This window comes from Nostoc sp. DedVER02, assembly GCF_034530675.2.
Taxonomy (GTDB): Bacteria; Cyanobacteriota; Cyanobacteriia; order Cyanobacteriales; family Nostocaceae; genus Nostoc.
Window position 1 is genome coordinate 115,344 of sequence record NZ_JAVRCP020000012.1, and the last position, 57,671, is coordinate 173,014.

53 protein-coding genes and 1 tRNA gene (2 of these 54 cut by a window edge) are annotated in these 57,671 nt (G+C 40.7%); 32 read left to right on the forward strand and 22 right to left on the reverse strand.

Annotated features, from left to right (window positions below; translation table 11 throughout):
- Positions 1-95: the start of an anion transporter gene (locus RMZ41_RS14390; protein WP_322642925.1), read on the reverse strand. 1,102 nt of this gene lie to the left of the window's left edge; only the first 95 of its 1,197 coding nucleotides appear in the window; its start codon is at positions 93-95; its stop codon lies beyond the left edge, outside the window.
- A gap of 528 nt (positions 96-623) precedes the next feature.
- Between RMZ41_RS14390 and RMZ41_RS14395 the strand changes: the two genes are divergently transcribed.
- Positions 624-1,001, forward strand: a complete 378-nt coding sequence (locus tag RMZ41_RS14395; RefSeq protein ID WP_322642926.1) for a Mo-dependent nitrogenase C-terminal domain-containing protein — start codon at positions 624-626, stop codon at positions 999-1,001.
- 90 nt (positions 1,002-1,091) lie between these two features.
- On the opposite strand, the gene RMZ41_RS14400 is transcribed toward RMZ41_RS14395, so the two are convergent.
- Positions 1,092-2,960: a caspase domain-containing protein gene (locus RMZ41_RS14400; protein WP_322642927.1), complete on the reverse strand. Its 1,869-nt coding sequence runs from the start codon at positions 2,958-2,960 to the stop codon at positions 1,092-1,094.
- A 200-nt stretch (positions 2,961-3,160) separates the two neighbouring features.
- Between RMZ41_RS14400 and RMZ41_RS14405 the strand changes: the two genes are divergently transcribed.
- The 3 genes from RMZ41_RS14405 (at position 3,161) to RMZ41_RS14415 (ending at position 4,869) form a co-directional block, all read left to right on the forward strand.
- Positions 3,161-3,643 carry a hypothetical protein gene (locus RMZ41_RS14405; protein WP_322642928.1) on the forward strand — a complete coding sequence of 161 codons (483 nt, stop codon included), beginning with the start codon at positions 3,161-3,163 and terminating at the stop codon, positions 3,641-3,643.
- Positions 3,644-3,809: 166 nt separating this feature from the next.
- Complete coding sequence (rpmF, locus tag RMZ41_RS14410; protein WP_322642982.1) at positions 3,810-3,983, forward strand: 50S ribosomal protein L32; 174 nt, start codon at positions 3,810-3,812, stop codon at positions 3,981-3,983.
- Between the two features lie 280 nt (positions 3,984-4,263).
- A complete protein-coding gene (locus RMZ41_RS14415; protein ID WP_322642929.1) occupies positions 4,264-4,869 on the forward strand; it encodes a sulfite oxidase-like oxidoreductase in 606 nt (201 codons plus the stop codon).
- A 197-nt stretch (positions 4,870-5,066) separates the two neighbouring features.
- Here the strand turns inward: RMZ41_RS14415 and RMZ41_RS14420 are convergent, their stop codons facing one another.
- The 3 genes from RMZ41_RS14420 to ureC all read right to left on the reverse strand — a co-directional run bounded on the left by RMZ41_RS14420 (position 5,067) and on the right by ureC (position 9,613).
- Entirely contained in the window at positions 5,067-6,449 is a 1,383-nt protein-coding gene (locus RMZ41_RS14420) for an aldehyde dehydrogenase (protein ID WP_322642930.1), read from the reverse strand.
- Positions 6,450-6,643: 194 nt separating this feature from the next.
- Entirely contained in the window at positions 6,644-7,783 is a 1,140-nt protein-coding gene (locus RMZ41_RS14425; protein ID WP_322642931.1) for a hybrid sensor histidine kinase/response regulator, read from the reverse strand.
- 114 nt (positions 7,784-7,897) lie between these two features.
- Entirely contained in the window at positions 7,898-9,613 is a 1,716-nt protein-coding gene (gene ureC, locus RMZ41_RS14430) for an urease subunit alpha (protein WP_322642932.1), read from the reverse strand.
- Positions 9,614-9,879: 266 nt separating this feature from the next.
- Here ureC and RMZ41_RS14435 point away from each other — a divergent pair, with 266 nt between their 5' ends.
- Complete coding sequence (locus tag RMZ41_RS14435) at positions 9,880-10,092, forward strand: hypothetical protein (protein WP_322642933.1); 213 nt, start codon at positions 9,880-9,882, stop codon at positions 10,090-10,092.
- Positions 10,093-10,163: 71 nt separating this feature from the next.
- Positions 10,164-10,502, forward strand: a complete 339-nt coding sequence (locus RMZ41_RS14440; protein WP_322642934.1) for a hypothetical protein — start codon at positions 10,164-10,166, stop codon at positions 10,500-10,502.
- A 120-nt stretch (positions 10,503-10,622) separates the two neighbouring features.
- Here RMZ41_RS14440 and RMZ41_RS14445 read toward each other — a convergent pair whose 3' ends face one another.
- The 3 genes from RMZ41_RS14445 to RMZ41_RS14455 all read right to left on the reverse strand — a co-directional run bounded on the left by RMZ41_RS14445 (position 10,623) and on the right by RMZ41_RS14455 (position 13,091).
- Positions 10,623-10,928: an urease subunit beta gene (locus RMZ41_RS14445; RefSeq protein ID WP_322642935.1), complete on the reverse strand. Its 306-nt coding sequence runs from the start codon at positions 10,926-10,928 to the stop codon at positions 10,623-10,625.
- A 46-nt stretch (positions 10,929-10,974) separates the two neighbouring features.
- The gene (locus tag RMZ41_RS14450) at positions 10,975-11,691 is read right to left on the reverse strand and encodes a hypothetical protein (protein ID WP_322642936.1); all 717 of its coding nucleotides are present in this window, start codon (positions 11,689-11,691) and stop codon (positions 10,975-10,977) included.
- A 272-nt stretch (positions 11,692-11,963) separates the two neighbouring features.
- Positions 11,964-13,091 (reverse strand): succinylglutamate desuccinylase/aspartoacylase family protein, encoded by a 1,128-nt coding sequence (locus RMZ41_RS14455; protein WP_322642937.1) that lies wholly within the window; start codon positions 13,089-13,091, stop codon positions 11,964-11,966.
- A gap of 258 nt (positions 13,092-13,349) precedes the next feature.
- Here RMZ41_RS14455 and RMZ41_RS14460 point away from each other — a divergent pair, with 258 nt between their 5' ends.
- The 5 genes from RMZ41_RS14460 to RMZ41_RS14480 all read left to right on the forward strand — a co-directional run bounded on the left by RMZ41_RS14460 (position 13,350) and on the right by RMZ41_RS14480 (position 19,013).
- Entirely contained in the window at positions 13,350-17,279 is a 3,930-nt protein-coding gene (locus RMZ41_RS14460) for a tetratricopeptide repeat protein (RefSeq protein ID WP_322642938.1), read from the forward strand.
- Positions 17,280-17,589: 310 nt separating this feature from the next.
- The gene (locus RMZ41_RS14465; RefSeq protein WP_322642939.1) at positions 17,590-17,802 is read left to right on the forward strand and encodes a hypothetical protein; all 213 of its coding nucleotides are present in this window, start codon (positions 17,590-17,592) and stop codon (positions 17,800-17,802) included.
- 47 nt (positions 17,803-17,849) lie between these two features.
- Positions 17,850-18,140, forward strand: a complete 291-nt coding sequence (locus RMZ41_RS14470; RefSeq protein ID WP_322642940.1) for a hypothetical protein — start codon at positions 17,850-17,852, stop codon at positions 18,138-18,140.
- Positions 18,137-18,556, forward strand: coding sequence for a type II toxin-antitoxin system VapC family toxin (locus RMZ41_RS14475; protein WP_099103870.1), 420 nt, complete (start codon positions 18,137-18,139; stop codon positions 18,554-18,556). Before RMZ41_RS14470 ends, RMZ41_RS14475 begins: the two co-directional genes overlap by 4 nt.
- A gap of 19 nt (positions 18,557-18,575) precedes the next feature.
- Positions 18,576-19,013: a hypothetical protein gene (locus tag RMZ41_RS14480; RefSeq protein ID WP_322642941.1), complete on the forward strand. Its 438-nt coding sequence runs from the start codon at positions 18,576-18,578 to the stop codon at positions 19,011-19,013.
- A gap of 52 nt (positions 19,014-19,065) precedes the next feature.
- Here the strand turns inward: RMZ41_RS14480 and RMZ41_RS14485 are convergent, their stop codons facing one another.
- The 3 genes from RMZ41_RS14485 to RMZ41_RS14495 all read right to left on the reverse strand — a co-directional run bounded on the left by RMZ41_RS14485 (position 19,066) and on the right by RMZ41_RS14495 (position 21,196).
- On the reverse strand, positions 19,066-19,704 hold the full coding sequence (locus RMZ41_RS14485) for a histidine phosphatase family protein (RefSeq protein ID WP_322642942.1): 639 nt from the start codon (positions 19,702-19,704) through the stop codon (positions 19,066-19,068).
- 501 nt (positions 19,705-20,205) lie between these two features.
- Entirely contained in the window at positions 20,206-20,388 is a 183-nt protein-coding gene (locus RMZ41_RS14490) for a CsbD family protein (RefSeq protein ID WP_069070399.1), read from the reverse strand.
- Positions 20,389-20,743: 355 nt separating this feature from the next.
- Positions 20,744-21,196: a hypothetical protein gene (locus RMZ41_RS14495; RefSeq protein ID WP_322642943.1), complete on the reverse strand. Its 453-nt coding sequence runs from the start codon at positions 21,194-21,196 to the stop codon at positions 20,744-20,746.
- Positions 21,197-21,450: 254 nt separating this feature from the next.
- Between RMZ41_RS14495 and uvrB the strand changes: the two genes are divergently transcribed.
- The 5 genes from uvrB to RMZ41_RS14520 all read left to right on the forward strand — a co-directional run bounded on the left by uvrB (position 21,451) and on the right by RMZ41_RS14520 (position 27,690).
- Entirely contained in the window at positions 21,451-23,448 is a 1,998-nt protein-coding gene (uvrB, locus tag RMZ41_RS14500; protein WP_322642944.1) for an excinuclease ABC subunit UvrB, read from the forward strand.
- Between the two features lie 10 nt (positions 23,449-23,458).
- Positions 23,459-24,019, forward strand: a complete 561-nt coding sequence (locus RMZ41_RS14505) for a Uma2 family endonuclease (protein ID WP_322642945.1) — start codon at positions 23,459-23,461, stop codon at positions 24,017-24,019.
- 207 nt (positions 24,020-24,226) lie between these two features.
- Positions 24,227-24,808, forward strand: coding sequence for a Uma2 family endonuclease (locus tag RMZ41_RS14510; RefSeq protein WP_322642946.1), 582 nt, complete (start codon positions 24,227-24,229; stop codon positions 24,806-24,808).
- Positions 24,809-25,236: 428 nt separating this feature from the next.
- A complete protein-coding gene (locus RMZ41_RS14515; protein ID WP_322642947.1) occupies positions 25,237-26,991 on the forward strand; it encodes a class I SAM-dependent DNA methyltransferase in 1,755 nt (584 codons plus the stop codon).
- Positions 26,992-27,690, forward strand: coding sequence for a restriction endonuclease subunit S (locus RMZ41_RS14520; protein ID WP_322642948.1), 699 nt, complete (start codon positions 26,992-26,994; stop codon positions 27,688-27,690).
- A 3-nt stretch (positions 27,691-27,693) separates the two neighbouring features.
- On the opposite strand, the gene RMZ41_RS14525 is transcribed toward RMZ41_RS14520, so the two are convergent.
- Positions 27,694-28,641 carry a hypothetical protein gene (locus RMZ41_RS14525; protein ID WP_322734490.1) on the reverse strand — a complete coding sequence of 316 codons (948 nt, stop codon included), beginning with the start codon at positions 28,639-28,641 and terminating at the stop codon, positions 27,694-27,696.
- Between the two features lie 225 nt (positions 28,642-28,866).
- Entirely contained in the window at positions 28,867-29,481 is a 615-nt protein-coding gene (locus RMZ41_RS14530; protein ID WP_322642950.1) for a hypothetical protein, read from the reverse strand.
- A gap of 123 nt (positions 29,482-29,604) precedes the next feature.
- On the opposite strand from RMZ41_RS14530, the gene RMZ41_RS14535 reads away from it, so the two are divergent.
- The 3 genes from RMZ41_RS14535 (at position 29,605) to RMZ41_RS14545 (ending at position 31,710) form a co-directional block, all read left to right on the forward strand.
- Complete coding sequence (locus RMZ41_RS14535) at positions 29,605-30,081, forward strand: MEKHLA domain-containing protein (protein ID WP_322642983.1); 477 nt, start codon at positions 29,605-29,607, stop codon at positions 30,079-30,081.
- A 119-nt stretch (positions 30,082-30,200) separates the two neighbouring features.
- A complete protein-coding gene (locus RMZ41_RS14540; RefSeq protein WP_322642951.1) occupies positions 30,201-30,920 on the forward strand; it encodes a rhomboid family intramembrane serine protease in 720 nt (239 codons plus the stop codon).
- Positions 30,921-31,038: 118 nt separating this feature from the next.
- Positions 31,039-31,710, forward strand: a complete 672-nt coding sequence (locus tag RMZ41_RS14545) for a rhomboid family intramembrane serine protease (RefSeq protein WP_322642952.1) — start codon at positions 31,039-31,041, stop codon at positions 31,708-31,710.
- A gap of 116 nt (positions 31,711-31,826) precedes the next feature.
- Here the strand turns inward: RMZ41_RS14545 and RMZ41_RS14550 are convergent, their stop codons facing one another.
- From RMZ41_RS14550 to RMZ41_RS14570, 5 genes are all read right to left on the reverse strand, one after another.
- Positions 31,827-34,001 (reverse strand): polysaccharide biosynthesis tyrosine autokinase, encoded by a 2,175-nt coding sequence (locus RMZ41_RS14550; protein WP_322642953.1) that lies wholly within the window; start codon positions 33,999-34,001, stop codon positions 31,827-31,829.
- Positions 34,002-34,212: 211 nt separating this feature from the next.
- The gene (locus RMZ41_RS14555; protein ID WP_322642954.1) at positions 34,213-35,571 is read right to left on the reverse strand and encodes a polysaccharide biosynthesis/export family protein; all 1,359 of its coding nucleotides are present in this window, start codon (positions 35,569-35,571) and stop codon (positions 34,213-34,215) included.
- Positions 35,572-35,874: 303 nt separating this feature from the next.
- Positions 35,875-36,597 carry a cyanoexosortase B system-associated protein gene (locus tag RMZ41_RS14560; RefSeq protein WP_322642955.1) on the reverse strand — a complete coding sequence of 241 codons (723 nt, stop codon included), beginning with the start codon at positions 36,595-36,597 and terminating at the stop codon, positions 35,875-35,877.
- A 190-nt stretch (positions 36,598-36,787) separates the two neighbouring features.
- Positions 36,788-37,681 carry a cyanoexosortase B gene (gene crtB / locus RMZ41_RS14565; protein WP_322642956.1) on the reverse strand — a complete coding sequence of 298 codons (894 nt, stop codon included), beginning with the start codon at positions 37,679-37,681 and terminating at the stop codon, positions 36,788-36,790.
- 95 nt (positions 37,682-37,776) lie between these two features.
- Entirely contained in the window at positions 37,777-38,961 is a 1,185-nt protein-coding gene (locus RMZ41_RS14570; protein ID WP_409875342.1) for a DegT/DnrJ/EryC1/StrS family aminotransferase, read from the reverse strand.
- A gap of 695 nt (positions 38,962-39,656) precedes the next feature.
- Here RMZ41_RS14570 and RMZ41_RS14575 point away from each other — a divergent pair.
- Together RMZ41_RS14575 and RMZ41_RS14580 are read left to right on the forward strand one after the other, a co-directional pair.
- Entirely contained in the window at positions 39,657-41,210 is a 1,554-nt protein-coding gene (locus RMZ41_RS14575) for a GAF domain-containing sensor histidine kinase (RefSeq protein ID WP_322642958.1), read from the forward strand.
- Positions 41,211-41,665: 455 nt separating this feature from the next.
- The gene (locus RMZ41_RS14580; protein WP_322642959.1) at positions 41,666-43,084 is read left to right on the forward strand and encodes an IctB family putative bicarbonate transporter; all 1,419 of its coding nucleotides are present in this window, start codon (positions 41,666-41,668) and stop codon (positions 43,082-43,084) included.
- 109 nt (positions 43,085-43,193) lie between these two features.
- Here RMZ41_RS14580 and RMZ41_RS14585 read toward each other — a convergent pair.
- Positions 43,194-43,266: transfer RNA gene (locus RMZ41_RS14585), tRNA-Val, on the reverse strand.
- Positions 43,267-43,408: 142 nt separating this feature from the next.
- Here RMZ41_RS14585 and RMZ41_RS14590 point away from each other — a divergent pair.
- The 3 genes from RMZ41_RS14590 to mazG all read left to right on the forward strand — a co-directional run bounded on the left by RMZ41_RS14590 (position 43,409) and on the right by mazG (position 45,734).
- Entirely contained in the window at positions 43,409-44,014 is a 606-nt protein-coding gene (locus tag RMZ41_RS14590; protein WP_322642960.1) for a metal-binding protein, read from the forward strand.
- 136 nt (positions 44,015-44,150) lie between these two features.
- Positions 44,151-44,780 (forward strand): hypothetical protein, encoded by a 630-nt coding sequence (locus tag RMZ41_RS14595; protein ID WP_322642961.1) that lies wholly within the window; start codon positions 44,151-44,153, stop codon positions 44,778-44,780.
- 96 nt (positions 44,781-44,876) lie between these two features.
- On the forward strand, positions 44,877-45,734 hold the full coding sequence (gene mazG, locus RMZ41_RS14600; RefSeq protein ID WP_322642962.1) for a nucleoside triphosphate pyrophosphohydrolase: 858 nt from the start codon (positions 44,877-44,879) through the stop codon (positions 45,732-45,734).
- Here mazG and RMZ41_RS14605 read toward each other — a convergent pair.
- Positions 45,692-46,909: a transporter substrate-binding domain-containing protein gene (locus RMZ41_RS14605; protein WP_322642984.1), complete on the reverse strand. Its 1,218-nt coding sequence runs from the start codon at positions 46,907-46,909 to the stop codon at positions 45,692-45,694. The genes mazG and RMZ41_RS14605 overlap by 43 nt on opposite strands.
- Positions 46,910-47,540: 631 nt before the next feature.
- Between RMZ41_RS14605 and RMZ41_RS14610 the strand changes: the two genes are divergently transcribed.
- The 3 genes from RMZ41_RS14610 (at position 47,541) to RMZ41_RS14620 (ending at position 52,028) form a co-directional block, all read left to right on the forward strand.
- Positions 47,541-49,826: an ATP-binding protein gene (locus RMZ41_RS14610; protein ID WP_322642963.1), complete on the forward strand. Its 2,286-nt coding sequence runs from the start codon at positions 47,541-47,543 to the stop codon at positions 49,824-49,826.
- 120 nt (positions 49,827-49,946) lie between these two features.
- A complete protein-coding gene (locus RMZ41_RS14615) occupies positions 49,947-50,249 on the forward strand; it encodes a hypothetical protein (protein ID WP_322642964.1) in 303 nt (100 codons plus the stop codon).
- A gap of 471 nt (positions 50,250-50,720) precedes the next feature.
- Positions 50,721-52,028 (forward strand): glutamate-5-semialdehyde dehydrogenase, encoded by a 1,308-nt coding sequence (locus tag RMZ41_RS14620; protein ID WP_322642965.1) that lies wholly within the window; start codon positions 50,721-50,723, stop codon positions 52,026-52,028.
- A gap of 63 nt (positions 52,029-52,091) precedes the next feature.
- On the opposite strand, the gene RMZ41_RS14625 is transcribed toward RMZ41_RS14620, so the two are convergent.
- Entirely contained in the window at positions 52,092-52,601 is a 510-nt protein-coding gene (locus tag RMZ41_RS14625; RefSeq protein WP_322642966.1) for a GNAT family N-acetyltransferase, read from the reverse strand.
- A gap of 161 nt (positions 52,602-52,762) precedes the next feature.
- Here RMZ41_RS14625 and RMZ41_RS14630 point away from each other — a divergent pair, with 161 nt between their 5' ends.
- Positions 52,763-53,041 carry a BrnT family toxin gene (locus RMZ41_RS14630; RefSeq protein WP_322642967.1) on the forward strand — a complete coding sequence of 93 codons (279 nt, stop codon included), beginning with the start codon at positions 52,763-52,765 and terminating at the stop codon, positions 53,039-53,041.
- 19 nt (positions 53,042-53,060) lie between these two features.
- Entirely contained in the window at positions 53,061-53,273 is a 213-nt protein-coding gene (locus RMZ41_RS14635; protein ID WP_322642968.1) for a BrnA antitoxin family protein, read from the forward strand.
- Between the two features lie 49 nt (positions 53,274-53,322).
- Here RMZ41_RS14635 and RMZ41_RS14640 read toward each other — a convergent pair whose 3' ends face one another.
- Positions 53,323-54,738: an isochorismate synthase gene (locus RMZ41_RS14640; RefSeq protein WP_322642969.1), complete on the reverse strand. Its 1,416-nt coding sequence runs from the start codon at positions 54,736-54,738 to the stop codon at positions 53,323-53,325.
- Between the two features lie 297 nt (positions 54,739-55,035).
- On the opposite strand from RMZ41_RS14640, the gene menA reads away from it, so the two are divergent.
- The 3 genes in view from menA to RMZ41_RS14655 are tightly spaced (at most 60 nt apart) and all read left to right on the forward strand, a layout consistent with a single transcriptional unit that may run on beyond the window.
- The gene (gene menA / locus RMZ41_RS14645) at positions 55,036-55,932 is read left to right on the forward strand and encodes a 2-carboxy-1,4-naphthoquinone phytyltransferase (protein WP_322642970.1); all 897 of its coding nucleotides are present in this window, start codon (positions 55,036-55,038) and stop codon (positions 55,930-55,932) included.
- A gap of 60 nt (positions 55,933-55,992) precedes the next feature.
- On the forward strand, positions 55,993-56,976 hold the full coding sequence (locus tag RMZ41_RS14650) for an o-succinylbenzoate synthase (protein WP_322642971.1): 984 nt from the start codon (positions 55,993-55,995) through the stop codon (positions 56,974-56,976).
- Positions 56,961-57,671 carry the 5' portion of a 2-succinylbenzoate--CoA ligase gene (locus RMZ41_RS14655; protein ID WP_322642972.1) on the forward strand. 675 nt of this gene lie beyond the right edge of the window, so the window shows 711 of its 1,386 coding nt (coding positions 1-711); the start codon lies at positions 56,961-56,963; its stop codon lies beyond the right edge, outside the window. Before RMZ41_RS14650 ends, RMZ41_RS14655 begins: the two co-directional genes overlap by 16 nt.

Below are 57,671 nucleotides of genomic sequence, written 5' to 3' on the forward strand. Positions count from 1 at the left end.
GCACGGTTCATCCGTAAACCAGGAATGTAGCCCAACGCTAACCCCAGATAAGTTAGCCCTAAGACGCTATAAATTGCAAATTGCAGAAAAATCACTTTCTTTAGTGAGACTTTAGGACAACTGATGTTTCATAACTAGCTGCTCTGCATCTACGGATAAAGCCAACTCACCTGGCTTTCAGCCGCAGCAACATCTAAAGACTTCTCTCTATATCTACAGTCTTCAGCTAGCAATGAACAGAACACACTTACGTGAGAAAGTGGGAACACGGATAGCAAAAATGCCTTCTAAGGTATTACCGATGTTTATACTTAGCAAAAATTCTTTCAAAAAGACCTTATATTAAGTTCTGTAAATGTTACACTAAAACCTATCCAACGACGGATGTCTTTACTAAAATCTAAACTATATCAAGTTATGAACAAGATCGTAATATTACACTACCGATCCCCAGAAAATTGCGATTAACTTGACGTAGTAATAAATATAGGTTCTGACTTAAGTGGCTAATCAGGTATTACATTATATCGCAGTCAGAACGCGATTTTTCCGGGAAAGTTCGTTGCCACCTTGTATATATTCATCAAAAAGATGAATAACCTCAATAACACAGAGGATTAACCATGAAGGTATTCGACAATACCACAAAAAAGATTTTTCTGGCTAGCTGGGTATCAATCAATCAAGCAGAGACTAGCGACCACAAAGTAACCCAGCTAAACCGTTCTATTTCCAAGCCTTACCGCGACCTTCTCCAACCCTTACGGCAGCGTGTAGAAAACATTCAGGTTCGCGATCGCCAACTGGCACATCGTTTGTGCAAACTGATTCCATCTCAGTGCCCCTTTGAGCGAGATGTCAAAGTATTTGGGAAAACCTTGTTTCACATTCCACCGATGTGCAAACTCAACCCCTTATATGAAGAAGTGGTTGGCTTACGTTTTCGAGCGCTGTGCTATCTAGCCGATGAATGCGGCGAAGATGTATCACAGTACTGTTGAGGGAAAAGTTAGGAGTGAGGAGTAATGACTCAGGGATCAATAATATAACTCCTAACTCCTAACTCTCTGCTATTTTTTACTATTTTTTTACTATTTCTTTTGCCATTTTTGGATGGCATCCTGAGCATCTTCGTAAGCGCCTGTCTCCTCTGGCACTAAGGCAGCAGTTGCAATTGCGGCATTGCGGTCTCCTTCGGCGGCGCGACGCTTGGCCAGGTCTAAAATTTTCTCACTCCATTTATTGATCGACTTTTGGGCACTATCAAAGCCTGGTTGACCTGCTGGTACTTTCTTGGCAACTTCGATCGCCCGATTGTAGGTAGATGCCTGTCCAGACTTAATTAAGGCATTAGCTGCATCTAAAAGAGTTTTGTTACTCACATACTGCTTACCCTCTAGTCGCCATAGGTTAATTGCTGCTTGTGCTTTGGCATAAGGGGCTTCATCTTTGGCGATCAATCGAGCGGCAGCAATAGCAGCAGCATACTGTCTTTGTTTAGCACGACCCTCTGCTAAATCTAAAATCATTCGACTCCAAATCTTAATATTCTCCTGAGCTTGTTCGTACAGTGGTTCGCCGGGTTTAATTTTCCGGGCTGTAGCGATCGCCATGCTCAAATCGCTAGCCTGAGTTTGTTGGAGCGACATTTTCGCCAAGTCTAATACTGCTTGATTCCGCTTTTTAGACTCAGAATTAGAGGTTATTTGGGCGCTAGATTGGTTGTTGACTCTCACCACTGGAGTGCCATCGCTTGGTAAATTCTCGATAACCTGGCGATCGCTAGCACTCGTATTGGGTGATGCGCTTGATATTTGCTTAATTCTAAAAGTTTCTTGATTGCGAAGAAAAACTACAGCAATTAAACCTGCTACCAGCAAGCTGCCTCCGCCCCACAAAATAAACTGTTTCCAAAAAGGGATGCTTGGCTGGTTCGATGGCAATCGAGAGACGTAACCTTTGGAAGAATTGGGGATAAATCTTCCCCTTGGGTTCGCTCCTAAAGAAGTTTCTGCCATTGGTTGGGAAACTAAGTTAGTCGCTGACTTCTGGACTGGTTGAGCTTTAGGCTTTTCGATCTTGTGTTGGGAGGAGTTCATAGTAGTTTCTCCCCATCTTCCCCGTTCTGCCGAACTTCTAGGGTAATCGTCCAGGGGAGGCGCTGCAAGGGCAACAGCAAAAGATTCTTCAGGATAAATTACCGGTTCTGGTTGAAACTCACTTTCCATTGCCAATTCTGGCAAGATTACCTGCACCCTTGATGGAATGATCGTGGCAGGGTTTTGGACAGGCCGCCAATGGTGGTGGCATAATTTTGGCATGAGCAGACTTAGGTAGCTTTCTAAATCTGACAAGTTGCTGCCGTTACCAGAACGCAAAGCTTCTAACAAAGCTGCTGTGAAGAATCCGTGACCTAATTCACTACTTTCGTGGGAAAATTGCTCTGGTTGACAAGAAAGAATAGTCGCAAGTTGTAATTCTTGGGCTAGTTCTATTGTTTCCTCACCAACGGGAGCATCCGCTTGAGTGCCAAAAGCGCGGTTGATATCAAGTAGTAGCAATACATTCAAGTCTGCAACTTGCAGACTCTGCATTAGCGATCGCAATTCTATGCCAGTCTCTTGCACCAGTTCGGGGTTGCCCTCTGCTGGCATTAAGTAATCTTTGCCCTTGTAGTTAACTCCATAACCGCTAAAGAATAACCATAGATAGTCTTCTGGTTGCCAACTTGTCGCTGCTAAATCCTCAAGCAGCAACAAAATATTCTCCTTAGTCGGATAAGTCGATCGATCTCCAATTGGTGGCGAAGTATCCGTCATTAGCAGGCAATGTTTGGGGAGAAAGCCTGCCTCTGTCACCAAAAAATCCTCTAGTGCCTCAGCATCCGCTTGGGCACAACTTAAAGGTTGAAATAACTGATAGTGATTGATGCCAATCGCGATCGCCCAATAATTTGCCATCCCGCTCTTTGTCAGTTATTGTTTGCTGGTCTTAAAATTGCGGTTGGCTTTGCCAAAAAAACAAAGCTAACCTATGTCTTGTAGTCTAGGTGATTCTCATCGAATCTTAAGTTAGAATGTAATTTTTATTACGTTAATTAGTCGGAAAATACCTTTTACCTAATTTCAATAACAGATCATTACTAAGGAGATAGAAGGTCATGAGCAAAATTCCTGCTCACCTACCATCATCGATCGCTCCCTTTTCAGTTATTAGCCAAATTGCCAGAAGAATCCGGATAGTTCCTTTATTAATTTTGCTCATATCTACCGTTCCTGCGTGGTTTTTAACGGAAGCGATCGCGCCCCAGGTTGTGCGAGCTTACACCGCGAGAGTCGATCTAGCTATTGACCGCCTGCCGGAAGAAAACTATGAAACCGTTCTCCGAAGGGCGGAAGCGGCCGCTAGGGCTGCTGCTCAAAGGAGCTTCGACCAAGATATCTTGGTGACAGATGTTTCAATCATTATCTCAGTACAAAATTATGGAGCGATCGCCCCAGTTTTGGCATTAGATGTGAGTCGTCCCCAATGGCGATCGCGTCCTGATGCTCAAAATTGGGCGACTTACTTCAAAACGGCGCGATCGCTACTTTTCTTTGACAATAGCTCTACAGCAGCTAGCAGTGTACCAGCCAAAAAATGAAGGATTGAGCTAGACACGGAGACGCAAAGAGTAGAGGCTCAAAGAATTCTCTCTTTCCCCGTGTCTTACTTCAGTCTCAACCGATCAATTCAACTTACCTATTGTTCTTCGCGTCAGTGGATGGCCTAGAATAGTAAGGTTGTCAAGAATCACTATATCTGCTGACATGGCTGTTCCTAAGAAGAAAACTTCCAAATCAAAACGAGATAAACGTCGAGCTACCTGGAGACACAAAGCCGTCGTCGAAGCTCAGAAAGCCCTCTCTCTGGGTAAGTCAATTTTGACTGGACGTTCTACATTTGTATATCCATCTGCTGAAGAAGAGGAAGAAGAATCATAATTCCCCAGTCAGGCAAAGCATAAACAGCATCAATCTTCTTACCGTTAGATAAACGCTTTTTATTAGCTTTCCTGATTGCATTTTGAATCATAGATACTCTACACAAACTCATTAGATCGAGAAAAATTGGTAGTGAGTAATTGGGAATATCCATTACCCATTACCTATGACTGATGAGTGATAATCAAGTAATCATAATAAAAAGTAGAACATCTCGTACTGTTGGCAACTTAGCAAAAAAGCTTGTCAACATCTTGAGAAAACTTATTTTTCTCTAACTATGCTAGGAAAATTTTTTCAGAAACCAGGGAAAGAAGAGGGGGAACGTGTCCCTCCTGGTCAACATTTAGCTAAAGGTTTCCCCGTATTAACTTACGGTGCAACTCCCCAAGTCAGTATTGAGGAATGGGAGTTTCGAGTTTGGGGTTTGGTAAAATCTGCTACCTTTAGTTGGTCAGACTTTATGGCGCTACCTCAACACGAATTCACGGCAGACTTTCACTGTGTAACGCGCTGGTCTAAGCTTGATGTCAAATGGACTGGCATTAAAGTTATGGATTTCATGGGTCTAATTGATATAGACCCGAAAGTAGCCCACATTATGGAACACTGCTACGGTGGCTACACTACCAATATTTCTCTAGAAGACTTTATTCGAGAAGAAAACTTCTTTGCCTTTAAAGTTTTTGGTGAAGACCTTCCATCTGAACACGGCGGCCCGATGCGGCTAGTTGTTCCCCACCTCTACGCTTGGAAAAGTGCTAAGTGGATTAACGGTTTAGAATTTTTAGCTGCTGAAGAACTTGGTTTTTGGGAACGCAATGGCTACCATCGCCGTGGTGAACCCTGGGCTGAGGAGCGTTATAGCAACGCCTTTGGGATTTAATAGTTAAAAGTTAGGAGTTAGGAGTTATTCAATTTTGAATTTTAGACTTTCCTACGGAACGCTATGCGAACGGCGTAAGCGCTCAGTTGAACGATTTTATATTTTTACTTCAATCCAAAATTCAAAATCTCAAATCAGCAAAGTTAGGAGTCATAGATTTTTGTTTTTCACTCCTAACTCCTAACTCCTAACTTTATTTAACCCAAAAGTTTCTTTATGAGTGGCAATTTGCCCTGGTATGGAGCGTATCGCCATTTTAAATCGACCCAGAAAGAGTTTTGCAATACACTTTTGTTATGAGAAAAAGTGTCAAAACTAGCTTTGCCATGATAGTTGCCAATACCGCTCTCTCCTACCCCGCCAAATGGTAAAGACGAGACACCCACCTGCATCACTGTGTCATTGATGCAGACTCCACCAGATGAAGTTTCATGCAAAACTCGTTTTTGCAAGTTTTTGTTTTGAGAAAATAAGTATAACGCCAAGGGTTTGGGTTTAGAATTAATCAACGCGATCGCTTCGGTAATATCAGTATATTCAATTACAGGTAAAATTGGCCCAAAAATCTCTTCCTGCATTATAGAATCTTTTAAAGAGACATTCTCAATCACTGTAGGGGCGATATAACGTTCTGAAAGCTGATTTTCTCCACCGATGATAACTTCACCATCTTTGAGGAAGTTAACCAACCTCTCAAAGTGTTTTTGACTAATAATCCTGGCATAATCAGGACTGCTTATAGGATTTTCACCATAAAACTCTTTTAGGCATTTTTTCAATCCATCGATTAAATCTTTTTTGACTTTTTTATTAACTAAAAGATAGTCAGGGGCGATACAAGTTTGTCCAGCATTAATAAATTTGCCCCAAGTGATTCGTCTGACAGTGTGTTCAAGATTAATGTCAGTATCTACGATACAAGGACTTTTACCACCTAATTCTAAAGTAACTGGTGTTAGATGTTTAGCCGCTGCCGCCATAACGATTTTGCCGATGGCTGTGCCACCAGTAAAAAAGATATGGTCAAACTTTTCTGTAAGCAGTTTTTGACTTGCTTCTACCCCTCCTTCAATCACTGCAATATAAGCGGGGTCAAAATATTTGGCAATAATCTGAGCAATCACACCAGAGGTATGAGAAGCAATTTCTGAAGGTTTGATAATTGTACAATTACCGGCGGCGATCGCACCTACTAATGGTGAGATCATTAACTGAAATGGATAGTTCCAAGGGCCAATGATTAAAACAACCCCCAAAGGTTCTGGATAAATTTTCGCTGAGTAGGAAAAAAAATCAAAAGAAACAGGTGCTTTTTTGGGTTTAGTCCAGGTATTGATATGTTTTATGGCATAATCAATTTCTTTAATTACACCTATTTCTGTAAGGTAAGCCTCCAATTCTGGTTTATGTAAATCCGCTTTTAATGCCTCGATTATTGCTTGTTCATGCTCAATTATTGCTTGCTTGAGATTTTTAAGTTGCTCAATACGAAAAGTGACATCTTTAGTTTTTCCAGTTTCAAAAAATTCTCGCTGATTCTGGATAATATTGCCAATATTAGATAATTCAGTGGTAATCATTGTTTTGTACCCGAAAAAACTATACTTTTAATGTAGCGTTGCTATATCAGCATATTTAATTCGTCATTTTTTCGTGTTTGACTTTCTAGTTGGAATATTTAATTAAAATGCTTGGTAAATATTAGTAAAGTTATAATTTATAAAATATCAGGATAAAATACCCCGTAATTCATAAATTATAATTGCTAATTTTCTCATGTTGTCGTTGGTAAAAGGACAATAAATACACTGCCTTTGCCCAACTCAGAATTCAGCAAAATAATGCCTTGATGTGCTTCGACAATTCGACGAGCAAGGTAGAGTCCTAAGCCACTACCAGAACTCTTGTGGCTACCTTGACGAAATCGTTCAAATATGGTTGCTTGTTCTTCAGGACGAATACCTGGGCCAGTATCCGCGATCTCAATGCTAATATATTTAACGGAATTGAATTTTTCAAATAATTGAGATTGACTACTTTCGTCTAACTGGCCTTGAGAAGTCAAACGAATAGTCACAGACCCGGAATCGGTAAATTTGATCGCATTGCCGATAAGATTTGTAAATAGACGATGCAATTCTAAGCGATCGCCCATCACTGTCTTTGACTCTTCAGTAAACTCTAAATTTAGCGACAGTTTTTTATCTTGAGCTAGAGGTGCTAATTCTCCACTCACCTCCTCTAGCAATTGGCACAGGTTAACTGGTTGAAATGCCAAAGTTTTGCGGCCTGCTTCAAAGCGATAAACTTCCAATAAGGTATTGACCATAGTCAGCAGGTTGATATTACTACGGGCCATAATGGTGATTACTTCATGCATTTGTGGTGATAATGTTCCCAATGCCCCTTGTTGAAATAGCATCAACATACGATCGGCGGCTACCAAGGGAGTGCGTAAATCGTGGGTGAGGCGGGAGACAAAATCTTCTCGCTGACGGGCAATCTCATCACGTTCATCCATACTATGCTTCAAACGTAGGAGCGATCGCACTCGTGCCAGCAATTCATCTACTGTTACAGGTTTGCGGATAAAATCATCAGCACCCAAGTCTAATCCGTGGGCGACGTTGGGCGCATCATGGGCAGTTATCAGCAATATGGGGATATATTGCGGCAATTTCATCTCTCCACGAATGTGCTTGGTGACTTCGTATCCATCCATATCTGGCATCATCAAATCCAGTAATACTAAGTCACAAGGAGAAGCTTTCAATTCTGCCAAGGCCGAAATTCCATTTTCTGCGGTGGTAATCGTGTAACCTTCTTCCTCCAAAATAGTTTTAATCAAAAACACGTTATCAGGAGAGTCATCTACAACTAGAATTTTGTCAGAGCGAGAAGATTGTGAAGTCATAGAGATGCAAGGTACATAAGCTTGGGTGAAAAAGAATTCCAGAAAGCGGGGACAATATAGCTCAATGATTTCTTTCCAAGGACTATCGTAATCAGTAAGTTGCTCGGTAATGAATTAAAACAAAAAGTACCTCTGTGCCATTGGTAAAACTGTCGCAGGTTCACAAATCAGCAACTCACCATCAGCCCTAACTTGGTATGTTTCTGGATCTACTTCTATGTGGGGTAGTGCATCATTCAGCTTCATATCCTGCTTACTCAATTGGCGTGTCCCAGAAACTGCAACTGCTGCCTTCTGTAAACCTAGCTGGCTGGGAATTTCGTTCTCTAAAGCTGCTTGGGAAACAAAGGTTAATGATGTGGCATGACGTGCCCCAGCAAAACTACCAAACATCGGTCGCATATACACAGGTTGCGGTGTCGGAATACTAGCGTTAGCATCGCCCATTTGCGACCATGCAATCATTCCTCCTTTAATCACTATCTCTGGTTTCACACCAAAAAATGCCGATCGCCACAAACACAAATCTGCTAATTTTCCCTCTTCCACTGAACCCACATATTCAGCAATTCCGTGAGCGATCGCCGGATTAATTGTATACTTAGCAACATATCTTTTTGCCCGAAAATTGTCTGCTTTTTGCTCATTTCCTTGTGGATTAATAGTTCCCCGTTGCACCTTCATTTTGTGAGATGTCTGCCAGGTGCGAATTATCACTTCGCCTACTCTTCCCATTGCTTGGGAATCGGAAGAAATCATGCTAAATGCACCTAAGTCGTGCAAAATGTCTTCAGCAGCAATAGTTTCTCGGCGGATGCGAGATTCGGCAAAAGCAACATCTTCAGCGATCGCAGGATCGAGGTGATGGCATACCATCAACATATCTAGGTGTTCATCTAAGGTGTTGAGGGTGTAAGGGCGTGTAGGATTAGTGGAAGATGGCAGAACATTAGCTTGTCCGCAAACTTTGATGATATCTGGCGCGTGTCCGCCGCCTGCGCCTTCGGTGTGGTAAGTGTGGATGACACGATTCTTAAAAGCTGCGATCGTATCTTCGACAAATCCAGCTTCATTCAGAGTATCAGTATGAATTGCTACTTGCACATCATAAGCATCAGCAACACTGAGGCAAGTATCAATTGCTGCGGGTGTGGTTCCCCAGTCTTCATGAAGTTTTAACCCCATTGCACCGGCGGCTACTTGTTCTACAAGTCCTTGGGGTTGGCTGGCATTACCTTTACCCATAAATCCTAAGTTGACGGGAAAAGCATCAGCAGCTTGCAGCATCCGGTAAATATTCCAAGGGCCAGGGGTGCAGGTAGTGGCATTTGTACCTGTAGCGGGCCCAGTACCGCCGCCAATCATGGTAGTTATGCCGGAAGCGATCGCAACTTCAATCTGTTGGGGACAAATAAAATGAATATGACTATCAATACCGCCAGCAGTGAGAATCATTCCTTCACCAGCTAAGGCTTCGGTTCCGGGGCCGATAATAATATCTACATTGTCTTGAATATAAGGATTTCCAGCTTTACCAATTTTGAAAATCTTGCCATCTTTAATGCCGATATCTGCTTTGACAATACCCCACCAATCGAGAATTAAGGCATTGGTAATTACTAAATCTACAGCACCATCGGCGTTAGAAATGGGGGATTGTCCCATCCCATCGCGGATAACTTTACCGCCGCCGAATTTTACTTCATCGCCGTAGGTGGTGAAATCTTGTTCAACTTCTATAAATAATTCTGTGTCTGCAAGTCGGATGCGATCGCCTACTGTTGGGCCATAAGTTTCTGCGTATGCGCGACGATCCATTCTGTAAGGCATAATACATTCCTTGAGACTGAGGTTATGATTGAGTTTAAACGCAAAGGGGCGCAAAGATACGCGGAGTATGGATGAGAATGATTTGAGTGGGGTGATAATTGGCTGTGGGATGCTAACGTTCTCCACCTCAAAATGCGTGAAATTTCATATTTAAAATCAGCCAGTTTCGTCGTGACAGCCTTGAAAGCCAAGTGTTTGTATTTTCTCCACAACTCGAATAATTTAGGTTTATGCTATGAATGAGCATTCTTGGAGGTATAGACAAAATGACCCTAGCAGATATAATTCCTATAGCTCGAAAGCTTTCTCCATCAGAAAAACTCAAACTGATTCGTATCCTTGCTGAAGATTTAGATACGGTTGAGGATATTTACCCATTAGAACCCTTCAAAATCTACGATTTACCTACTCCTTATAATAGCTTTGGGGCTGGTGCAGTCCTGATGGAAGCACTCGAACAAAAGGATTCCAGTCATTAAACTATATGCGGTTCAAGTATTCCACCACAAGTTCCACCCAAAACGAATTTGATAGCTTACCTAGAATACCCTTGATTTTAAGTCGAGAAAATTACAGCATAGAAACAAATGGCTTACTTGATAGCGGTGCTACTGTCAATGTTATGCCTTATGAGCTAGGGCTTCTGTTAGGTGGGATTTGGGATGAGCGTAAAGCGATCATTCAATTGGCAGGAAATCTTAGCAATCAACCTGCTATGCCATTTTTCGCAAGGGCTGAAATTAGTGATTTTACACCGGTGGAGTTAGTATTTGCGTGGGTAACCAGTCTTAATGCTCCTTTAATTTTTGGACAAACCAATTTTTTCCTAAAATTCGATATTTGTTTCTACCGTTCAAAATTGGAGTTTGAAATTAAACCTATTCAATAAGTTTTTTTAAGCGCATAGGCGCTTCTCTACAAGACGCTACGCGTAGCTTGCTTCCCCGTAGGGGTACGCTTCCCGTAGGGTAGGGATGCTGAGGGAAGCGCAGAGGTACGCAGAGGTGTTTTAGAGGTTTCCGTTAATTTTGGCGTTGAAGCCGTAGACTTGGCGAGTACCGACTAAGGGTACTAATGTTACTTCTTTTTCATCGCCTGGTTCAAATCTAACTGCGGTTCCGGCGGGGATATCAAGACGCATTCCTCGCGCTTGTTCTCTGTCAAAGTTTAAGGCGGTGTTGACTTCATAAAAGTGATAGTGGGAGCCGACTTGTATGGGGCGATCGCCTGTATTTGAAACTTGCAATTTTACAGTTTGACGACCAATATTTAATTCAATTTCACCTGTTGGTGTAATTATTTCTCCTGGTATCATGTTTAATCAATCCAATATTTAATTTAAATTAGGACTTACGCACACTCTAAAAATTATTTTCTGCAAGACGCTGCGCGTTGGCGTTCTTGACATCATGGCGATTTAAGGAATTAAGCTTTTTGGATATTTTTGTGTAAGTCCTATTAACTTTTAAAAAGTTTGCTTGTTGACCCTTAAGATATGTAAAAGTGTCAATAATGTCATTTTCAAATTCCAATGGAAAGCTAAATTTTGATTTCAAGGAATATTCAATTTGCTGTTCTTGCCACCGCAGATGTTCCATTTTCCATGAATTATGGTAATCCAAGAAATTTAGATAACTGTCTAGCATTATTTCACCTTTAATTAAGTGTGTTTTTGCCATCAAAAGCTCTTTAATTTTTTCATGGCGAGGAAAAGCATCTTTCTCTATCCAAAAAACCCAGAGTTTAATTTCTTCCTCATCTCGTAGAGGAAAAATTATATTACCATTTTTTTCACCTGCTTTTAAAGAACCAAGGATATGCTTTTTACCACGCATTTCTATTATTTTTTCTGCTAAATCTGTATATGTACGTCTACCTTCCCAAATCAAAAAGGCAAGTGGCCCATATAGTTCTTCTAGCTGCTGTCCAGTATATTTTAATGATGCACTTGTCTGCTGATTTTCTCTGTCTCTGTTACCAGACATAATGTGATTAACTATTCCAGCTACAACAGCAAAGGCAGTAGTTATGGCAGTAGTGATAATGGTTGCTGTAAAGCCAGTATTTCCTGTATTCATTGCCTTTAGCCTTGACTATACTTAAGTAGCAGATTTTTATTTATGCCTAAATTTTATACTTATTATTAATCAATGTCTATCAAATAGCTTCGTTTTGAAATTGGTATTTAGACTAAAACTACTAAAATACAGCGTTTTTAAGGTAGATGAAGTACGTGGGTAGAGGCACAAGACTGCTGTGCCCTTAAGATCGTCTCTACCTCACCAAGTTCCAATCAGCTTAAGTCAAAGCTTAAGCTGATGAACTTATAATTGCTAAGTATATTTGCTAGCTAACTCACAATTCCCAATACAAACTCGCCTTGATTCACAGCCTGATTCGTTGCGACATCATAAACTAATCCATCTTCTTGAGCGCAGATATCAATTACAATTGGTAACTTTCCATCTTTGTTAAAACTAAGAATTTCATAGAGTTTTTCTCCAGCTTTTACTGTACTACCTAATTCAATTCGAGATTGAATCATACCACCTGCGATCGCATAATATTTTTTCCGATTGCTGCTAGATGCGAAAGTCATCTCATGGGTTTTTATATCATTTGATAAATCAGAAATTTGCAAAACACCTTTTTGCGCTAAATAGTTTTTTACACCCCGTACACCAGAGGCGACTGAATTAGGGTTTATTTGCATTCCTGTTCCTAATTCTAGTGTCCAAGCTTCCACATCAAACTTGATTTCTCTACCAAACTCTTTAAAACAAGCTTCTAGTGCTAACCAAGGTTTGATAAAAGCTTCATCAAAAGCATCACCATCATATTTGTCAAGTAAGATTCCGAAATCGAGTAGGAAGTATTTTGCACTATCTTCTCGATTTCGGAAGTAATAAACGTAGTCTAATGCTTGATTTGTAGAACTATGCAAATCAATTAAGTAATCTGCATCTAAACTGAGATTTTGTAACTTGTAGGCAAAAAGTTCAGTGTAAGTAACACCACTGGAAGAATTAATTTTTTCTAAAATTTTTGCGAATTGTCGCTTAATTATAGTTAGATAATTTTGTCTGACGACCTCTAGATCATTATGAAGTTGAGATTTAGTAAAAGCTACTAAATCATCAGCTTCTTTCTCGTAGTCCCAAAATATGCGATTCCAGTCTTTGGCTTCGTAAACGCAGTATCTTCCAGGGGAAAAATGATGAACGCGCTCATTTGTCCCCATCGGATTACAAACGGGAACTAGCCAAATTTCTCCAGTTAAATCTGTATCATCTATTTTTAACAAAAACTCAATTAACTGGTGAATAACGGCATTACCAGAAATTTCTGCCCCGTGCAGATTAGATTGAATGTATACCTTTTTACCAGGTTGAGCGCCAATAAATTTGTAAACTTGTAAGTAGAGGCGATCGCCCGAAGCCATTTGACGTAATACAATGCTTTCAATAACTGGCAGCATGAAACAACTCGGTGATGATTTGAGTAAATTATCGCTGTATCTGTACTGAATTAAAAGCTTAGTACAAAATTTCATTAATTCGTAGCTAATTCTCTGCGTTCCTCTGCGCTTACCTCTGCGCCCCTTTGCGTTTAAATTTAAATCCTCAATTCGCCACAATTTGGCGCAAATTAGCTGATTTCATTTGCGTAATCAGCTAACCTCCGCGTGAATGACTAGGATAAGGTAGCATCACATTAACTAGTGTTGGCAGTAGCTATGGCGCAAAATTGGTTGCGGATTACGCATCAAAACGACAAAATCCGACTTTCTTGGCAACGCGGATATGAAAGTCCTCGTTTTGCGCCAGAAGTCGCCTTCCAGCAACCCTTCGATGAAGAAAACGCGGCTGAGTTGCGCTGGTATTTAGAAGATTATCTAAAGTTTCCTTACGGTATTTTTCCTGATAACGCTGTAAAAATTGAACAAAAATTACAGCATTGGGGACAACATTTATTTGAGCTAGTATTTCGCAGTACAGAGAAGGGAAGAGAGTTTTTTCAGGAAGCGACACGGGAAGGGCTAGATAACTGTGAACTGGGCATCATTTCTGATAACGCCGAAGTGCTGAATTTGCCTTGGGAATTGCTATATTCCCCCGATTATCAATTTCTTGCACCTTCACTGGCGGGGATGTATCGCAGTCTCAGTAGTCAGGGCGTAAAAGCACCATTGCCAAAAATGCCCGATGACCAACTGAATATTTTACTAGTTATTGCCCGTCCTGACGATGAGCAAGATGTTGGGTTTAAAACCATTGCCCGTCCCCTGCTGGCGGCGCTGCAACCGATACGTCAGCGAGTCAATCTTAAGGTATTGCGTCCCCCTAGCTTGAAAGCATTTGAGGCAGAACTGCAAGCGAATAAGGGTTTTTATCATATCGTCCATTTTGATGGACATGGAAATTTTGACAGCGAGACACAGGGAGTTTTAGTCTTTGAGGACGAACAGGGAAATGAGCAAGCTGTCAGCGCTAGGGAAATTGCCCAATATTTAACAGATTGCCGTGTGCCAATTTTTGTGCTGAATGCTTGCAAGTCTGGACAAGTAGGCGAAGAAGCTTTTTCTTCTGTGGCGGGACAGTTGGTGAAATTGGGGGCTAAGGGTGTGGTAGCGATGGCGTATTCAGTTTACGCCAAAGGTGCAGAACACTTTATTGGGCGGTTGTATGGGGAATTAGTCAGGGGAGAGTGTATCGCCACAGCAGTTGCAGCAGGGCGTAAGTCCATGTCTATTGACAAAATGCGCCCCAGTCCCAAAGGAAATTTACCTTTACAAGATTGGCTTGTGCCGGTGTTGTATCAGCAAGAACCCTACACGCCTTTTGTTCCTAAAAAGACCGTACCCAGTTTTGCCGATTTGATGGCGCAAACAGACAACACTTCAGAAAGCAGCAAAGCTGTAGGTTTACCTGATGAAAGTGCTTATGGTTTTATTGGGCGAGATTATGAGATTTTGCGTTTAGAGAGAGCATTTCGGCAAAATCATCTGGTTTTGGTGCAGGGAATGGGCGGCGTTGGTAAAACTGAGTTAGCCGCAGGTTTCGCCCGATGGTTAGATGACACTCAAGGACGTACAGGCGGTATGTTCTTCACCTCCTTTGAACAGGGTGCGGGGTTGAGTCAGGTAATTAACCAAATTGGTAGGGCGTTAGGAGGTGAGAGATTTTCCCAAATGATGCCAGATAAGCAAGAGGATGTGGTGCGGCAATATCTGCAAACTCATCCTTGTTTGTTGATTTGGGATAACTTTGAACCTGTCAACGGTTTCCCTACGGGGAATGAACCATTATTGAGTGGGGAAGAGAGAAATAAGCTGAAGCAGTTTCTTAAGGAATTGCGGGGTGGTAAATCTTGGGTATTAATTACCAGTCGCCGCGAAGAACCTTGGTTAGATTGTGGGTATAGTTTAATCAATTTGCGGGGGTTGTCTCAAACGGATGCCCAAGAATTAGCCGCGAAGATTTTGCAAACGGTGGGTGTGGAGAGAAAAAACTTAGCAGCAGAGTATTTGGAATTGTTGAAATTGTTGGGGGGACATCCGTTGTCTTTGCGGGTGGTGTTGCCGCATTTAAAAATGCAGACACCCGTGCAGTTAATTGAGGCGTTGCGGCGGGGGTTGGATACTTTTAAGGGACAAGAGGAAGAAGGTAGAGAAAAATCTCTTACTGTGTCGTTGGATTATTCTTTTGCCAAGTTGTCGGAACGTACACGACGACATTTACCATTTTTGGGGTTGTTTTGCGATCGGGTTGATGCACATTGGCTGTATCAGTTTTCACAAAGTCCTGATAATGAATTTGGACAAGCTTATCAAGCGGTGTTTGGAGAGAACTTGCAAAAACCTGATTGGATAAGAATTCTCAATGAAGCCGCTGCCGCAGGTATTTTGCAATATTTGGGTGAGACTATTCACAAAGTTCACCCACTACTACCTTGGTATTTGCGTCAGCAGTTAAACACAATGGCTTCCCAGGAGGCAATTAATGAACTCGAAAAAAAGTTACTGATTTTCTACGCTAATTTAGCTACTCACTATGAAAAAGAACTCATCAGCAATGCAGAACTGGCAAATTTTGTGCTGCAAGTGGAAGAACCAAATCTGTTGCAAAACTTGCGCCTTAGTGAACAGCAACAGAAATGGGCTTATGCAGAATCGATTCTGCGAGCCTTGGCAAATGTGTATGAGCGCTTAGGGCGCAAACCCGAATTTAAATCAGTGCGACAACGGGCGCTAAACCAAATAGGCATTCACTTAGCAGATGCAAAAGCAAAGGGTCAAGATGCTTTGGATTTCTGGATGTATCTGCGGAGTGTGGATGCAAAAGAAGCCGCTGAAAACTTTGATTTGGAGGAAGCGAGGAAAATTTATCAGGAAATTCTGGATGAACTGATAGCTGTAAACGATTCCTCAGTAAATGGCAAAATTGCTACAATTAATCAGAATTTTGGCTGTCTTACTCAAAAGCAGAGGCAGTTTGATATGGCCGTTGATTACCACCATAAGGCACTGGAGATTTTTAAAGATACCGGGAATTCATACAATGCCGCTGGTGCATATCATCAATTGGGTAGGATAGCCCAAGAACAGAGACAGTTTGATGTGGCTGTTGATTATTACAACAAGGCACTGAAGGTTTTTGAAGATGCTGGGGATTTGTATATGGCTGCTCATGACTATCAGCAACTGGGTGTAGTAGCCCAAGGTCAGAGGCAGTTTGATGTGGCTGTTGATTACTACAAAAAGGCGCTGAAGATTTTTGAAGATGCCGAGGATTTGTACAGTGCTGCTAGTAGCTATCATAACCTGGGTGTAGTTGCCCAACAGCAGAGGCAGTTTGATGTGGCTGTTGATTACTACAAAAAGGCACTGAAGATTAAGGAAGATGTCGGGGATTTGTACAGTGCTGCTCGTGACTATCATAACCTGGGTGTGATAGCTCAAGAGCAGAGGCAGTTTGATGTGGCTGTTGACTACTACAAAAAAGCACTGAAGATTTTTGAAGATGCAGGGGATTTGTATACTGCTGCTAGTAACTATCATCAATTGGGCATGGTAGCCCAAGAGCAGATGCAGTTTGATGTGGCTGTTGATTACTATAAAAAGGCACTGAAGATAAAAGAAGATGTCGGAGATTTGTACAGTGCTGCGGATCATTATCATCAATTGGGTAGGATAGCCCAAGAGCAGAGGCAGTTTGATGTGGCTGTTGATTACTACAACAAGGCGCTGAATATTTTTGAAGATGCTAGGGATTTATATAGTGCTGCGGATGATTATCATCTACTAGGCAGAGTAGCCCAAGAGCAGATGCAGTTTGATGTGGCAATTAACTATTATCAAAAAGCCTGGGGAGTTTTTGAACAATTCTGTGATTGGCTTAAAGCTTCAGTAACATTAAGTCAATGGGGAAAGGTTTTAGAAGCTCAAGAAAATTACGCTGAGGCTTTGCAAATTTACATTCGTGGGTTAGCCATTGGTTTACAGCATATTCAAGATTCGATTGGTTATTATATCAATGATTTAGGGCGTATGCTCCAGCAGTTAGGAGAAAGCCAATTTCAAGTTATTTGGCACGAGGCGACGGGTGAAGAGTGCGCTGGAGAGCTACGCGAGGCAATTTGGGCAGCGCGAGATGAGCTAGTTTGATTCAGATCCCCGACTTCTTGAAGAAGTCGGGGATCTCGCAGCACCTGAAATAAGTTTTGCTTAAAGTATTACAAGCGATCGCACAAACCGCACTACCCTAAAGAGCGATCGCATAAGCTTTTGTCAAAAAGTTGTAACCTTAAGCCTTAATGTCGTAACCTTAAGCCTTAATGTTGTAGCGTTAAGCCTTAAGGTTATAAGGTTAAGCCTTAATGTTGTAACGTTAAGCCTTAAGGTTATAAGGTTAAGACTTAAGGTTATAGCGTTAAGCCTTAATGTTATAGCGTTAAGACTTAATGTTGTAATGTTGGTGACTACAAGACATTCACTTCTAACTGCGATCGTTGATTCAGGTACTATTTTGCAGCCAGTTCCATCCTTTGAGTCACAGCCAGAGAAGCCGAAAAGACAAACAAAAATCAAAGCTTTGCAAGGCTGGTTTGAAAAAACACAACCTACACCTTCTGATTTTGACCCAGACCAAGCTAGATGGGAAGCTTTAAAAGAGAAACATAATCTGTGAAATTGCCTAAAATATTATTTAATAATATATAGATGAGGAAAATCAATATGCAAGCCTACAAGCTCAACGCCACAATTGATGAATCCGGTAACTTAATTATTGACGAACCTCTAAATATTGCTCCTGGGACGGTAGAAGTAATTATTTTGAAGCCAGTTCCATCCTTGGAAAGTTCTAGAGAAAATCAAATTCAGTCCCAGCCTGAAAAGCAAAAAAGAATAGTGGAATGCTCTATACCCATTTTGAAAGAGTGGTTGGAAAGTACAGAGCCGACTCCTTCAGATTTTGACCCCGACCAAGCCAAATGGGAATATTTGAGGGAGAAACATAATCTGTGAGAGTCTTACTAGACACTAATATAATTTTGGATTTTGCTCTTGAACGCCATCCCTTTTACAGCAATACTATACAAGTATTCTCATTTATTTATCAAAAACAAATAGAAGGTTATCTTTCTGCTTCTACTTTTAGTGACCTCTACTACATCATTCGGAAAGATAAAGGTCGAGCATCTGCTCTATCCCTTTTAAATAGAATTGTAACCTTCTGTCAAGTCGCAACAGTAGACAGTACCACAATCAACATGGCATTAACTGCTAACTTTAGAGATTTTGAAGACGCTATTCAATACAGCAGTGCAGTACTCAATCACTTAGATGCTATTATTACTCGCAACCCTAGAGATTTTCCAGTTGCTACCCCCAGAATTATCACACCTGAAGAATTGATTCAGGAACTAACAAATACTCAATAAATATTTAAGTCAAATATATATGAATGCCCAATTAACCCCTGTCGAAATCCAAGAACTTCAACAACTTCTGCCAAACGACACCCCAGCGCAACATGCACTTACTACCCTACAACAACACAACGGCAATCTAGAAGCGAGTTTTGATGCACTCTGGCAAGAGAAAGTCGGCACAACAGATTATAGTCGGGGCAAAAAATCTATTTTGCAACTGACTCTCGACGAAATCCGCGCGGAAATCTGTGGTGATGATGGTTTACGGGGCACAATCAAAGAATACACCAAGAATCCTGGTAGTTCTTCTCTGCTCAACAGCATCATTGGCTCCCTGGTTGCCGTTGCAGCAGTGCATGGAATACCAATTGATGGTGCGATCGCCACAATTGTCGTGTTATACATTATCAAAATTGGAATAAATGTTCTCTGCAAATACACTGAGCCAGATAGCCAGTCAGAGTAATGGTAAAAATAATATTGTACAGACGCGATTAATCGCGTCTCTCCTAACTCCCTCATGTCCCAGGTAAATTTCGCAAACGGCTATCCAAATGACTATGGTCTGCCAAAACCTTTAACAGTGGCCCATGTGAGCTAAATTCTACAATACTCACCGAAGCAACAGGACATCCCAAACGAAAACGGAAGCGTCCCACATCAATCCCCAGTACACTACACAGAATAATTCTGATAGTTGCTTTGTGTGAAACAACTAAAACATTCCCACTACTATAATTTTGTTTAATTTCTTCAATTACCTGCAACGCACGAGAAGCAATTGTCACAGCCATTTCTCCACCAGTAGGAGCATTCCAAGCCGGATCTGCTGACCAGCGAATATAATCATCATGATATTCACGGCTAATTACTTCTGGCGTTCTTCCTTCCCACTCACCATAATTGATTTCCTTTAAACCATCTCTGAGTTGTGGTTCTATCTTTATTGCTTCACACAAAGGTTTTGCTGTCAATACAGTTCGCCGCATTGGACTACAAAATATTGCTGTCCAATCCATAGAACTATATGCGTCAGCAAAAGCCTTTGCCATAAGCAAGCCTTCTGGCGTAAGTTCTGAGTCTATGGAACCGCAAAAGGAATTATTGCGACTGCATTCTGTTTGTCCGTGACGGAGGAAATAAAGATTTAGACTCACGGTATATTCTTATCGATTGTAAATTTAAGGGTGTTGACAATCAGATGTAGCTGAAGATAGTTAATCCCTGTGGTATATTACTATAACTTTCTGATATTTTGAATAATTTTCAGGGCAAAGTTGCGGCAGTTAGTCCCATTGAAAACATTGCCGTTGAGCGATCAATATTTGGCTGATTTTAATAAGCAAAAATAAAGGTGGGTAATACCCACCTAATCTCTTACTCATCCTCCAAGCTCAAAATTATTTACTTGCATTTATAAGATTGGAATTCATACAATATTATTGTTTTATTTTTAGAAATTGATTATGTGATACAGAGACGTAATTTATTACGTCTCTATAAAAGTTTTGCAAATTCCGCTAAACCTTTCTCTTTCAATGTTTGCTAAGAACATCAGAAAGGTTTATGCCATTGAATTTCGAACAATTCAGAGATTTTTGCAGAAATGGAATCCACCCCATTCATATCCCTAGATTTTCTGCAAAAAATATGGATTGCTAGTCAATGTTTTTCTTGACATTATCTTTTACGTCTTCAATTCCATGACGTACTTCACTTTCAGCTTGCTTTGCTTTACCTTTAGCTTTATCTTCTGGATCTCCAGTGATATTGCCTAATGCTTCTTGAGCTTTACCTTCAACATTTTTAGCAGCTGCCTTTGCGCGATCTTCTATACTCATTTTGAACTCCTTATTTAATGAAAAACTTACTTCAAAGCTATAGACTAACTTTGAAATAAAATCTCTTCTTGTGATTACTTTTACAAGGTAGCTTAAAGTTTTTACTACAGCCTTCCACCACAAGACATATTAAATAATTAAAAATTAAAAATTAAAAATTAAAAATTCAGGAAACTATTTGTAGCAAGCATTCTGGGTGTTGATTGAATATAAAATAAAGTAAGAACAGTTTAGTTACCTATGCTAAAAGACATAGAAGAAGTGTAAATACTGTCATTTATACTTTTGACTCTTTAACTAAAAACCCAGTTTCTCTATGAAACTGGGTTAATAAAGTTATGAGGATATTTGTTTTTTAGTCTAGAAAACCCATCAGGCTTTCAGAATTGTCAATATCATTTGGTGCTATCGGACGATTGCCGAAGGTGGAATAACTTTCAGTAATTGCCAATGAACTTGAGGCAACTGGACGAATCCCAGAGAGATTTATACTTTCAACAACTTGAAATGTGTTAGCGCCAATTGGACGAATACCCATTGCATTATAGGTTTCAACTACTTCTAATGTACTGGTGCTAACAGGACGCACCCCAGAAATTGAAAGGTGTTCAGCAACTTCTAAGTCGCTAGCGCCTATGGGACGAATTCCAGAAATAGCTAGTGTCCCAGAAGCCCCCACTGGCAGTTCAGTAACTTCCTCAACTTTCTCAGCATTCAAGCTCTGGTCTTGTTGATTTTCAACTTCCTCTGTAGACTTGGCATACTTTTGCCGAGAACTGGTTGCTTTGCCAGCGTTGCTAATAGTCATAAACGAAGACCTCTGGTTTGTTAATTGAATTTTACAATAATTAAGGAAAGATGAAATTTTTTCCCATATATCTTTAGAGTTTAACCTTAAAAAACCTCACATAGATATAAGTATCTTTAAAACTGATATATAAGTAAACTTTAATTAATAAGTTTTGTAAAAAATTATTACCATTTATTTAGTTTAATAAGCCAGCTAGAATAGATACAGGGCGAAATCGTCACCATGAGATCGGGTATTTCCAGCAAAACTGTATGACAGAATTTTGTCTTCAAGCTCCCTTTAGTCCCACAGGCGATCAACCACAAGCGATCGCACAATTAACTGCTAGTATCCAATCAGGCAACCGTTACCAAACTTTACTAGGAGCCACAGGAACTGGTAAGACATTTTCGGTAGCAGCAGTTATTGAGAAAATTGGCAAGCCTACTTTAGTTTTGGCGCATAACAAAACCCTGGCGGCCCAGCTTTGTAACGAGTTGCGAGATTTCTTTCCTAACAACGCAGTCGAGTATTTCGTCAGCTACTACGATTATTATCAGCCAGAAGCGTATATTCCCGTTACCGATACTTATATTGAAAAAACGGCAGCAATTAATGATGAAATAGATATGTTGCGGCATTCAGCGACGCGATCGCTTTTTGAACGCCGTGATGTCATTGTCGTTGCTTCCATCAGTTGCATCTACGGTTTAGGAATGCCAGCAGAATATCTCAAAGCTGCCATCCCCCTTCAGATTGGTATGGAAGTAAATCAACGCCAAATTTTACGGGATTTGGCAAATGTTCAATATAGCCGCAACGACATAGAAATGGGTCGGGGAAAATTTCGTGTCCGTGGTGATGTCTTAGAAATTGGCCCAGCTTATGAAGACCGAATTATTCGTGTCGAATTCTTTGGTGATGAAATTGACGCAATTCGCTATATCGATCCTGTAACAGGTGAAATCCTCAAAAGTTTGGAAGCGGTGAATGTCTACCCCGCGCGTCACTTCGTCACCCCAGAAGAACGGTTAGAAGTAGCTTGTAATGACATTGCAGCCGAGTTAAAACAGCAAAAACTAGATTTAGAACAAGCTGGGAAACTATTAGAAGCGCAACGCATAGATCAACGTACACGCTATGACTTAGAAATGCTCCGCGAGGTAGGTTATTGCAACGGCGTTGAAAACTATTCCCGTCACCTAGCAGGAAGACAAGCTGGAGAAGCACCAGAATGTTTAATTGATTATTTTCCCAAAGATTGGCTATTAGTTATCGATGAATCTCACGTTACCGTGCCACAAATCCGTGGGATGTATAACGGCGATCAAGCGAGAAAAAAAGTTTTAATTGAACATGGATTTCGACTTCCTAGCGCTGCTGATAACCGTCCATTAAAAGCTGAAGAATTTTGGCAAAAGGTGAATCAGTGTATTTTTGTTTCCGCAACTCCGGGAAATTGGGAAATAGAAGTTTCTGAAGATCACGTAGTTGAGCAAGTAATTCGACCAACTGGGGTGGTCGATCCAGAAATTTCTGTACGTCCCACAGAAGGACAAATTGATGATTTATTGGGAGAAATTAAAGATAGAGCCGATCGCCATGAACGAGTGTTAGTTACCACATTAACCAAACGCATGGCAGAAGATTTAACTGAATATTTGCAAGACCATAGTATAAGGGTACGGTATTTACATTCCGAGATTAATTCAATTGAGCGCATTGAGATTTTGCAGAACTTACGCGATGGTACATTTGATGTATTAGTTGGTGTGAATTTGCTGCGGGAAGGTTTGGATTTACCCGAAGTTTCCTTAGTAGCAATTATGGATGCAGATAAAGAAGGCTTCTTGAGAACCGAGCGTTCCTTAATTCAAACTATTGGTAGAGCCGCGCGTCACGTTCAGGGACAAGCAATTTTGTATGCCGATAACCTGACAGGTAGCATGATTAAAGCCATTGATGAAACAGACAGGCGGCGTGGTATCCAAACGGCACATAATCGACTGCATGGGATTACACCACAACAGATTGTAAAAAAATCAAGTAATGCGATTTTGTCTTTTTTAGATGTATCTCGGCGGTTGAATGCAACAGACTTGAAAGTTGTAGATGAACATATAGATGAACTGCCATTAGAACAGATTCCAGGGTTGATTACTCTGTTAGAAGCACAGATGAAAGAGGCGGCGAAGAAACTGGAATTTGAAGAGGCGGTTAAATTGCGCGATCGCATTAAGCATCTGCGGGATAAAATGCTGGGACGTTAACGTAAATATTATGCTGACCAATATTCGCCTAATTAGTGTTCAGGAATATCACAAAATGGCGGAAACGGGGATTTTTCATCCTGAAGAACGCTTAGAATTAATCGCGGGACAAATCATCAGAATGTCAGCAAAAGGAACTGCTCACGAATCAGCGATTACCCGCACAGAAAGGTTATTACGTCAACGTTTGGGTGACAAGATTTTATTAAGAATCCAGTCACCCGTGCAACTTGACGATTACTCGGAACCAGAGCCAGATATTTCAGTGGTGAAGCTGAATCCATTAGATTATGAGGATCATCATCCCAATGCTTCCGAAGTATTTTTACTGATTGAAATAGCTGATTCCAGTCTCAAGTACGATCGCGAAGTCAAAGCGATCGCATACTCTAAGTCAGGGATTATTGAGTACTGGATTTTAGATGTCAATGGACGTAAATTGTATATGTATCGTCTCCCTAGTCCAGATGGCTATCATAGCGAGAGCATACTTGCAGAGGATGTGACAATTTCACCTTTAGCTTTTGGTGATTGTGCGATCGCTATTCGGGAATTATTGCGAAAAATCTAGGAGGCGATCACTTAATTTGCTGCACATCTGAAAAGTAGATGCCACTTCTAACAAGCATAACCGCCTATAATAGCGATTCTTACACACGATCGCATTAAACACCTACGGAATAAAATGCTGGAACGTTAGTGCTGGGTCAAGGTAGCAATCAAGATAATGACCTTTTTTGGCTATCCTAAAAAAGTAAATCATTAAGAGATCGCATCGATGGTTGCTTTACCTGACAACATTTTGATGAGTGCAGAAGAATATCTGATTTGGGAACCTACGCAAGAGGAACGCTACGAGTATTGGGATGGCGAAGTTGTGATGATGAGTGGTGCCACACGCAACCATAATCGGATTTCTGCAAATTTCTTTAAGCTTCTAGACGATTCCCTAGCGGATCGCTCCTGTGAAGTATACATTGTAGATGTAAAGGTGCAGGTAGAACCGGGGCAAAAGTATTTTTATCCAGATGTAGTGGTGACTTGCGACGAGCGAGATACCAATCCACAATTAATACAATTTCCCTGCTTAATTATCGAAGTGTTATCACCTTCAACAGAAGCAGCCGATAGGGGGAAAAAGTTTGCTAAATATCGCCAATCTCCAACCTTACAAGAATATGTCTTAGTACAAGTAGCTCAACCTGGTGTGGAAGTATTTCGGCGCAACGAACAGGGAAAATGGGTGTTGTCGGAGTATAATTTGGGCGATATATTGCGGCTAGAATCGGTGGATGTAGAAATTGCGATCGCCCCTTTATACCGCCAAGTGCAATTTGAAACCGAAACCACCGATAATTGAATAGATGAGTGATAACATAGATAGACACGCCTACGAATCTACAGTTTGAGGTTGAAATGCACATTGGAAGGCAGATTTAGAAGGCTTACTTCCTAAGATTAAGAACAGTTATACACAAGGTTGAACTGGCTGAGGCGATCGCCAGAAAGCACCTGCGGGATAAAATTGGTAAGGGTAGCAATTCGGTGGATATGAAAATAGCAATGTCTACAAGAGACTACGCCTACGTCTATTTGTACCGCTAAGTGCAGTTTGAAACTGAAGCCACCGATAATTAAATAGATGAGTGATGAGGATGGCTAGAATATCGTATTGCAAAATATTTTGACACCCAGTCATAAATTGATTGACATATTGTCAAGCTTGCATAATACTTATGCTGGTTACGTAAGCAAGCGTAGCTGTCCGCCGCTCTTTAAAGTTATACGATGATGCCGCGTCTCAGAAGCTTTTACCTGATACGTCCCGATGATTGGCTGCTTGAAGAAACTTGTCTAAGGGTTCAAAGCCACTCTCAACAATCTAAACGCCAGTGGATACTCCGAGAACTTCTTGAAAGCTATAACTATCCAACTAATTGGTTAGGAAATCGAATTAGTCTGGTTGATTCTAAAAATTTGGACTTAACTGTTGAAGACTTTTTTGGAATCTGCTTATTAACAATCAGTCGAGAACCTTTCCTATGGGTTTCTATCAGTGAAGAAACCGAATTAACAAAGGCGGAAAATAGCCTAGTTTCAATTCTTACAAAAAGCAATTTTGCTGGGCTAGGAATCGTAACTGATGGAACAGAGCAAGGGACTAAATTTTTACGCCGTCGATTTGATAGTGACAAATGTGAATACATTGTTGATATTGAAGCTTACTCTGAGCCAGAGTCCTCATCTAATTTAAAGCTAAATATAGCTATTGGCAGTATTGATACTCAGAATAAATTGTCAATATTGTCAGAACATGTTGAGAACGTTTTATTTGAAATTCATAGTCATATCAGAGATATTGACGGCTTTCATGCAGATGAAGCGCTTGATGAAGTATGTAAGATTCTATATGTAAAGTTATATGATGAGGAGATGACAAAGGTAGATGAGGCATATCGTTTGCAAAAGTTTTTATATGGTTCAACCGAGGAGTTTGCAGCAGTTATAAGAGCTTTGTATTTTGAAGCAACTGAATATGATACAAGGGTCTTCAGCCTTAAAATTCCCGCTTACAAACGTTCGCGTGGAGTATTTAATACAAAATTACGTCTTTCTAGCCCAGCATTGGTCAAAGTTATAGAAGTTCTTCAAAACTATGACATCAGCCATTCCGATACAGATGTCAAAGGGCGTGCATTTCAAAAAGTTATTAATCCTGTCATCCGTGCAGGTATGGGGCAATACTTTACACCTGCTCCAGTAGTACGGTTCATGGTCGACATAGCCCGTCCTCAGCTTTCTGAACTAATTCTTGATCCATTTTGTGGCTCAGCACACTTTTTGACAGCTTGTTTACAGTTTGTAAGAGACCAAAATCAGTTTGGAGTAGAAAAACTATTGCATGAATTTGCATTTGGCAAGCTACATGGTATTGAGAAGAGCGATCGAATGGTTCGCATTGCGATGACTGATATGCGTCTTCAAGGTGATGGACATAGTAATATCAGGTGTACAGATGCTCTATTAGAATTTTCAAACTATCCCGATCTACAATCAAATTCATTTGATCTAATTTTGACTAATCCGCCCTTTGGTTCATTACTTGGATCAGATGCTATTTCACAAATAGGTGAATCTCATTTTGCTAAGGGGAGAAAAACTTGTCCTCTAGAAGTATTAGGCATTGAGAGGAGTATTAAATTTTTAAGACTAGGTGGACGAATTGGTATTATTTTACCTGATGGAATTCTCGCCAATCGAAGTTCTAAATATGTGCGAGATTGGCTTCAAGAAGAAACCAAAATACGTGCGATCATAAGCCTTCCCATTGAAACTTTTTCTCCTTTTGGGGCAAATATTAAAACAAGTATTATTTTTGCTCGTAAGTGGCGTAAAGAAGATAAACGAGAGCAAAATTACTCTATTTTCTTGTCTCGGATTGATAATATTGGTTATGATGCTGCTGGACGTATAAAAGATACTTCAGAATTTGACAAAATCGTCGAAGAGTTTCAGCATTTTATTTCAAAAAAAGGGTGGTAAATGATGTGGATTGGAGCAGCTTCAATAGCTGAGTTTCAGCAAAAATCTTGTTGGAAAGTGGAGTTTTTTTGTAATCAAGGAACTAATCTATCTAATAGCATATTTCAGCTAGTATCCCTTCAAGAAATTGTGACTGAGCGTAAGGAAACACTAAATCCTCAAGTTAATCCAGATAAGCTTTTAAATTATGTAGGACTTGAAAATATACAATCTTTGACTGGCGATTTAATTGATTTTCGTCCAAAATACGGAAGAGAGATCCGTTCCAGGTCAAAAGTTTTTCAGAAGGGAGATATTCTTTACGGTAGACTTAGACCTTATCTGAACAAGGTTTATTTGGCGGAAGAGCCTGCTTCGAGCGGAATTTGTTCCGGCGAGTTTTATATTCTAATGCCTAACTTGGATAAGGTTTTACCAAATTTTTTAAGGGCTACACTTGCATCACAATATGTTCAACAGTATGTGCAAAATTTGCAAACTGGCTCTGCACTTCCTCGCATTCAAGTTCAAGATTTACTAGAAATAGAAATACCTTTACCTCCCATTGAAATACAGCAAGATTACGAAAAATTTTTAATTCATAAGAATTTATATCGGCGTAAGTTATCAATTGAGCTATCTGAGCTTCCTCAGAAAATCGTAGATACCGTTGTTCATGCTCTTGAGCATGGTGAAAAACCTTCTGAGATTTTGCTATAAAAGTTATGAAATTAATCTAAGTTGATCTCGATAGTTAGAGGATCTTTTTTTGATTAAATTGATGATTTCTTTTTTGGGCAAACCTACTGTTTGTATTCCTAAATTATGTGCAAGGATTTTCCAATCCTTTGCTAAATATTGATTGACTTCCTCATCAGGATAATTTCTATGGATAAACGAGATATAGTTATGCACTGCATCATCAGAAGCTCGAATTCTCCGAAATTCTTGTCTTGCGGAATCTGAATCTGTTTTGATCATCCGAACTAAACCACCAAAATTTGCTGCGTAGGAGACGTTTGCAGCACGACATGAATTTGGCCCTGAAAGCCTTTCTCGTGTTCCATTTGCATTGAGTGGTTCACCGTGATGTTTACAAATTACAGGAGCGCAACCATCAGGACAAGAATTTCTGTCTACAAAGGAACCACCACGAGCTAAATGTAGAGCATCTCGAAGAAAAGCTACTGATTGAGCTTTGCCAATAAAATAATCAAGAATATGTGGGTAGACCTGTTGGGAAATAGCTGTATTTACTGTCTCCCAAGTCCAAATAAGAATGAGCAATAAATCTTCATTGCCAAGTCTATCAATCAATTCATCAAAGTGTCCCTTAGATTCATCAGCTAGAACATTCATTGATTTTGCCTCAATCCGTAATAACTCACCAAAACGTGTATCTGAATTCCATTCAGTATCTTTCAAAACACAAGCGAAATCGTTATAACCATGATCGGAGAACCATCCTAATTCATAGGCGTATGATTCAGGATCAACTTTTAATAAAACTTGGTTAGTGTAGAATCCCCAAAGAGCTTCTAAAAGAGAACCCATGCCGCTCCCTCTTCTACCTCCTCGGGTTTTCAGAAGGACACGGGACATTTTATTAATTCGTTTACATGCTATTGGAGTTGCATTTATGATAGCGGTAGCAGCATTTTCAGGTATCACAATAACTTAACTCTCAGTTCAACGATAAAATCTTACCGCAAAAGCGTATAGCTGAGATTAGCATTTGCCAGCCTAACAATGCACTCCAACATACGGTTGATGTTGAGAATATTCTACGTTTCTACCTTGACAAACAGATGAACCGAGAATTTATTGTCTTTAATGAACGGAGAAATAGTTGTACCAACCTGTAAACACTGGTAGTTTATCTCAGGAAACCTTAGCTCATCCTCGTAACTTCTTGTGTACCTGCGCTAAGTACCACATATAATCATCAATTTTATAATTATCAACAGCTTTAACTATATATTCCTGAGCTATATCAACATTCTTCTCAACTTCGTAATATAATCCCAAGTAAAGATGACTGTAAAAATTTCCCTTTATCCCTTCTGATTGACCTACAGTTAAAACATCATCTGGTGTACAATCTCCCGCATACAAATCATATAAGCGCTGCATGATCCGTCGTGGATCATTTTTCACAGTGAGTAAAGAATGACGTGCCTCTTCAACACCTAACAAACGAGCTATGCAGAGATATCGCCATACTGTCTCTTCTACATCTTGAGCATTCACTGTCAAATCTATTTCAAATTGTTCAGCGCCCTCAGCAAATCTTTCTGCATAATAATAGGATAATCCTCGTTGCCAGAGGTAGGGTTTAATCCGGGCATCCAATTGTTCTGCCATGTCAAAATCTTGAATAGATTCATCAATTTTGGCAAGCTGAAAGTTAACCATGCCTCGACGAATGTAAGCATTGGGATTTTTCGGCTGATTGCGAATGGTTTCGTTCCAGCGCTGGAGTTGATTTTCTAGAGAGTTTGAAAAAAACATAGGTTTTCCTAACTAGGATACATAAATAAAATAGAATATTTTCAGCCTTGTTTGAACTCGTCAATCCCTAAAATAAGTCAATTTTTGTCATACTAAATGCTTGGCGTTATATTTAACTTTGCCATGACTAGTGTGATTGAGTTTCCTTGGCAGCAAGAAGCAATTATTCTCCACAGCCAATACCTAATAAATAGTTTTCAGCATTGGACAGGAAATTCTTTACTGGATGTCAATGGTTCACCACTTGAAACAGCACAAGCGCTATTTGAAGCGCCCTTTGCTTTAGTTTCTCACGGCACTGAGTGCGATCCAATTTTTAACTATGGTAATCGCAAAGCGCTAGAACTATGGGAGCTTTCCTGGGAAGACTTTACTAAAATGCCTTCCCGGAAATCAGCTGAAGAGGTAGTTCAGGAAGAACGCGATCGCTTATTATCAGAAGCAGCAACTAAAGGCTTTAGCTATTTTTCTGGTGTGCGGATCACCAGCACTGGTAAACGCTTTGAGATCCAAGATGGCATTCTCTGGAATCTTCTAGACGAGTACGATAAGTTTTGCGGTCAAGCAGCAGTGTACTCTAAGTGTACGTTTATCACATAATCGCTGCCTCATTAATACAAGTGCTAATTACAAAGCCAAATCCATCCACGAGGTAGAAGAAACTACTTGCATTATTCAGTATTGTGATATTGCTGTCTTAAAATCAGGAAAAAACGCCCGTGGTTCCCATTAGAGATAATAATCCGACAAAAATCACGCCTTATGTAACTTATGGACTCATTGCTGCCAACGTCCTCGCTTTTCTTTATGAAGCTAGTCTTCCCCCACAAGCATTAAATGGATTTTTGCACCTTGCGGCTGTAGTTCCACGAGAACTCACCTTAAGCTTTGGTGGTATCTCCGTACATCAACCAGTTCCAGAGTGGGCAACTTTGATTACCTCACAATTTTTGCACGGCGGTTTCTTGCACTTAGCTGGCAATATGCTGTTTCTCTGGATTTTTGGTAACAACGTTGAAGATAAGTTAGGCCATGCCAAATATTTGCTGTTTTATTTAACTTGTGGTGTTTTGGCATCATTAACACAGTGGTTCTTTGCTCAAGATTCTAGTATTCCATCTTTGGGTGCAAGTGGTGCGATCGCAGGCATTCTCGGAGCATACATTCTCCGCTTTCCCAACGCTGAAGTTCTTGGCATAGTGCCTTTAGGGATTTTCTTCCCGACTTTCCGTGTTCCGGCATATTTCTTTTTAGGATTTTGGTTTCTCGAACAAGCCTTCTACGGGCTAGCTAGTCTCGAAACACCTACTAACATCGGTATGGAAAGCGGTGGTATTGCTTATTGGGCACATGCTGGCGGCTTTATCTTTGGGGCAATTCTCGGCCCATTGTTGGGTTTGTTTAACGATAAATCACAGGAAGAATCTTGGTATCAGTGATTTATTGTTGGGACTTTCGATCAGAATAATTAATTTTAGAGGTGAAATTGCTTAAGCTTCGCAACTGCTAGCCTTACAAGTTATATTGCAATTAGCCAATAATTTAGGAAAAACACTTGTGTTTCCCCTCTACGACGAAAATCCGACGCGAATCACCCCGTATTTAACCTACGGGTTAATTGGCATGAATATTGTAGTTTTTATTCACGAGGTGAGTCTGTCAAATGCACAATTGAGTCAGTTTTTAAGTGAGTATGCGGTAGTACCTCAAGAGTTAACCACCAATTTGAGTGGAGAGTGGATAACATTATTTACATCACAATTTTTACACGGCGGTTGGTGGCACTTAATCTCGAATATGTTGTTTCTCTGGGTTTTTGGCAACAATATCGAAGATCGATTAGGTCATGCCAAATATCTGATTTTTTATTTGGTATGTGGTGCTTTAGCTGCCTTGTGCCAATGGTTTATTGGGATGAATTCTGAGATTCCTTCTTTGGGAGCAAGTGGCGCAATTTCTGGGGTTTTAGGTGCGTATATTATCCGCTTTCCACACGCAAGAGTAATGACCTTAGTTTTTTTAGGGATTTTTATCACCACAATCAGAATTCCAGCACTATTTATAATTGGACTTTTCTTTGTGCAGAACGTGATATCTGGTCTTGCTAGCCTGCAAACAGCCGCTCACATGACTGTGCAAAGTGGTGGAGTTGCTTATTGGGCACACATTGGTGGTTTTGTTTTTGGGGTAATTCTTGCTCCCCTGTTTGGCTTATTTAGGCAGGACTAAATACAGCATTTTCTAAATTCATAGCGAATGATTTTTTCGTTGTTAAACTTCTGCGTATCGTCTGCTTACCCATCTATGGGAAAGCGAAGCGTTGGAATTTCCTATTAAGGAAATTATTAGTTTTTATGGGCACTCGCCGAAACCCCTTCAGATTCTTCTGCCTCAGATATAAATGTTGGCTCTTCTGTAATTGGTTCAGGTACAGAAACAACAATATCAGCACCATTGATAATTGCTCCCAATAACCCCAGTTCAGCTTCCACTAATTGATCGATCGCTTCACCTAGCATATTTTCTTCTGTATAGTGTGGTCGCGCCACTAATACGATTCCATCGCTGTAGGGTTGGATTAGTAAAGGATCATTAGATATACTTAAAGAGCTAGTATCCAATATAACTAAATCGAAACGTTCGCGCACATCTTCTATCAATCGGCGCATTTCGCTAGATTCAAGAATAGCAGCAGATTGGCGGACAGGCCCAGGGCTAGGAAGAATGTATAAATTTTCTACATCAGGAACTAAACGGATACATTCACTTAAGTTAGCGTAATAACGTAGGGGTTCAATTGTGGCTTCGGGGTCAGGAATGACATTCAGAGATGTACAACGGGAAGGCGATCGCAAATCTGTTTCGATAATCAAGGTTCTTTTGCCAGCCCGGGCAGAAGCTATACCCAAATTATAAGCACTTGCCGTCTTACCCTCTAGGCTACTGGTGCTAGTAATCAACACCACTTTTAAATTTTTACCACCAATTCGGCGCAGATTACTGCGGAACTTCTCATAAAATTCTAAATAAGGAGAATCTGCGTAAAGTATTGCTGGCAGTGCTTCTTGAGGCAAATCATCAACTGGCATTAAAGGCAATTCTCCCAACACTGCCACTTCCCGTTGCTTGAGGCTTTCGCGGATATCCTCTCTGGTTTTGAAAGTCCCTTCCAGCGATCCCAGTAAAAATATTACCCCACCACCAATTAACATACCTAAGAAACCGCCCACAGCCAGGGTAATAGGTACACTCTTAGGGGGTTTGATGTCGGGAGCAGCTGTAGGCCGTCTGGCAATGCTAAGGCTGCTGGTAGTTTCTGCCTCTGCGGTTTTAGCATCGGTTAGCTTCACCTGCATTTGGTCATAGATGGCTTTTTTGAGTCCAACCTCTTGTTCTAAACGCGATCGCTCTAATTGTTTATTGGGTATCAGAGAATACTCTTGCCGTAGTCGTGCTTCTTGTTGGATTTCTTGAACTAGCTGTTGTTGTAGTGTTTCTCGTTGAGTTTGCAAAGACACCATTTGGTTTGCTAATTGCTGGCGGGCAGGATCTAAGCTACTTTGGGTGCGAATACCTGCAACGCTACCCTGAAGCGGAGCCGCCACTCCATCGCCACCTAGTACCTCAGATGCTCGTTGTCGCAGCAATTCTTCAGCCGCTTGTTTCTGACGCTGCAACTGAATCATCGTTGGGTGTCCTGGCCGCAAATCTTTTTTGAGTACAGCAATTTGTGCTTCACTTTGATAAATTTGCGCTCGTAAGTTCCCAATAATTGGATCGGCACTTAAAGCAGAAGAAACATAAGCTTGTCCCACTGTTAAGCCTAACTTATTTTGTAAACTGCGAACTTGACCATCAACCCCAGAAATAGTTAATTGCATTTGCCGTTGTAGATTTTGGCTGGCAGTAATGGCGCTTAACAAGCTGCCATTCTCTGCTGCCAATATTGCTGTTCGCTCAATGCGATCGTACTGTTCCAATTTCTTTTCAGCGATTTGCAATTCCCGTTTAGCCTGCGGTAAGCGATCGTTAATCTTTTGAATAATTGCTTGTAATCGCCCAGTATTGATGTCACTACTCAACTTAATCATTAATTGCATCAATTCTGACAATACTTCTATGGCTCGTTTGGGGTCACTATCTACATATTTCAGGTCAAAAATACTCGTTTCAAATTCTCCAGTCCTGGCATTTTTTTTAGGTAAAGTAAGCACAATACTTGTACCGAGTTGTTTCGGTTTAACATTTACTTTCTGTGCCACTGTCGCAATTATCTGGTTTGATAATAAAACATCTTCATTTAGTTCCTTTCCTTGTTGTTGGATTTGACTACCAGTTGTTGAGAAAGAAACTGGTGGCCCCGCATAGGTTAGTGCAGCAGATGCTATGTAGTTAGTAGGTGGCTCTGGCTGCATAGCCACCACCGTTGACCCCACAACAACTAAACCAAAACTAGCTAGTCCAATCCACTTGTATTTTTCAAAAGCAATAAGATAGCGCTTAACAATTGGTGGGGTCATGGTCGCTTCGCTCCAATTAAAAATTAAAAATTAAAAATTTAGGAAGCACCAAACTAAAGATAGTGGTTTTGATACAAGGCAAGGGTGCTATTAACTTCCTACTGTATATCTCAATTAATATCTTCAATATTTTAATGAATTAAGAAAAACTTGGATATGTGGCTTCCTCCACTCCAAACTATTTCCAGCTTGCATCCTTCTTTTATAGTTACTAATTTGACCCACCACCGAAGTTGTCAAAAAATCGGAGAAAAGATTGGACATTGAAAAAGGGTTGGGTAATAGTAGTCAAGAAATTAGTAATTCTACCGATGAGGTTCCGACCAACAATAAGAACATCATTATCTTGAAGCGCCACATTTTGAGATGCATCGCCTCCTAGAGCTTTTTTAGCATCAAGTTTCTGGGTAACAGCTTTACCTTGTTCGGGATCAAACCGAACCAGGGCAATATCTCGAAGATTAGCAGTATCGAGATTTACCCCTCCCAAAGCATCTACAAATGTACTACCGTTAGGCAGAGCTTGAACGGAAAGACCTCCCGCAGCGTAGTTTAAAACCCGAACTCTAATCTGTGGTGTAGCTAAGGATGAACGTGCTACTAAATTGCGGTCATAACCATCATCATTACCAACTTCACGACGGGGGATGAGTATTGCATCTCCGTCTTGTAAGCGTAAATTAGGGATTGAACCGCCATTTTGCAATGCTGCATATAAATCAATAGTTTGTGAAATCACAGAACCATCAATCAACTTGCGGCGTACTTGTATTTGTCGCAGGTCTGCATTCAAGGTTGAACCACCAGATACTAGCAAGGCATCAGCAACACGGGGTGTTGGTGAATTAATTGGATAAATTCCTGGCCGAAATATTTCTCCACTAATGGTAACTTGAACTGGTCGCGCCCCTGCCAAAGATACTACTACGATTGGATCTGGCAAAAGGCGAGTTAAACCCAAGCGAATTTTTTCTTGAGCTTCTTCTAATGTTAAACCTTGTAATGACACCGTTCCCACTTGCGGCACTACAATAGTACCTTCTGGACTAATTACAGCTTGAAAGCTCAAATCTTGACGCTGTGTTGCTAAGGCTAAAACTATTACCGGATCAACCACATAACGATTTAAACCCAAGCGAATTTTTTCTTGAGCTTCTTCTAATGTTAAACCTTGTAATGACACCGTTCCCAGTAGCGGCACCACAATGTTACCTTCTGGGTTGATTAAAGCTTGAAAACTCAAATCTGGAAAGCGCTGAACCGAAACGTTAATTCCATCTCCTATTCCTAAGCGGTATGGGCCAGGAGGGCGCTGAAGTACAACACCAACGACATCTCCCGGGCCCAAGAGGTAGCGGCTAAGTTGGGGAGAAATTTGGTCATTTGCACCTGGAGGTACAAACTCAGTACCTGGTACAGGTGAGGGGGCTTGCCTTGGTGATTGTCCTTGAGGTGGAAAAGGCTGGGCAACAACAAGTTGGATAGGTGTTGTTAAGAAAACTCCTACTTGAAGACCGACAAAACACAGGGCGCTGAATCCACGCATATAAGAACTAGAATCTATGAACATTAGTGCAGAAAATACTGATATAGAAATTAGTCGCGCCGAGTGGTTATTTTACTCTACAAATGTCCTACATATCTCTTATATCTGCAAGTGTTTGCCAAGAAAAAGAGAAGAATTTTGCTACATTTAAATTCTAATACCAATTCTTTCTGAAGCTACGGTAAGACAAAGGCAAAATCCCTTGTTTTAGACAACTTTATAATTGGTATAATTTTATATTCCTAACATTTTTAGCTGAGTTTCAACCTGAATGCAATTATAGAGATACTCATGATGAATTTCTGCACGAACGCAATGTAACAGACTTTACAAAGGGCCTGCCATCAACACACCTTGTACTGTTTCCCCTATAGACTGGGCTAAAGGCCAAGATGTTTCTACCTGCCCTAGAGGTTCTATTGGAATCAGAATGCTCACGCCCACCCAAGGAATGCGTTGCTTGCGCCACTGGGCTAATTGATCCGCGAAGAACCAGTGGAATGGTGATGGATTTCCGCCATCTGGCATTGCATACCATTGCAAGACTGCGAAGGTTTGCTGTGGTGTGGCGGCGCGAAAAAACCTAGCTGTTACTTTAGTTACAACATTAGAAACCAACTTTGCAGGCGGTTTAACAGTAAATTCAGCAGAACGAGATTGCGCTATATCCCACTTTCCCCAGCGTGACCTTCCCCAGCCGTTAACATCTGTCCACTCTACCTCTGGTTGATCCATAGGCCCATTTTGCGGCAGTAAAAGCAGGATTGCCTGGGATTCGGAACCTTCTTTTTTCATTACCTGCAAAGACCATTTATGTTCACCAATTGGCTGTTCTACTTGTTCAATAGTTTGCCAACCAGGAAGGGCTAACCCAGTGTTACGAATCTGTTTTAATTCGTTGAGGGTGGTAACAGGTGGTGGCTGTTTCCATTGCCACTTTCCTGTCAGGTATCCAGGAACTCCTCCTATTGCTAACAGTAGTAGCAATAACAAAAGTGCCGCTACCTGACTCAATTGGTTTTCCTTGAAAAACTTAAAGAAGGAAATCATCAGTAAAAATTTGTAATAATTAGGCAAAATTTTACTTCATAAAATCACACCATGAGTTCAGTAATATTTATGAATAGATTAAGGGGCATGGGGCAGGGAGCATGGGGTAGGGAGCAGGGGGCAGGGGGCAGGGAGCAGGGGGCAGGGGGAAAACCAATTCCCAATTCCCAATGCCCAATTCCCAATGTTTCTAACTTTCTGCTTCTTGCTCGGTTTCTGGAGATGCTGAAAAATAGTTATTAATCCAATTTAGTAAGGGCACTAATGACACCAGCATACAAGCCGAGTAAAGATCGCCACCCCAACCTTCATGCAGCCATTTAAAAGCCCCTTCTTGACCTGTGCCATGAAAGAAAGTCAGTAAAGTATTACGAATGATATTGGCAGTAGTACTAACGATCGCAGCAAGAGCTAAAAACGATATAGTTGTACGCCGTGAAGACAAAGCATCTGTCCAATAAAGCAGCATCAAGCCAACGTAGAGAGTTGTGAACAACATTTTTAGCCCTGCACAATAGGGGGCAACTTCTACAATGCGTCCTCCTACGTAGAGATTTATTTCATCTACGGTTACGTCCATACCAAATTGATTCAGTATGAAACCTGCCGTACCAGCAATGAAGCTTTGGAGAGGCAAGGTATAGGGAGCAATGAGATAGGGCATTGCTGTTGGGGTTGCCAAAAATACTAGTAGCAGGGGGAATCCTTGCGATCGCAAACCTGCTATTCCTTTAAACCACAAGCATAATCCTGCTAGGATAACGGGTAAGGAAAGGTTAACCCACTCCGTAACACCACTAAGATAAAACACTGACCCTAGTAACAATAAAACAGCGCTCAAAGGATGCATTTTATCTGGTAAACGTTTCCACTTTTTCCGGTTCATCCAGACCAGATAAGCGGCAAATGGTAAACCAATAATCCCGTGGCTGAAATATTCGTGTTCTGTACTGATATTTTTGTTCAGCCAACCATCTAACCAGTGTAGCAATATAGGCGCATAAAGCAGCAGCAAAACACCTATAATAGCTAGATTTAATAAGTCTGAGGCGCTTCTGTTTTTAACCTGTTGCTGGAGTGCCATAATTTTTATTGGTCATTTCATTGGTCATTGGTCATTGGTCATTGGTCATTAGTTGTTAATTCTTCTCCCCCTGCCCCCTGCCCCCTGCCTCTTGTTCAGGCTACCACGCTGCCCAGATCAGCAGTGGAGGTTTCATCTACTTTATAAGTTGTTGAAACTGCATGAGCGATCGCAGCTACAACTTCTTTTACTTGGCTACTGCTCAATCCAGGATACATCGGTAATGATAATATTTGCTGTGACAGTTTTTCGGCTTGGGGAAAATCTCCAGGCTGATAGCCTAAGTTGGTCAATGCCGGTTGGAGATGACAAGGAATTGGGTAGTGAATACCAGTCTGAATTCCTACTGTTGTGAGTTTTTCCTGGAGTTGCTGGCGTTCTATAGGGCAAGAATCATCAATTTTAATGACATAAAGATGATAGACGTGTCCTGTATCACTTTGGTTTTGTATTGGGATAATCCCAGTATTTGCCAAGGGTGCTAGTTCTGAATCATACTGCTGGGCAATAGTCAAGCGATCGCGATTCCACTGTGGCAAATGTGGTAATTTTTGCTGCAAAATTGCTGCTTGTAAAGTATCCAAGCGGCTATTTGTACCTGGTTCAGTATGAAAATACTTTTGCGATGCACCATAATTTCGCAAGCGCACCATCTTCTGGGCTACATCTGCATCTCGTGTCAGCAACATTCCCCCATCCCCAAATGCTCCCAAATTTTTGCTGGGATAGAAACTAAAAGCTGCTGCGATTCCTACTGAACCAGCATAATATCCATCCCTTTGAGCGAGGTGCGCTTGGGCGGCATCTTCAAAAATGAGTAGTTTGTAGGTATCGGCAAAATTTATTAGTTCGCGTGGCGATACCATTTGACCATAGAGATGTACAGGGATAATTGCTTTAGTTTGAGGTGTAATTGCCTTTGCTGCGGTCTCTAAATCAATTAAAGCTGTTTGGGGATCGCAATCTACCAAAATTGGCTTCGCGCCAGCGCGTATAACCCCAATTAAGGTAGCGATAAAAGTGTTTGCTGGTAAAATTACTTCATCACCAGCACCAATATTACACGCTTGCAATCCCAGAGCGATCGCATCTGTTCCTGATGCAACACCAACCCCATAAGCTGCCCCCGATACTGCCGCAAATGCTGCTTCAAAATCTGACAGTGCTTGCCCTAAAATAAAATCTCCCTGTTCCAATACAGATTGGATTGCATTTTGTAATTGCGTTTGAATTGGTTCGTGCAGTAACTTCAGGTCTACAAAAGGAACTCTAATAGCCATTTTATTCATTACTAGTTGTCCTCAAAAAATATTTCCTCAGATGGAAAAATAAAAAATCCTACACAATTTTCAGGATGAAATTGTAATAGGTTCAATCTATTGAATCGAGACTTCTATAAACTATCTAGGATTGTCAGCCATTGGTGCTAGCTACTATAAGTAATTTTTGCTATAAAAATCACACGTATTCATTTTTTGTAAGTAAATCCACTTTGAATATGCTAGTGAGAATTTTTCCTTCTGTACATAAAGAATAACAACCCCTTTCAATACTGCTCGGGTAAAGCATTTTTAACTCGGAATTGGATTTGGGGAAAAGGTTAAAGGGTAAAGGTTAAAGGTTTTTTATTTCCCTTTTACCCTTCTCCTTTTCCCTTTAACCGACAAGTATTGCAACCCCTTTGTATTGTATCCTTAGCATTAGGTTACCCTGGCTGAATCGAAATCTAACGCAGTCAGCCTGTAAAATCCCAAGCAATAAAGACTACACCAGTGCTAAGTAAAGAATATTCAGCACTAGTAACAAGTAACTTGTGGATACCGCATCGCCGAGTTAATGTAAGGGATAAAAATTTTTGCCCCAAATTTGTTTGTCAGAGGCAAAATTAGGGAATGCTTAAAAATAGCAATTGATAACCTAGAAATAGGGATTAGATCAATTACGGTATCGAGAAATTATTAAGGTAGCAGTGGCAATGGTAGAGCCTGAAAACAAATTATTTGCCCTAAAGGATGGTTGGGATTCTCATGAATCAAGAGAACAACAACGCCTCAAAGCTTTGTCCGATTTAGGTTTGCGGCAACCAGAAACAATTCCGGTTTTTGAAGAAGCCACGCAGACTGCTGCCCACTTTTTGGAAGCACCAATTTCCATATTGGGATTTGTGGATCAAGAGCGTCACTGGTTCAAGTCATCGGTAGGCTTATCTAGGCTAGGATTAATGAATCATTTGGCACAAAGCCGCCAACTGTCACGCAGGGAATCGTTCTGTACTCAGGTAGTAGAGAGTCTTCAAATATTTGTAATTAATGATACGCATAAACTTACAGATCCAGTGCTTGCTAGCAGCAAGTTGGTGCAGGATTATGCTATTCGTGCTTACTTAGGAGCGCCACTGATTGATGCTGAGGGAAATTGTTTGGGTGCATTGGCGGTAATGGATTTAGTGCCGCGCAATTTCACAACCAGAGACATTGAGTTTTTACAAATCATAGCTCGTTGGAGCATGAGCGAATTTGAGCGGAATCGGCTCTTGCAAGGGAAACTCGAATCAAGTACTCCCGCGATACCTCCTATATTTTCACTCAATGATGAACGTAACCCTGAGATTAAAATCGCCACACCCGCAAAAGATAGCAACTCTGTTTCTACCAAGCAACTTCAGTTGGAACTTTTGGGTCAGCTAACTCAGGAGTTACGCACGCCTTTAACATCTGTACTCGGTATGGCTGGTGTTTTAGGACGTGAGATTTATGGGCCTTTGACGACTAAGCAGAGAGAATATTTGGAAATTATCCAACACAGTGGTCGATACTTACTTTCCCTAGTAAACGAAATTACCGAACTAGGAGCTATGAATGACAATTCAACTGTGCTAAATCTCGCTCCTGTGGATATTGAAATGCTATGCCAACAAGCTATTAATACCTTAGAAGAAGTTGCTAATCGCCGTGAGCAAGATATTCGCCTCTCTATAGAACCAGGACGCAATCGCATTTGGCCTTTAGATAAAGACAAGGTGCGGCAAATCCTTTATCACTTGGTTTTCAGTGTGATTCAACTTTCGGCAACAGGTAGCATTGTTCGCATTCATGTCTCGTACAAGGAAGATACACTCAATATTACTATTTGGGTTTCGCATCCTTGGTTGGGGGATGGCATAACTGAGGTTGATCCGTACTTCCGCCTCAATTCTTTGTCGCTGCTAGAGTTGACAGGTGAAGTAGCAACTTACAATTCTTATACAGAAAGCCAGAAGCAAGTAGATACTTCATCAGTAGCAGTGGACAATTCAAAAAACTTGAGTGATTCTCATTCAAATTTCTTTGCTGCTAGTTCAGGTATAAGTTTAGCTAAATCAAATGGAAGTCTTTCTCGTGAAAGCTTGGGTCTATTGCTAAGTTGTCAACTGGCAGAGTTGCACGGAGGACAAATTTTGATTCAAGGTTCACCAGAATCAGGATATCGTTATGTGCTTTCTTTGCCACTGCAACTGGCGACGACCTCACAAGGAATTAGCGATGTCTAATCTTGGGGATTGGGGATTGGGGATTGGGAAAGAGGTATTTTCATCTAATTAAGTAAGTCGGCACGATAAAACCTATGTATATTTAGTTTCGTAAAAACTATGGAATAACCAATTTCTTAGCTATTCGCTAATTTTACATTTCGTCACATAGCTTGATTTTTTAAAGCTGACTTACTTTAGGACTCATATTTGATTTTGTTGCCTTTTACCTATTGCCTCTTACGTACCTACACAAATTTTAGAAATCAAAGCGGACTACTATTGTTTGTTGAGAACTAAGTATATGAAGGGCTATCTTAATTTAATATTGGCTGAATTAAAGGTAGTTGCTGATGGCTAAGAATAAGAGCGCCATCACGCGATGTTCAATTTCTGTTATTACCTTTTTATGGCCATAGGCATTATGATCAATTCCAAGTTCTGCGTCGGCAGGCTAATCGATCGCAATGTTTTTTATGAATTTAGTCTGGCAACGATTTACTTTATCATCTTTACCGCTCAAAGACTATCTTGCTACCAGTTACGTACATCGTTATCTGGTCGGACTCTTAAGTTCTTGGCGGCAAACCAGCATATTAATGCAGTGGGGAGATGCGATCGCAGCGGCTTTACTCAGCTTAATATATGCCCTTGCGCCCTTTGCTTCGAGTACGTTGGTAGGTTTTTTGTTGGTGGCTTGTGTGGGATTTTGGCTGTTGTTGACTTTATCTGATGAAGCCACACCAGCAAATGTCTCGTCAGTCACTCCCATTCACCTGCTGGTATTGCTTTACTGGGGAATTGCTCTAATCGCAACAGCATTATCACCAGTAAAAAAGGCGGCAGTTAACGACTTGGGAACCTTGACCTTATATTTGCTATTATTTGCCCTTTGTGCCAGGGTATTAAGGTCGCCTCGCCTCCGGTCTTGGATTATCGTTCTTTATCTGCACGTATCGTTAATTGTCAGTGTTTATGGATTGCGGCAATGGTTTTTTGGAGCCACAGCACTGGCAACTTGGGTCGATCCTGAATCTCCTCTGTCTAAGACTACAAGGGTCTACAGTTATTTAGGAAATCCCAACTTATTGGCTGGATACCTCTTACCAGCAGTAATTTTTAGCTTAGTGGCAATTTTTGCATGGCAAAGCTGGCTGAAAAAAGCTTTAGCATTAACAATGCTAATTGTCAATACCGCCTGCTTGATCCTAACCTTTAGTCGTGGCGGTTGGATTGGACTAGTGGTAGCAGTTTTGGTAGTGATGGCATTGCTAGTTTATTGGAAAAGTGTGGAAATGCCTCCTTTTTGGCGTACTTGGGCGCTGCCGATTGTCTTGGGAGGTTTAATCGGGATATTACTGCTAGCAGTGATATTTGTAGAACCAGTGCAGGTTCGGGTGTTGAGTATTTTTGCCGATCGCAAAGATAGCAGTAATAATTTCCGCCGAAATGTGTGGGATGCTGTCTTTGAGATGATTCGCGATCGCCCGATTTTTGGCATTGGCCCTGGCCACAACTCTTTTAATAAAGTTTATCCGCTCTACCAACGTCCTCGTTACACTGCTTTGAGTGCTTATTCGATTTTGTTTGAAGTGACTGTAGAAACTGGCTTTGTTGGTTTAGCTTGTTTTCTATGGCTGATAATTGTCACATTTAACACGGCACTTTTACAAGTGCGACGATTGCGACAACTCAGAAGTACAGAAGGATTTTGGTTAATTGGAGCGATCGCTATTTTGTTGGGTATGTTAGCTCACGGTACTGTAGATACTGTCTGGTATCGTCCTGAAGTTAATACTCTCTGGTGGTTGATAGTTGCCTTAATTGCCAGCTACTGGAAACCTTTAGCTCAAAATCAGACAAATTCATCTAACCCTGAACCAGCATTAAATTAACTTAAATTAGTGTGTCAGTTGTTTTTATAATGAACAACTGACAACTTTTGAACGCATTTAAAAAAGGCTAGAGACAACATTTAACTTGTCTCTAGCCTTTTTTAGTTAGTGGGCAGTACCAGACTCGAACTGATGACATCCTGCTTGTAAGGCAGGCGCTCTACCAACTGAGCTAACCGCCCTTTCACCAATCCTTAACTAATATAGCAGACTATTTCGCGTTGCGCTAGTAGGTTTGGGAAAATCTTTTTTTCTCTTATACTGGCTCAGTATTCAGTTATTCAGCACGGGCTAAACGCCCCGCGATCGCTAACAGGAATTAGAATGCCCTCTGGTCGGACGCACGATCGTATTACTATGTATGCTCTGCCGTTCGTGGCAGGTATTACTTTGTGGCAAACTCGCAGTAGCAATGTAACTTTGTTGGTTGCAGGCGGGTTTCTATTTGGAGGGCTGATGTTTGGCCCTGATTTGGATATTTACTCTATACAATTTCAACGCTGGGGTTTCTTGCGTTGGATTTGGCTACCTTATCAAAAAAGTCTACGGCATCGTTCTTTTTTATCCCACGGGCCGATTATTGGCACGATCCTGCGGATACTTTATTTAGGGTGTTTGCTAGCAATTTTGGCAATTTTTGTTTTGGCGATCGCCCAAAGGTTATGGAATCTAAGTTTTACTTGGCAAGACTTGGGACAAACTGTGGGGCGATCGCTCGTAAATTACAATACTGAATGTATTGCCCTGTTTTTGGGGTTGGAACTTGGTGCAATGAGTCATTCTCTCAGCGATTGGAGTGGTTCGGCATACAAGCGCTTTCAAAAACAAGGGGTTCGGGGGTTGCTTCCTAGTCGCATGAAGAAGCGTAAAGTTACAATCCGTGGTAGTCGTTCTAGACCAAAAACTAGTAAAAGCCGTACAAAACAGTAGTTTTGCTGGAAACTCACGCAAGTATCACCTGATGCCAACTAGTTGAAAATAAGTAAGTATGCTCAAAAAAAGATACATTATTTGTAGTGGCTAATTACAGCCTGACTTTTGTTGAGTAATACAGGTAGTAAACTAGATGATGTTCAATGCGCGATCGCTGACTAAAGTAGCGGCTATATCTAGCTTGATTGTGGGGACAGTAGCTTCGAGTGCTATGGCTGTTCCTTTATGCCAATCTATGACACAGAAATCACAAGGGAAAACTTTAGTGTCTCAATCTGTTGATGAAGACAGTAACCTGAAATTTGAATTTCGTGGTTGCTATAGAACTAAAAGCACTACTGTAACTTGTGATGTTTTAGTGACAAATTTAGGTACTACACGTCCAAAAATCCTATTTGGGGCTGTTGACACTTACAAACCGTTGACAAATGCAATCGATACTTCTGGTACTGTATATGCTACATACGAAGTAATTGCTGGAGGTTCCAGTAATAAATATTATGTTAATATCAACTTTGCTCCTAGTATTCCTACAAAAGTTAGCTTCGTTTTTGAAATACCAGCACAAGTTACTGAATTAACTGCTTTAGACGTAGGTTTTGGACTATGGGATGGCCCAAGTTCAACGGCTCCGAAACAAATAACTCTTACTAATATTGGAGCGATCGCACCTAAAGCTAACTCTGCATCTACAAATAGAGGAAATAATTCTAACTGTACTTGTCCACCCAATTCTACTTCCCCTCGCCGAAGACCGAAATAAAGTAGTTGTATAGATAGGGTGAGCAGTCATGCTCGCTCAAAATTACCCCTGGTTTATAGTTGTTAAAGTGCAGACAAGGCAAAGTTTTTATTCGTTATGGAATATCAAAATCAAAAGCATACTGATACTTTAGCGGCGTTGCAAGAATTGATTGAGGTAGTAGCAAAATTGCGATCGCCTGATGGGGGTTGTCCGTGGGATTTGGCGCAAACTGCCGAAACGCTGACTCCTTATGTGATTGAGGAAGCTTATGAGGTGGTGGATGCAATTAAAAGTGGAGATAAAAGTGCGATCGCAGAAGAATTAGGCGATTTATTATTACAGGTAGTATTACAAGCCCAAATCGCTAGCGAATCTGGGCAATTTTCTCTTAAAGAAATAACTCAGGGGATTTCCCAAAAGTTGATTCGCCGTCATCCTCATGTGTTTGGTGATGTGTCGGTAGCTAGTGTGGATGAGGTGCGGCAAAATTGGGAACAAATTAAAGCGAAGGAAAAAGGTGAAGCATCTCCAGAGGCGCAAAAACTTAGTGCTAAACTCGGTCGTTATGGGCGTACTCTTCCCCCATTGACAGCAGCAATGAAGATTTCTCAAAAGGCTGCGGCTATTGGGTTTGAATGGGAAAATATTCAGGGCGTTTGGGATAAATTTCATGAAGAGTTAGGAGAATTTCAACAGGCTTTAGCTGAAGAAACACCCGAACGACAACAAGCAGAATTAGGCGATTTACTCTTTGCGGTTATTCAACTAGCGCGTTGGCATAATCTCGATCCCAGCGTCGGTTTGCAAGGCACTAATCAGCGATTTGTGCAGCGATTAGAAAAAATGGAGGCAGTTGTCGATCGCCCCCTTTCTGATTACAGTTTGGATGAGTTAGAAAAATTGTGGCAACAAGCAAAAGCCCAACTTGCTCAAGATTCTTTAGGAGAAAACCACTTATCGTATAACGATTGATAAGTGCCGTTTTCTCTGAGATTTAGCAGGGCTTGATTAATTGGTTTGCGGTAGGGACTGTTGTTAGGCAGAATGATTCCGTAGCTTTCTTCACGTAAGATACTGCCAACAATCTGTACCTTTCCTTTACCTTCGTTGGCAGCATAGTAGAGAAGTACAGGTGCATCAAACACCACAGCATCAGCTTTTTTTCTTTGCAAAGCATTGTAAGCTTCCTGAAGCTTAGTAACTTCTAGAACTGAAATACGATGTTCTCGCAAGTATGCTGCTGCTGTACTACCCGCAGTTGTGGCGACTACCTTGCCGGGTAAATCGTCTATACTCCTGATATCGCCCTGAAGCTGTTGTACTGTCAATGAGGTAGTAGCACTAGCTGTAAAATAGGCGGCAAAAAGTACTCCAATAAACATCCAGACAATACCTACTAGCCTTCCTAGTACTCCTTTGGGCATTTCATCAGCTTGGGTTGCTAATGTAGCGGCTGACCACCAACAGGCTTTGAAAATGCCAGGAAAGTACGATTTGGGAATCATCCCATCTTTGTGATTGCGCTCAGATAACCAGATAATGTGGGCTGCTACGACAATTAGGATTAGGGCAACGCCTATTACCTGCAACAGATTAGCAGAGAAAAACAATTGCAAAAGATTTGGAAAGGTACTGTTGTTGCTTTCTGGGTTTCTTACCATAATTTGCAGCCCCCCAGCAAGAATGGGTAATGAGAAATCAAAATTTTGCTGGCGTTCGGCTGTAATTGATATGGCTGCAATCCCTAAGTTGGCTTTGTTGTCTTTAATCGCAGAAATCAATTCTGGTACACTCGAATATTCAATAAATTTAGACTCTATACCTATTTGGGTAGCGATGCTGCGCCAGAGGTCGATACTAAATCCCGATAGATCGCCTTTGTTTGATAGCACAAAGGGCGGTATAACTCGTGTGGCTACTAATAACGGTTGTTGGAGTTGTGGAGATTGTTGGGGTTCCGGCTTTTGGGCTAGTCCTGGGGATGCGATTAACAAAAATGCCAGAATTCCACCTACCAATGCTAGGCAGGTACACAAAACTAGGGAACGTCTGGTTTTGTTTTTGCGGTTATTTCTGTCAAAATAACCAATCGGGCTTTTCCTTCCAGCTATAAGTTGGCGAAATCTAGTAGCGATCGCATTTATCATCAAAATCATCTTAGGGGTATATGCAAGGTATATTTATCATGCCCACCCCAGATCAAATATCACAAATAACGTAAAATCCTACAGGATAATTTGGGCTGTTGTCCTGAGACTACTGCTATGAAGAAGGGGAAAGGGGGAAAGGGGAAGGGGAAAGGGTTCCAGTGACTTTAAAGCAGGGGTTTCAAATATGGACACTGATTTTTATTGCACTACGTGTCTGAAAAATCTTTTTCTAATATTTTCCATATTTCAAAATACTTGCTCTATACCGTGTGGAAATTTTATTCTTTTTTTCCTTTACCCCTTCCCCCTTCCCCTTTTCCCCTTTTCAGTAAGCATCAGACCCCCCTGAAGCTAGAAAAAATTTTGCTTAAATCTACCTATTATGCTTTTATTTGTACAGAACTCTAGGTAGATTTATTTATTAATCCCTTATTTTACCATTGTAGTGAGAGGATTAGACCACTACATTGGGTTGAATTCACTTTGTAGAACTCGTGTTTGCAAGACAAACCTCTATCTTTTGAGCAATAGTTTTGAGATCGGCTTTTAGCGTACAGTTGAACTTACATTTGCTTGATATTACTGCTACCTCTCAACTGCGCTTCTTAGTATTAGCAAAGTGAGCAATATGAATGTAGACCATTTTAGTCAACAAATAGAGACATTGCGCTCACGGGTGACAGGATTATTGCAAAGTAATGTAAGTGAGCGGCACTCGCAACAAGAGCTAACGAAAGAAGCTTTTGAAGAACTTCAAATTGCTTTAGAGGAGATGAAAATCGCCTCCGAAGAACTACAAGCAACACGATTAGCAGTAGAGAAGGAGCGTCAGCGCTATCAAGAATTATTTGATTTTGCACCCGATGGTTATTTGGTAACTGATATTTATGGCACTATCCTGGAAGCGAACCATGCCAGTACAATCTTACTCAATATCTCACAGCGATTTTTGATTCGGAAACCGTTAGTTCGTTTTATTGCCCACTCAGATCGTAAAGCTTTTTTTAATTATTTAACTCAGTTGCAGCGTCTCGATCGGGGTGGAGAATGGGAAGTGGGTTTACAGCCACGGGAAAAACTTTGTTTTGATGTTGCTTTGACAGTAGTTACCGTCCGTAACGAGAAAGGTAAACCAGTTGCTCTGCGCTGGCTAATGCGCGATATTAGCAAGCGTAAACACTTAGAATTCGAGCGCGAACAGTTATTTGCCCGCGAACAAGCCGCCCGGATTGCAGCCGAAGCCGCAGAGAAGCGTTCTAATTTTTTGGCTGAAGCAAGTCGTGTCTTAGCATCTTCTTTAGACTACCGCAATACTCTAACGAGCGTCGCTCAATTAGCAGTGCCGACTCTGGCCGACTGGTGTATTGTAGATGTCGTTGAAAATAATTCCATAGCTTTTAGTAACCCAGTCATCGCTGCATCTAAACCGCAGCAAGAAGCACTAATCCGAGAACTCCGAGAACACTATCCAATTTTGGTTGATGCTGATTATGGACTAGCGAAAGTTCTACGGACTGGTAAGCCAGAATTGGTTACAAACATTCTTGAGTCTGCGTCACAGAGAAAGGCTTGGAACGAAGAATATCTTAATTTACTAGAAGTTAAGTCTTATATGATTGTGCCATTAGTAGTGCGTGAACGCAATCTAGGGACAATTGTATTTGCTTCTACACAATTAGAACGCTATTACACGACTGTAGACCTAGCAATGGCTGAAGAACTTGCCCAACGCGCAGCGTCTGCCATTGAAAATGCCCAGCTTTATCGGCAAGCTCAAGAAGCAAACCGACTTAAAGACGAATTTTTAGCGATCGTCTCTCACGAACTTCGTACACCTCTTAACTCTATGCTGGGTTGGCTTCAAATCATCCGCAGTCGAAAGTTCGATGAAGCGATTACTTCTAAAGCACTGGCAACAATCGAGCGAAATGCAAAACTTCAGAGCAAACTGATTGAAGATATCTTGGATATTTCACGGATTGTCCAAGGTAAAATTCGTCTAAATCTCCGTAAAGTCAATCTGGCAATTGTGATTAACGCAGCGATTGAGGCTATATATCCCACATCTGAGATTAAAGAGATTCAAATTGAGTCTAAGCTTGATTCTTCAGTAGGTGAAGTTATGGGTGATGCAGAGCGCCTCCAGCAAGTAGTTTGGAATTTGCTCTCTAACGCCGTCAAGTTCACACCTAGTGGAGGCCGAGTTGAAGTGTGTCTAGAGCAGTTAAACTCAAATGCTAAGATAACTGTCTCTGACACAGGTAAGGGAATTTGTGCTGACTTTCTACCTCACATATTTGAGCGTTTCCGTCAAGCTGATAGCACAACTACTAGAGCAGAGGGTGGTTTGGGGCTAGGACTGGCAATTGTACATCATTTAGTAGAAATGCACTCAGGCAAAGTTTATCCACTTAGTGAAGGAGAAGGAAAAGGAGCAACATTTACAGTGCTGTTACCTTTAATAGAACCGCAACCAGAGCAGTTAATTAAAGAGGGTGAAGAAAAAGTCAATAACCTCTTACTGCTTGATGGCTTGCAGATACTATTTGTCGATGATAATACCGATACTCGTGAGTTAATTGCTTTTGTCCTTGAACAGTCGGGAGCGCACGTAACATCGGTTAGCTCGGTAGGTGAAGCCTTGGAAGCGGTGAGCCGATTAAGACCAAATATTTTAATCAGTGATATTGGAATGCCAGATGAGGATGGTTATTCGCTGATTCGCCAAGTGCGATCGCAAGAAGCCCTTCGTGAGGATAAGATTCTGGCTGTAGCACTGACGGCATTTGCGAGAGATGAAGAACGCACACTGGCTCTGGAAGCTGGATTCCATGTTCATTTATCTAAGCCAATCGAGCCAGATAAGTTGTTGACAGTAGTGGCGAACCTAGTTAAAGGTAGCGAACAAGTTTAATGTAGCAGTAAGTTGTTTTTGCATAAACGCAATCAACAAAGGGACTTCCAAATAAAAAAATATCCCACCGCTTTAAAGGCAGGGGGCAGGGGGCAGGGGGCAGGGAGAGAGAAAGTCCTAGTGAAGTTCAGAAATTGGATAATTTATTTTCTGGAGTTCCCAAATGCGATCGCTGTAGTGGCAAATATAATTGTTGTAGTAGCAAATGCGATCGCTGTAGTGGCAAATATAATTGTTGTAGTAGCAAATGCGATCGCTGTAGTGGCAAATATAATTGTTGTAGTAGCAAATGCGATCGCTCTAGTGGCAAATAGAATTGTTGTAGTGGCAAATGCGATCGCTCTAGTGGCAAATAGAATTGTTGTAGTGGCAAATGCGATCGCTCTAGTGGCAAATAGAATTGTTGTAGTAGCAAATGCGTAGCTAGCTGTAAGTAAATTGGCGTTACGGACTTCCAGTTAAAAAATATCCTATTGTAGGGGCGTAAGGACTCGCGCCTCTATAAATGTAGCGGTTCCCATTTAGATGCGGTACAACATTACCAGATGTAGGGACACCAAAAGTTAACACAATGGCAGTATAAATTATTTACTTAAGAAAAAGGCTAGAGAAACATAAATTCTGATGTCTCTCTAGCCTATGGTACGCATAAATCATTTTTAAGGCTTTCAACTATTGCCTGTAATAATACTTATAATATTTATATAGAAGTGAAGTTGTTACTTTTGCTCGCTCTGTATTTCATATTCATAGAATAAATGTTTTGAACCAATTTTTGCCTCACCCGATCAGGGTAATTGTTGATTACCCAAATGGTTCACCCGATTGGGGGAAGACGAGAAGCAATAATCAACTTCAGATTGATAAGATGAAGAAAAAGTAAAGATTTTTGCTATGACTATTTTTGATATTAGTTCTCCCCTAATTGCGATCGCTCAAAAAACCCGCAAAGCCGCAAGTAAGCTGGCGATTCTCTCGACTGAGGCAAAAAATCAAGCAATTGTTGCGATCGCGCAAGCCTTAGAATCGGCTAGAGATGAAATTTTACAAGCAAATGTCGCTGACTGTGAAACTGCTGATGCTGAAGGGATTCCCAAACCGCTTTATAAACGCTTGCAGTTGGATGAACATAAATTAAGAGATGCGATCGCTGGAGTCCAAGATGTTGGTAAGCTGGCAGATCCAATTGGTAAAATCCAAATTCACCGCGAACTTGATACTGGTTTAATTCTCAAGCGAATTACTTGTCCTTTAGGTGTTTTGGGGATTATTTTTGAAGCACGTCCAGAAGCGGCGATTCAAATTGCTTCCTTGGCAATCAAATCGGGAAATGGTGTAATTCTCAAATGCGGAAAGGAAGCGGTGCGTTCTTGCGAAGCAATCGTTAAGGCAATTAAACAAGGATTATCTCAAACTGCTGTTAACCCTGATGCAGTACAGTTATTGACAACTAGAGAAGAAACTCTAGAACTTTTGAAGTTAGATAAATATGTAGATTTAATTATTCCTAGAGGTTCTAATTCTTTTGTCAGATTTGTGCAAGAGAATACTCGCATTCCTGTATTAGGTCACGCCGACGGTATTTGTCATCTTTATATAGATAAAGCTGCTGATATTTCTAAAGCAGTTCCGATTACCGTCGATGCCAAAGCACAATACCCTGCTGTTTGTAATGCAATTGAAACTTTGCTAGTTCACTCTTCAATTGCTACGGAGTTTTTACCCAAAGTCGCCGATGCTTTGCAAGAACGCCACGTAGAATTAAGAGGCGATCAACGCACCTTAAAACTTTTGCCTAATATCGTACCTGCAACAGAGATAGATTGGGAAACAGAATACAGCGATTTTATTTTGTCGATAAAAATTGTAGACTCGATAGAAGCTGCGATCGCACATATTAACGAATATGGTTCTCGTCATACTGACGCGATTATCACTGAAGATTCAACATCTGTGGAAACTTTCTTTGGACTGGTAAATTCAGCCAATATATTCCACAATTGTTCTACCCGCTTTGCTGATGGTTTCCGCTATGGTTTCGGTGCAGAAGTAGGAATTAGTACACAACAAATGCCACCCCGAGGCCCCGTTGGTTTAGAAGGATTGGTGACATACAAATATCAAATGACTGGTGATGGACATATTGTAGCTACTTACACCGGGGCGAATGCTAAAGCTTTTACTCATCAGGATTTGGAGTAAAGTATTCTCAAAAATATGGGTTTTAATAACGCTAGAAATACACCGATTTATCCGGTGTATTTTTTAGGTTAATTGTTTATCTGAGTTGTTAAAAGTTTTAATTGGGCCATGCCATCGATCATCATTTAAGAAAACCTCGTCAAAGGCTCCATTAGTATATTGACTAATTACCTTAGTCCAAAAAGTTTGTGCGTTTAAGTTAAAAGCAGTCTGCCGTACCTCCCAATTACCAGGAAACTGGTCAAAAATTTGAGTTGCTACCTGTTCACCAATACCTTGATTTCGATACCTTTTAAGGATAAAAAACTCAGCAATAGACATAGCATTGTTATCTTGATAAAGATAGGTGTGCTGATTAACAAGTACAAACCCTGCCAGTTTATGATCAACTTTAACTAGAAATGGGTATCGTTCAGATTCTGTCCAATAGTAATCAAGATATTGATAGCCAAACAAGCCATAGGCATCTACATCTTTAGCTTCTATCTCACTCAGATCGTACTGATATAGTTCCATTAAATTACACAGCACTGATTTCTCTTGTTGAGTAACTTTCACTACTTCTATTTTCATCGCAGTAAATCTTTAAATATTTTTTAATGTTGAAAGGATTTTTAAACTATGCTTTCAGCATTTGTAGGGGAGTTTGGGGTATCTTTGAGTTTTAAAACAGTCTCTATTCCTATAAATGCGCGATAATAGATATCAGCCAAATTAGTTTTATTTTAACTTTCATGCAGTTTGAATGGGATGAAGCGAAGAATCTCGAAAACATTCGTAAACATAAAATTGACTTTGCCGATGTCCCTAAAATGTTTGATAGTACGATGCTAATTGAGCTAGATAACCGTTTTGATTATGGTGAAGAACGCTGGTTAGGTATCGGTTTTCTCGGTAATGGCGTAGCGATAGTCATCTGGACAGAACGGCAAAGTGATGTCATCCGAATTATTTCAGCACGAAAGGCAAATCGATATGAGCGCCAACGATTTGAACAATATATCACATACTAATTGGGAAGCATTGGAATCGATGTCAGATGACGACATTGATTATTCTGATATTCCACCGTTAAACGATGAGTTTTTTGATAAGGCAATGTTGAGATTACCAGCAAATCAAGCACGGAACTTAATTCAGATCGATCCAGATGTCATATCTTGGTTTAAATCCCAAAGTGTCGAATACAAAACACTCATCAATTCTGTTTTGCGTCAACACATCGAAAATAGTAGTAGCAAATGAGTAAAAATGTAGAAATTACCCGATAATTTCCGCATTTTAATTACTTTATTTAAACTAATGCTTTCAGTAACGCCTGAAGCTTAAGCTGTACCTCTGCGAACTCTTTGTCAGGATCGGAACCCGCAACGATACCAGCACCAGCATACAATCTCGCGCGATCGCCATCAATCAATGCTGAACGAATTCCCACAATAAACTCACAGTTACCTTCAGAATCTATCCAACCTAGAGGTGCAGCATACAAACCTCTCTCAAAGCTTTCATAACGACGAATTTCGGCGCAAGCAACATCTCGTGCTGCACCTGCAACGGCTGGTGTAGGATGCAATTGTCCGACAATCTTTAATGGGTGGATGTTGGCTGGTACTACAGCACTTATTGGTGTCCATAAATGCTGGATATTCGATAATTGTCGCAGTCGTGGTGCTAATATTTGTGGTGACAAACCTAGTTGGCGTAGGCGTTGGGTGATAAAATTAAGTACTAGCGAATGTTCGTGCTTTTCTTTTTCACTATTGAGTAAGCGATTGGCATTAGCCGCATCTTCAGCAGGGGTTTTACCTCGTGGTGCAGAACCAGCCAAAGCATCTGTAATTAACTGTCGATTATTAATACTAATTAATCTTTCTGGACTTGCCCCAATAAAGTTTTGTCCTTTACCATTACTTGTAGAAAAAATATAACAATTAGGATGTATTTGCCTAAGATTATTTAGGGATTTAACTAAGTCAAAGCGGTTGCTTGATTTTACATCTAATATATCTGCTAAGACAATCTTACTTAAATGACTAGACCGAATTTTTTCCAAAACAGATATTACTGAGCGTTTAAACTGAGTAGCATTTGTGACAGATTTTTTGTATAAGTTTGCTGAAAAAGAATCAATATTAGCAGAGTAATATTCTAAAGATTGGATAAATTCAATTTTATTTTGCACATTCTCCAACAACCTCTGAATATTTGTATTTTCATTAAGAATTATATTTGTTACTAATATACAACGCTGATTTTTAACAGCTACTTGCCAACGTGGGAGAAAAATGGTAGCAGATGGAAATGGATAATCCACTTGGGCGTTTTTATCAAAAAAGCTGAAATAAGAAAAAAAGTGAGGCCCAGAAAAAGGTTGATTAGCGTTACTAAAATTAATTATATTTTTTAGACAAGATTTGATAAAATATTCAGCTTGAGTAAAACGATCTGCACCATCAATCTGTAATTTTGCTACAGAATCAATTGCTGCGATCGCTTCTCCTTTAGCTCTGTCCTCAAAGTAAAAATTTATTTCATTTGCTTGTGTAAGTCGATCCAATACAAGTAAAGGATCAACTAAATCGATCTCTTGAGAGATACTGACAATTTGCTTGTCATTATTTTGGAGGCACTTTTCTTGGACTAATAACAGAAATTGATATAAATCTTTGCGCTCTACAAACAAGTTGTTACGACATGGTGAAACTGTCATGGATCTAACGATAGTAAATTTTTTTTAAGTTACTTCCTAAAGTGTAATTAATCGTGGTCGTATTTTTACAGGTAACATATTAAGTTGCCATTTCACCAGCGTAGGATTTGCTTTGTTCATGGTGTTACTAAACCATAATAAGACAGTTTCAGCCTGAGACTGCAACGTGAGGATGAGTGTTAACAACACAAGGTTAACAAGTGATATTTGTTTATATATCACTCGAATCTAGCGCCTCTTTAAATCATAAAATCTTAAGTATGAGTAATATTCCGGTAATTTAATTAATCACAACTGATGACTACCAAGCAAATTTTATATCCCAACACTAAGTTATGGATGGCAGCGATCAAACCGCCAATGTACAGCGTTGCCATTATGCCCATTTGGGTAGGAACAGCAGTTGCTTATGCCGAAACTAAAATGTTCAATGGAGTAGTATTTTCTACTTTTGTAACTGCCGCAATCTTAATTCTTGCCTGGGAAAATATCAGTAATGATGTCTTTGATTCGGAAACAGGCATCGATCAAAATAAGCACCATTCTCTGGTGAATTTGACTAGCAATAAGCCATTAGTATTTTGGATAGGAAATTTGTGTTTAGGTTTGGGGTTGCTGGGCATATTAGCGATCGCCTTTTGGCAACATGACCTAACTGTTATCGGCATAATTCTACTATGCTGTGGTTTGGGCTATATGTACCAAGGGCCTCCTTTTCGCTTAGGATATCAGGGTTTAGGCGAGATTCTTTGCTTTTTTGCCTTTGGCCCTTTAGCAGTGGAGGCAGCATACTACAGCCAGACTCAAACTTGGTCAATGACAAGTTTAGCCGCTTCAGTGATTGTCGGGATTGCCACAACCTTAATTTTGTTTTGCTCACACTTTCACCAAGTTAAGGATGACATAGCCGCAGGTAAGCGATCGCCTATCGTCCGTCTAGGAACCCAAAAAGGGGCCCAACTCCTAGTTTGGTTTACTGCTAGCATTTATCCCCTCACCTTGCTGTTTGTGCTATTGGGGATTTCTCCAGCTTGGACATTACTGAGTTGGGTTAGTTTACCCTTTGCCGTCAAATTATGCCGCCACGTCCAAGAAAATCATAACCAGCCTGACAAAGTTAGTAACTGTAAATTCATCGCTGTAGCCGTTCATTTCTGGGCTTGCTTGCTGTTGGGACTGGGATTTATTCTCTAGGGCATTGGGAATTGGGAATTGGGAATTGGGAGTGGGAGAATCACTAATAAATCTTGACTAATGACTTACAGGTTTGAATTTCGTCCTTATCGGCGAAGATTTTTGCGATCGCTTACCACTAATCATGGTAAGTGGGATATTCGTGAAGGTATTATTCTTCGCCTTACCCATGAATCAGGTAAAGTCGGGTGGGGAGAAATCGCCCCTATTAGTTGGTTTGGTTCTGAAACCCTAGAACAAGCCTTAGATTTTTGTCGCCAACTTCCAGAAAGAATCACAAAGGAGATAATCTTCTCCATCCCAGATGAATTACCTGCTTGTCAATTTGGCTTTGAGTCAGCCTGGGAAAGTGAATTCCTTTCAATCCCCAATGCCCCATGCCCAATGCCCCATGCCCAATCTTTCAGTGCCTTATTACCAGGCGGGGAAGCGGCTTTAAATCAATGGGAAACGTTGTGGCAGCAAGGATATCGCACATTTAAGTGGAAAATTGGTGTGAATGCGATCGCTGATGAACTAGATATTTTTGAGTCACTGGTACACACCTTACCAGTCTCTACGAAACTGCGATTAGATGCCAACGGTGGACTCAGCTATAAAGAAGCCAACTTATGGCTGGGAACTTGCGACAATCTCAAGGCAAATGGAAAAATACCAATAGAAATTGAATTTATCGAACAACCGCTACCCGTTGAACAATTTCAGCAGATGTTGGAATTGAGTACGAGTTATAAAACTGCGATCGCTTTAGATGAATCTGTCGCCACACTTGGGCAACTCGCCGCCTGTTATCAACAAGGTTGGCGAGGGGTTTTTGTGATTAAACCTGGGATAGTTGGATCGCCATCTCGTCTGAGAAAGTTTTGCCACCAGCATCAAATTGATACTGTATTTTCATCAGTATTTGAAACTGCGATCGCCAGACTTGCAGCACTCCAACTCGCAGCCGAATTATCCCAAAACAACAGGGCAGTTGGTTTTGGCATCGACCATTTTTTTGAACAAGAAGAAACGTGGTTTCAAAGTTTATGGAACGACCTTTAAACTGTCTTAATCACCTGGATCAGAATGATTGGCTAATCGGTTATGACAGCCGTCAATTTAATCAAATAGCTCAAGAATTATATTTAGAACTAAGACAATTATCAGCGTGTGGAATACCACCAAAAATCATCTTAGCTGAACGCGAACCATTAAAGTTTCTAGCAAGTTTTATTGCCGCTTGTGCAGCTAATTGTCCAGTTTTTCTTTGTAACCCCGACTGGGGAACACAAGAATGGCAACAAGTCTTTGATTTAGTACAGCCAGATATTATTTGGGGAGAACTTCTACACACTCCCAGTCCCCCAGTTCCTCAGTCCCCAGTCCCCAGCCCCCAGTCCCCATTCATAATGATTCCCACAGGTGGTTCATCAGGAGAAATTAAATTTGCAATTCATACTTGGGAAACTCTCATTTCATCGGTACAAGGATTTACAGAATATTTTCAAATCAAACGAGTCAATTCATTTTGCGTGTTACCGCTATATCACGTTAGCGGTTTAATGCAATTTATGCGCTCTTTTACCAGCGGAGGTAAACTAGCTATTCAACCATTTAAATCCATAGAATCCGGTCAAATATTAAATATTAAACAATCAAAATTTTTCATATCTTTAGTACCAACACAGTTACAACGCCTTCTGCAAAATTCAGAATTAACTGAATGGCTATACCAATTTAATACAGTACTTTTGGGA

What these genes read in the sequence shown, in the direction of transcription:
- RMZ41_RS14490 (WP_069070399.1), bottom strand. Translation starts at nt 20,388, where the DNA reads ATGAGTATAGAAGATCGCGCAAAGGCAGCTGCTAAAAATGTTGAAGGT.
- RMZ41_RS14445 (WP_322642935.1), bottom strand. Translation starts at nt 10,928, where the DNA reads ATGATACCAGGAGAAATAATTACACCAACAGGTGAAATTGAATTAAAT.
- RMZ41_RS14495 (WP_322642943.1), bottom strand. Translation starts at nt 21,196, where the DNA reads ATGACTATTAGCAACGCTGGCAAAGCAACCAGTTCTCGGCAAAAGTAT.
- RMZ41_RS14535 (WP_322642983.1), top strand. Translation starts at nt 29,605, where the DNA reads ATGACTAGTGTGATTGAGTTTCCTTGGCAGCAAGAAGCAATTATTCTC.
- RMZ41_RS14435 (WP_322642933.1), top strand. Translation starts at nt 9,880, where the DNA reads ATGACCCTAGCAGATATAATTCCTATAGCTCGAAAGCTTTCTCCATCA.
- RMZ41_RS14460 (WP_322642938.1), top strand. Translation starts at nt 13,350, where the DNA reads ATGGCGCAAAATTGGTTGCGGATTACGCATCAAAACGACAAAATCCGA.
- RMZ41_RS14510 (WP_322642946.1), top strand. Translation starts at nt 24,227, where the DNA reads ATGGTTGCTTTACCTGACAACATTTTGATGAGTGCAGAAGAATATCTG.
- crtB (WP_322642956.1), bottom strand. Translation starts at nt 37,681, where the DNA reads ATGGCACTCCAGCAACAGGTTAAAAACAGAAGCGCCTCAGACTTATTA.
- RMZ41_RS14570 (WP_409875342.1), bottom strand. Translation starts at nt 38,961, where the DNA reads ATGGCTATTAGAGTTCCTTTTGTAGACCTGAAGTTACTGCACGAACCA.
- RMZ41_RS14425 (WP_322642931.1), bottom strand. Translation starts at nt 7,783, where the DNA reads ATGACTTCACAATCTTCTCGCTCTGACAAAATTCTAGTTGTAGATGAC.
- RMZ41_RS14560 (WP_322642955.1), bottom strand. Translation starts at nt 36,597, where the DNA reads ATGATTTCCTTCTTTAAGTTTTTCAAGGAAAACCAATTGAGTCAGGTA.
- RMZ41_RS14395 (WP_322642926.1), top strand. Translation starts at nt 624, where the DNA reads ATGAAGGTATTCGACAATACCACAAAAAAGATTTTTCTGGCTAGCTGG.
- RMZ41_RS14470 (WP_322642940.1), top strand. Translation starts at nt 17,850, where the DNA reads ATGCAAGCCTACAAGCTCAACGCCACAATTGATGAATCCGGTAACTTA.
- uvrB (WP_322642944.1), top strand. Translation starts at nt 21,451, where the DNA reads ATGACAGAATTTTGTCTTCAAGCTCCCTTTAGTCCCACAGGCGATCAA.
- RMZ41_RS14550 (WP_322642953.1), bottom strand. Translation starts at nt 34,001, where the DNA reads ATGACCCCACCAATTGTTAAGCGCTATCTTATTGCTTTTGAAAAATAC.
- RMZ41_RS14620 (WP_322642965.1), top strand. Translation starts at nt 50,721, where the DNA reads ATGACTATTTTTGATATTAGTTCTCCCCTAATTGCGATCGCTCAAAAA.
- RMZ41_RS14580 (WP_322642959.1), top strand. Translation starts at nt 41,666, where the DNA reads ATGAATTTAGTCTGGCAACGATTTACTTTATCATCTTTACCGCTCAAA.
- RMZ41_RS14415 (WP_322642929.1), top strand. Translation starts at nt 4,264, where the DNA reads ATGCTAGGAAAATTTTTTCAGAAACCAGGGAAAGAAGAGGGGGAACGT.
- RMZ41_RS14625 (WP_322642966.1), bottom strand. Translation starts at nt 52,601, where the DNA reads ATGAAAATAGAAGTAGTGAAAGTTACTCAACAAGAGAAATCAGTGCTG.
- RMZ41_RS14650 (WP_322642971.1), top strand. Translation starts at nt 55,993, where the DNA reads ATGACTTACAGGTTTGAATTTCGTCCTTATCGGCGAAGATTTTTGCGA.
- RMZ41_RS14590 (WP_322642960.1), top strand. Translation starts at nt 43,409, where the DNA reads ATGCCCTCTGGTCGGACGCACGATCGTATTACTATGTATGCTCTGCCG.
- RMZ41_RS14555 (WP_322642954.1), bottom strand. Translation starts at nt 35,571, where the DNA reads ATGTTCATAGATTCTAGTTCTTATATGCGTGGATTCAGCGCCCTGTGT.
- RMZ41_RS14640 (WP_322642969.1), bottom strand. Translation starts at nt 54,738, where the DNA reads ATGACAGTTTCACCATGTCGTAACAACTTGTTTGTAGAGCGCAAAGAT.
- RMZ41_RS14480 (WP_322642941.1), top strand. Translation starts at nt 18,576, where the DNA reads ATGAATGCCCAATTAACCCCTGTCGAAATCCAAGAACTTCAACAACTT.
- RMZ41_RS14630 (WP_322642967.1), top strand. Translation starts at nt 52,763, where the DNA reads ATGCAGTTTGAATGGGATGAAGCGAAGAATCTCGAAAACATTCGTAAA.
- RMZ41_RS14520 (WP_322642948.1), top strand. Translation starts at nt 26,992, where the DNA reads ATGATGTGGATTGGAGCAGCTTCAATAGCTGAGTTTCAGCAAAAATCT.
- RMZ41_RS14530 (WP_322642950.1), bottom strand. Translation starts at nt 29,481, where the DNA reads ATGTTTTTTTCAAACTCTCTAGAAAATCAACTCCAGCGCTGGAACGAA.
- RMZ41_RS14420 (WP_322642930.1), bottom strand. Translation starts at nt 6,449, where the DNA reads ATGATTACCACTGAATTATCTAATATTGGCAATATTATCCAGAATCAG.
- RMZ41_RS14605 (WP_322642984.1), bottom strand. Translation starts at nt 46,909, where the DNA reads ATGATAAATGCGATCGCTACTAGATTTCGCCAACTTATAGCTGGAAGG.
- RMZ41_RS14400 (WP_322642927.1), bottom strand. Translation starts at nt 2,960, where the DNA reads ATGGCAAATTATTGGGCGATCGCGATTGGCATCAATCACTATCAGTTA.
- RMZ41_RS14635 (WP_322642968.1), top strand. Translation starts at nt 53,061, where the DNA reads ATGTCAGATGACGACATTGATTATTCTGATATTCCACCGTTAAACGAT.
- RMZ41_RS14450 (WP_322642936.1), bottom strand. Translation starts at nt 11,691, where the DNA reads ATGAATACAGGAAATACTGGCTTTACAGCAACCATTATCACTACTGCC.
- RMZ41_RS14405 (WP_322642928.1), top strand. Translation starts at nt 3,161, where the DNA reads ATGAGCAAAATTCCTGCTCACCTACCATCATCGATCGCTCCCTTTTCA.
- rpmF (WP_322642982.1), top strand. Translation starts at nt 3,810, where the DNA reads ATGGCTGTTCCTAAGAAGAAAACTTCCAAATCAAAACGAGATAAACGT.
- menA (WP_322642970.1), top strand. Translation starts at nt 55,036, where the DNA reads ATGACTACCAAGCAAATTTTATATCCCAACACTAAGTTATGGATGGCA.
- RMZ41_RS14515 (WP_322642947.1), top strand. Translation starts at nt 25,237, where the DNA reads ATGATGCCGCGTCTCAGAAGCTTTTACCTGATACGTCCCGATGATTGG.
- RMZ41_RS14595 (WP_322642961.1), top strand. Translation starts at nt 44,151, where the DNA reads ATGATGTTCAATGCGCGATCGCTGACTAAAGTAGCGGCTATATCTAGC.
- RMZ41_RS14455 (WP_322642937.1), bottom strand. Translation starts at nt 13,091, where the DNA reads ATGCTGCCAGTTATTGAAAGCATTGTATTACGTCAAATGGCTTCGGGC.
- mazG (WP_322642962.1), top strand. Translation starts at nt 44,877, where the DNA reads ATGGAATATCAAAATCAAAAGCATACTGATACTTTAGCGGCGTTGCAA.
- RMZ41_RS14610 (WP_322642963.1), top strand. Translation starts at nt 47,541, where the DNA reads ATGAATGTAGACCATTTTAGTCAACAAATAGAGACATTGCGCTCACGG.
- RMZ41_RS14505 (WP_322642945.1), top strand. Translation starts at nt 23,459, where the DNA reads ATGCTGACCAATATTCGCCTAATTAGTGTTCAGGAATATCACAAAATG.
- ureC (WP_322642932.1), bottom strand. Translation starts at nt 9,613, where the DNA reads ATGCCTTACAGAATGGATCGTCGCGCATACGCAGAAACTTATGGCCCA.
- RMZ41_RS14575 (WP_322642958.1), top strand. Translation starts at nt 39,657, where the DNA reads ATGGTAGAGCCTGAAAACAAATTATTTGCCCTAAAGGATGGTTGGGAT.